Raw genomic sequence first — 57,671 nt, forward strand, 5'->3', positions numbered from 1 at the left:
TCCTGGCGTTGGAGCTGTTTCTGATGGGTGTGACCTTCGCACCGATGGGCGCCCTGCTGCCGGAGTTGTTCCCGACGCGTGTGCGTTATACCGGTGCTTCGGCGGCGTATAACCTGGGTGGGATTGTCGGGGCGTCTGCAGCACCGTTCTTCGCGACCAAGCTGGTGGCGATGGGTGGGCTCAGCTATGTCGGTGGGTATGTGTCGGCGGCAGCGTTGTTGAGTTTGATTGCGGTGCTGTGCCTTAAAGAGACGCGGGATAATGATTTGAACAAGGTCGCCTGATAGACCGCTATCGCAGGCAAGCCAGCTCCCACATTAGAAAGCATTCACACATCAAACTATGTGAACCCAATCAAATGTGGGAGCTGGCTTGCCTGCGATAGACGCGACGCGGTTTTAGAGCTCTACAACAACAGCCTTCGAAGCGCGGGTAGCTTTAGCCCGTGCAGCCTCAATCGACTCATCCCGCGCCAGTGCCACACCCATACGGCGCTGGCCATTCACTTCCGGCTTGCCAAACAGGCGCAACGCCGTGTCCGGCTCGCTCAATGCAACGCCGAGGTTGGCAAACGCCGTCTGGGTCGACTGCCCTTCCACCAGGATCACCGCCGATGCCGAAGGCCCGAACTGACGGATCAACGGAATTGGCAAGCCCAGGATGGCGCGAGCGTGCAGCGCGAACTGCGACAGGTCCTGAGAAATCAGTGTGACCAAACCGGTGTCATGTGGGCGCGGCGACACTTCGCTGAACCACACCTGATCGCCCTTGATGAACAACTCCACACCAAACAGACCACGGCCGCCCAGGGCTTCGGTTACCGCCTTGGCAACGCGCTCGGATTCGGCCAGGGCGATCGGGCTCATGGCCTGTGGCTGCCAGGACTCCTGATAGTCGCCCTTCTCCTGACGATGGCCAACCGGCGCGCAGAAGGTGGTGCCGCCAATGTGGCGCACGGTCAGCAGGGTAATTTCGTAGTCGAAATCGATAAAGCCTTCGATAATGACTCGACCCTTACCGGCACGCCCGCCTTCCTGGGCGTAATCCCAGGCTTTCTGCACGTCATCAGTGCTGCGCAACAGGCTCTGGCCCTTGCCCGACGAACTCATCACCGGCTTGACCACGCAGGGGAAGCCCAGGTCCTGGACGGCCTTGCTGTAGTCTTCGAAGGTGTCGGCAAAGTGGTACGGCGAGGTCGGCAGGTCCAGTTCTTCGGCGGCCAGACGACGGATGCCCTCACGGTTCATGGTCAACGACGTGGCGCGGGCGGTCGGGATAACCGTGAAGCCTTCAGCCTCCAATTCCACCAGAGTGGCGGTGGCGATGGCTTCGATTTCCGGCACGATGAAGTGCGGCTTCTCCGCCTCGATGACTGCACGCAGCGCCGCACCGTCGAGCATGTTGATCACGTGGCTACGGTGCGCCACCTGCATGGCCGGCGCGTTGGCGTAGCGATCCACGGCGATCACTTCAACACCCAGGCGTTGCAGTTCGATCACCACTTCCTTGCCCAGCTCACCGCAGCCACACAGCAAAACGCGGGTCGCGGTTGGCGACAATGGAGTTCCGATTCGGGTCATCTCAGGTCCTCAGGGGAGCGGATCATGGGGGAGAAAGGCCGGCATTTTACATGAACTGTAAAAATTGGCCTCAGTTGGCGATGGTGCGGCGGCGGATGCGCCAGGCCATGATCAGCCAGACCACGGTGACACCGGCAAATTTAGACACCAACGCCGTGCCCGCCACCGCCGGTGTGAGCGCGCCGATCAAGCCGAAGAAAATAAAGGTATCGAGGGGAATACTCAGTGCCGAACTTATCCACAGGCGATCATGCAGCGGGCGTTTGGTGATGCTGAACACCAGCCAGTCGATGCACTCGGACACCGCGAACGCCGTAGCACTGGCCAGGGCGATGGACGGGTCGGAAGTGATATACGAAAGCACCAGCGCCGCCAGCATGGCGATGATCGCGCCGTGGCCGAAGCGGGTTTGCACCATGTCGCGCAGGATAAATACCAGGCCACCCCAGGCGGACCAGATGACATCCAGGTGCGGGGCGGTGGAGAAGGCGAAGTTGATCAGCACGACGCTGCTGATGTAGGCGATCAGGAAAAACATGGGGATGGACCTGTGGGTAATGCCGCACAGGGTACACAATTACAAGGATGTCGTCTGGCAGGGCCTCATCGCAGGCAAGCCAGCTCCCACATTTGAACGCATTCACACATCAAGGGTGGGAGCTGGCTTGCCTGCGATAGCGGTGGTTCAGGCACCGGATTTACCAGAAGCCATAAACACCAACCCACCCGCCACCGCCCGCTCATGACACAACCCCAACACCACCCGGCGCTCGGCGTTATCCATGCGGCTCCAACGCGTAATCTCGTCCACGCTACGCTGGCAACCGGTACAGATATCGTCCTCATCCAACGCGCAGATACTCACGCATGGCGAGGCTACAGGCCGTTCAACCGCACTCATTCTTCCTGCTCAACCAAGTCTCGGGCATAGCGCTGCGAATTATGCACATAGTGCGCGGCACTGGCTTCGAGCATGCGTTTCTGCGCCTCGGTCAGCTCACGTACCACCTTGCCCGGCGAGCCCATCACCAGCGAACCATCGGGAATTTCCTTACCTTCGCCGATCAGCGAATTGGCGCCGATGATGCAATGTTTGCCGATCTTGGCGCCGTTGAGGATCACGGCGTTGATGCCGATCAAGCTGTAGTCGTCGACGCTGCAGCCGTGCAGCATGGCGTTATGGCCGATGGTCACGCCAGTGCCGAGGGTAAGCGGATAGCCCATGTCGGTGTGCATCACGCTGCCGTCCTGCACGTTGCTGTTCTTGCCGATCAGGATCAGTTCGTTATCGCCGCGCAACACCGCGTTGAACCAGACGTTGGCGCCCTCCTCCAGCTTGACCTTGCCCACCAGCGTGGCATTGGGTGCGACCCAACTGTTGGGATGGGTCTCGACACGGGCGTCGCCCAGGCGGTATTTCATGGTTTTCCCTCACGGCTTGCCATTCATGCGATGGCTTAGATATTGATAAAACTCTTGGGCGGCTGGTGCAGGCTGATCTTGGCGTCGTCATAGAGCAGATTGATCAGCTCGACGATCATGATCGCCGTCAGGCCCCAGATCTTGTATTCGCCGAAGCGGTAGCTGGGCACATACCAACTTCGGCCCTGGTAATCGATGCGGTGGGTATGCTCGCGTGGGTCCTGTCGGAAAAACTCCAGGGGCACACTGAAGACTGCGGCGATTTCGGCGTCGTTGGCCAGGTATTCGACGTAGTCAGGGATCACGCCCACATAGGGCGTTACGCGGATGCCATGCAGGGAAATCAGCGGGCTCAACGGGCCAATGACCTCAACCAGCCCCGGCGGCAGGCCGATTTCTTCTTCGGCTTCGCGCAAGGCGGTAAAGATCAGGTCCGGGTCTTCAGGGTCACGCCGCCCGCCAGGAAAGGCCACTTCGCCACCATGGGTCGACAGGCCGCTGGCGCGCAGGGTCAGGATCAGCTCGGGTTCATCACTGCGGGTAATCGGTACCAGCACCGCGGCCTCGGGGAAACGCCCGTCAGTCTCAAGCAGGTGAGGGGTGTGATTGCTTACCCGGCGAAGTAGCTCGTCCAGCATGAGTCATCTCGGTCTGTTGGCTACCTTGCATCATGCACCAAAGCGTGAACGCGCCCAACCCCAAAACCGCAGGGCTGTCGCTAAACGACAACTTGCAGGAACGCCCGGCACCAAGCCAAGATGTGCCCATTGTTCAGGAACCCCAGCATGAATTTCTGCAGCCAGTGCGGCAAACCGGTGACCCAACGCATTCCCGAAGGCGACGCACGCCTGCGTTATGTATGCGATCACTGCTCGACCATTCATTACCAGAACCCCAATATCGTCGCCGGTACCGTACCGGTGTGGGGCGACAAAGTGTTGCTGTGCCGCCGCGCCATCGAGCCACGCCTGGGTTACTGGACCCTGCCCGCAGGCTTTATGGAAAACGGCGAGACCGTGGAACAGGCGGCCATGCGTGAAACCCTGGAAGAAGCCTGCGCCCGGGTGCGTAACCTGAACATCTATACCCTGATCGATGTGCCGCACATCAGCCAGGTGCATATTTTCTACCGCGCCGAGCTGATCGACCTGGACTTTGCCGCAGGCCCGGAAAGCCTGGAAGTGAAGCTGTTCGATGAAGCTGATATCCCTTGGTCCGAGCTGGCTTTCCGCACGGTCGGACGTACCTTAGAATGCTTTTTCGCTGACCGTCGCCAACAGGTGTACCCGGTACGTAGCGAGTCCGTGCCACCGCTGTCCAAGCCCGCCCAATAACAAGCCGGCCGATTGTCGCCAAAGGGATACCGTTTCAATGCGCTGGTTGCTTGCTCTGATCTGCCTGTCGTTCGCCACGCTGTCGCCAGCCGCAACCCAAATCACCCTGGGCGGCAAACCGGTCGAAAAAGTCCTGGTGCTCAAGTCCGCTCATCAGCTGCAATTGATCAACGACGGCAAACCGTTCAAGACCTACCGCATTTCCCTGGGCAAGAACCCCAAGGGCCACAAGCTGATCGAAGGCGACCGCCGTACCCCCGAGGGTTTCTACTGGATCGACTGGCGCAAGACCAGCGACCGCTTCAACCTGGCCATGCACATCTCCTACCCGAACATCAGCGACGCCGCCCGCGCCCGCCGCGAAGGGGTGAAACCGGGCAGCATGATCATGATCCACGGCACGCCCGACACCGAAGACTACCCGGAACAGTGGTTCCACACCCTGGACTGGACCGACGGCTGCATCGGCATGCGTAATGTGGATATGCGTGAAGTCTGGAACCTGGTCAAGGACGGCACCCTGATCGAGATCCGGCCGTAATCTCGTACCGTTCGTAAATTAATTCGAAAATAATTCCTGCCTCCAGCAGCGCCTGCCGGTGAATACCAGTTCACCGCGCGGGACAGTGCACTTGTGCGCGACACAAAGACCTCTCTAATACCACTTGATACCAAGCCCCATTAAAGAGCCCTGAAACCGGGGCTTGCACCGTTTTGGTAGCATTGACATGGTATTTAAGTGGTATTAATTTCCGGCCATTACCGGGCGACAACACTCCAATAACGCATCGGAAACCTGACAGATGAATCCCATCCTGGCCCTGCGCCCCGACGACAAGCAATCCACGCCGCTGTACCTGCAACTGGCTCGCAGCCTTGAAGCGGCGATCCATGCCGGCCAGTGGAAATCCGAGCAGGCCCTGCCCTCGGAGCGTGCGCTCAGCGAGCAGTTGAGCATCTCGCGGGTCACTGCCCGTAAAGCGCTGGAAGTGTTGCTTGCCCAAGGCCTGATCCGCCGCAGCCAGGGCTCCGGCACCTTTATCACGCCGCGCCTGGAACAACCCTTGTCGCGCTTGTCGGGGTTCAGCGAAATGCTGCGGCTCAAGGGCTTTGTGCCCACCTCCCAGTGGCTGGAGCGCGACATCACCCCGCCGACCCACGAAGAGCTGATCCGCCTGTGCCTGTCGCCTACCGACAAAGTGGCGCGCCTCAAGCGTCTGCGCAAAGCCGATGACACGGTGATGGCGATTGAAATGACCGCCATGCCCGCCTCGGTGTTGCCACACCCGCAAGCCATCGGCAATTCGCTGTACGAATACCTGGAAGGCATCGGCAAGCCCATCGTGCGCGCCCTGCAACATATCCAGGCGATCAACGCCTCGGACGAGTTCGCCAAGCTGGTCGGCATCGCCCCCGGCACCGCCATGCTGCTGATGACCCGCGTGGGCTACACCGCCGACAACACGCCGATTGAAATCACCGACACCTACTGCCGCAACGACTACTACGACTTTGTCGCAGAGCTGCGCCGTCATGACTACTCCGCCGAATTGCGAATTTAGAGAACTGCCCATGTCAGAAGACAATATCCTCACGCCCAGCGGCTGGATGCGCGGCCGCCTGGTGCACGAACACGGCAAGGTGGTTGCCATCGAAGGCACGCCTTGCGACCCGGCTGACAACGACCTGCCCTACCTGCTGCCAGGCTTTATCGACCTGCATGTACACGGCGGTGGCGGTGCCGACATCATGGAAGGGGCGCAGGCCTTCGAGACCATTACCCGCACCCACGTGCGTTTTGGGACCACCTCGCTATTGGCCACCACCATGACGGCGCCGGTGGAAGAAATCACCAGCGTCCTCGGTGAACTCGGCAGGTTCTGCGAGCAACGCCCGACAGGTAGCGCCCGGGTACTGGGCGTGCACCTGGAAGGCCCCTACATCAACCCGGGCAAACTCGGCGCCCAACCCAACTTCGCCCACACCGCATTGATGGCCGAAGTCGAAGACTACCTGCGCCTGGCGCCGATCCGAGTGATCACCATCGCCCCGGAAATTGCCGGCCATGACGGCCTGATCCGCGCCCTCAGCCAACGCGGCGTGCGCATGCAGATCGGCCACACCCTGGGCAGCTATGAAGAAGGCGTCGCCGCCCTCGCCGCCGGCGCCACCAGCTTCACCCATTTGTACAACGCCATGAGCCCGCTGCACCACCGCGAGCCGGGCATCGTCGGCGCCGCGCTGGCCCACGCCCAATACGCCGAGCTGATCCCGGACCTGCTCCACGTACACCCCGGCGCCATGCGCGTGGCCTTGCGTTCGATCCCGTGCCTGTACTGCGTCACTGACTCCACCGCCGCCGCCGGCATGCCCGACGGCGAATACAAGCTGGGCAGCCACACAGTGACCAAATGCCTGGGTGGCGTACGCCTGGCCGACGGCACCCTGGCCGGCAGCACCCTGACCATGGACCAGGCGCTGCGCAACCTGGTGAAAATCGGCCTGCCCATCAGTGAAGCCTCACAGCGCCTGTCGCAATTTCCTGCGGACTACCTGGGCCTGGAAGAACGCGGCCGCCTGCAACCGGGCAGCTATGCCGACTGCGTGCGCCTGGACCGCTCCCTGACACTCACCGACGTAATGGTCGAAGGAGAAACCATTGACTTCAAAAATGCTTGAAGAGGCCCTGGCCTCCTGCGACGCCGTCGCGGCACAACTGCAACGCCTGAACCCGCAGTTGGAAGAAATCGCCGGTCGCCTGCGTCGCCAGCCGCCGCAAGTGGCGATGACCATTGCCCGCGGCAGCTCCGACCACGCCGCCAGCTACTTCGCCTACCTGGCCATGCAGCATGTGGGCATCCCGGTGGCGTCGTTGCCAATGTCGGTGGTGACCCTGTTGCAGGCACCGATGAAAGTCAGCGGCCAGGTGGCGTTTGGGTTCTCCCAGTCGGGGCAGAGCCCGGACCTGGTCAACAGCCTGCGACTGCTGCGCAAGCGCGGCGCCCTGAGCATCTCGCTGGTGAACGCCGAAGACTCGCCGCTGGAAGCCGCCTGTGAATTCCACGTGCCACTGTGCGCCGGGCCGGAACAAAGCGTGGCCGCGACCAAGAGTTTTATCGCCACCCTCAGCGCCAGCGCGCAATTGATCGGCCACTGGAACCAGGAAACCGAGTTGCTCCAGGCCTGCCAGGCGCTGCCCGACGGTTTGCGTGAAGCCGCCCGGCAGGATTGGACCCAAGCCATCGAGGCCCTGCGCGACTGCCAGCAATTGATGGTAATCGGCCGCGGCGCCGGGTTTGCCATCGCCCAGGAAGCTGCGCTCAAGCTCAAGGAAACTTCGGCGATCCAGGCCGAAGCCTTCAGCAGCGCAGAGGTGCGCCACGGGCCGATGGCCTTGATCGACGAAAACTACCCGCTACTGGTGTTCGCCCCACGCGGCGCCGAGCAGCCCGGCCTGTTGAGCCTGGCCGCCGATATGCGCCAACGCGGCGCCCGCGTGCTGCTGGCCGCACCGGACGATATCGCCGAACGCGACCTGACCCTTAGTCGCGCCGAACATCCGAGCCTGGACCCGATCCTGACAATCCAGAGCTTCTACGTGATGGCCGCCGGCCTGGCTGAGGCACGGGGCATGAACCCGGACCAGCCGCGCCACCTGAGCAAAGTCACCCGCACGCACTAAAGCGGCGTTTTCCTGATGAGTACCGTGCCCATGCCCAACAACAATAATCCATTGACCTTAAGCGCCCCCTTGAGTGGGCCGGTGCTGGCCCTGAACAGCGTCCCCGACGAAGTGTTCGCCAGCGGCGCCATGGGCGACGGGATTGCCATCGACCCGTTGAACGATTGCCTGCACGCGCCCTGTGACGGCGTGATCATCCATGTCGCCCGCACCGGTCATGCATTGACCATCCGCGCCGACAACGGTGCCGAAGTGCTGATGCACGTGGGCATCGACACCGTGGAGCTCAATGGCGAAGGCTTTGCCTTGCTGGTGAAGGATGGCGCACGGGTGAGCGAGGGCCAGCCGTTGGTGCAGTTTGATCTGGACCGCATTGCGCGCCAGTGCAAAAGCCTGGTGAGCCTGATCATCCTGACCAACAGTGACCGCTTCGAGCTGCAACCCATCGCGAGCAAGACCGTGAAGCTCGGTGAATCACTGATGCGGATTGCCCTGCGCACATCCGCGCCGGTTCAAACCGCTGTGGATAACTCGGTCGCAGAAGTGAGCGCCACGGTACGCATCACCCATCGTGGCGGCTTGCATGCGCGCCCTGCCGCGCTGATCCGCAAGACTGCCCAGGGCTTCAGCAGCCAATCGCAGCTGCACTTCGGTGATAAGACCGCGGCTTGCGACAGCCTGATCGGCCTGATGGGGTTGGGTATTGGCGAAGGTGACGAGGTACGGGTGACCTGTCGTGGCAAGGATGGCGAGGCGGCGTTACAGGCACTGGTCGCCGCGCTGTCCGTGGCGATCCACGAGGAGCATCACGCGCCGGTCGTTGCCGCGCCACGCCGGGCGAATACCGAAGCCAATGTGCTGCAAGGCGTATGCGCGGCACCCGGTCTGGTATGTGGGCCATTGTTCCGCCTGACGGGCATCGAGCTGCCGCAGGACAGCGGCAATCATAGCGTCGACGAACAACTGCAACGCCTGAATGCCGCCCTTGACCAAGTGCGCGGCGAAATCCGCAACACGCTGGACCAGGCGCGCCAACGCAAGAATGTCGAAGAAGAAGAGATCTTCGCCGCCCACCTCGCCCTGCTGGAAGACCCGGCATTACTCGACGCAGCCACCGCCGCCATCGAACAAGGCAGCGCCGCCACCCATGCCTGGCGTGATGCGATCCAGGCCCAATGCGCCGTACTGCTGGCGTTGGGCAAGCCGCTGTTTGCCGAGCGCGCCAATGACCTGCGAGACCTTCAACAACGGGTGCTGCGTGCGTTGCTGGGTGAAGCCTGGCATTTCGAATTGCCGGCGGGGGCGATTGTCAGCGCCCATGAGCTGACGCCTTCGGACTTGCTGCAACTGAGCGCGCAACAGGCCGCGGGCATCTGCATGGCCGAAGGCGGTGCGACCTCCCATGTGGCGATTTTGGCCCGGGGCAAAGGCCTGCCGTGCCTCGTCGCCCTGGGCAATGAAGTGCTCGACGTACCCCAAGGCCAGCGGGTGGTGCTCGATGCCGCCAACGGCCGTCTGGAACTGGCGCCCAGCGATGCACGTCACGCCGAAGTTCACCAGATTCGCGAAACACAGAAATTACGACGCCAGCAGCAACAGGCCCAAGCCCGGCAACCGGCATGCACCACCGATGGCGTGACGGTTGAAGTCGCGGCGAATGTCGCCTCCAGCGCCGAAGCCCAAGTGGCGTTTGACAACGGCGCCGACGGCGTCGGCCTGCTGCGCACCGAATTCCTCTTCGTCGACCGCCGTACCGCGCCGGATGAGCAGGAACAACGCCAGGCTTATCAGGCCGTGCTGGATGCCATGGGCGACAAGTCGGTGATCATCCGCACCATCGATGTGGGCGGCGACAAGCAGCTCGACTACCTGCCGCTGCCTGTCGAGGCCAACCCGGTGCTGGGCCTGCGCGGTATTCGCATGGCCCAGGTGCGCCCGGAACTGCTCGACCAGCAACTGCGCGCCCTGTTGCAAATCTCGCCACTGGCGCGCTGCCGCATCCTGCTGCCGATGGTCAGCGAGGTGGATGAATTGCTGCAGATTCGCCAGCGCCTGGATGAACTGTGCGTGGAGCTGGAGCTGACGCAGCGCCCCGAGCTGGGCGTGATGATCGAAGTGCCCGCCGCCGCGCTGATGGCCGAGCAGTTGGCCAAACATGCTGACTTCTTGTCCATCGGCACCAATGACCTGTCCCAATACACCCTGGCCATGGACCGCGACCACGCAGGCCTGGCCGCCCGGGTCGACGCCCTGCACCCGGCACTGCTGCGGTTGATTGCCCAGACTTGCACCGGGGCGGCCAAGCATGGTCGCTGGGTCGGCGTGTGCGGTGCCTTGGCATCTGACCCACTGGCCACGCCGGTACTGGTCGGCCTGGGGGTCAGCGAACTGTCGGTAAGCCCGCCGCAGATCGGCGAAATCAAGGACCGCGTCCGCCACCTGGACGCGGCGCAATGCCGGCAACTGAGCCTTGAGCTGCTCGACCTGAGCAGCGCCAAGGCCGTTCGCCAAGCCTGTCAACACCACTGGCCGCTGAGCTGAAAACAACAAGAATAGGGAGACACGCCATGTACCAACACTTTATCGAAGGCCTGCAACGCCTGGGCCGCGCGCTGATGCTGCCGATTGCGATCCTGCCAATCGCCGGCCTCTTGCTGCGCCTGGGCGACACCGACTTGCTCAACATCGCGGTGATGCACGATGCCGGGCAGGCGATCTTCGCCAACCTGGCGCTGATCTTCGCCATCGGCATCGCCGTGGGCTTTGCCCGCGACAACAACGGCACGGCCGGCCTGGCGGGGGCGATTGGCTACCTGGTGATGATCTCCACGCTCAAGGTGATGGACACGTCCATTAACATGGGCATGCTCGCCGGTATCGCCAGTGGCCTGATGGCGGGCGGGCTGTATAACCGCTTCAAGGACATCAAGCTGCCGGAGTACCTGGCATTCTTTGGTGGGCGACGCTTTGTGCCGATTGTCACCGGTTTTTCGGCGGTGGGCCTGGGCGTGATCTTCGGCCTGATCTGGCCGCCGATCCAGCACGGCATCAACAGCTTTGGCGTGTTGCTGATGGAAAGCGGCAGTCTGGGTGCGTTCGTGTTTGGCGTGTTCAACCGCCTGCTGATCGTCACCGGATTGCACCACATCCTCAACAACATGGCGTGGTTCGTGTTCGGCACGTTTACCGACCCGGCAACCGGCGCGGTGGTGACCGGCGACCTGACCCGCTACTTTGCCGGCGACCCGAAAGGCGGCCAGTTCATGACCGGCATGTTCCCGGTGATGCTGTTCGGCCTGCCGGCTGCGTGCCTGGCGATGTACCGCAATGCGTTGCCTGAGCGGCGCAAAGTGATGGGCGGGATCTTCCTGTCCATGGCGCTGACGTCATTCTTGACCGGGGTGACCGAGCCGATTGAATTTGCCTTCATGTTCCTGGCACCGTTCCTGTACCTGATCCACGCCGTGCTGACGGGCCTGTCGATGGCTGTTACCAATATGTTGAATATCCACCTCGGCTTTACCTTCTCCGGTGGGTTTATCGACATGGTGCTGGGTTGGGGCAAGTCCACCAATGGCTGGCTGGTGGTACCGGTGGGCCTGGCCTACTCGGTGATCTACTACACGGTGTTCAGCTACTGCATCCGCCGCTTCAACCTCAAGACACCGGGGCGTGAAGATATCCAGGTGGTGCAGGCTGAAGCGATGAGTGATAACCAGCGTGCCACGGCATATATCCAGGCGCTGGGTGGTGCTGAGAATCTGCTGAGTGTGGGTGCCTGCACCACGCGGCTGCGCTTGGACATGGTGGATCGCAACAAGGCGGTGGATGCTGAACTGAAAGCACTGGGCGCCATGGCTGTAGTGCGCCCGGGTAACGGCGGTAGTTTGCAGGTGGTGGTTGGGCCGATGGCCGATAGCATTGCCGATGAAATTCGCTTGGCGATGCCGGGGTTTGTTGCCACAGCACCTGTAGCAGTTGCACCTGGGGATAAGCCCGTGACGGTGAATGTGCAAGAGGCCGAAAAATGGCTGAATGCTCTGGGTGGCCGAGGGAATGTACGCCAACTAGGAGCGGTGGCGATGACCCGGTTGCGGGTGGAGTTGGGGGATGATTCGGGGTTGTCTGAAGCTCAGCTCACTGCACTCGGTTGCCAAGGTGTGAGTCAGCTTGAGAGCGGTGTTTGGCACTTGTTGATTGGTGACAAGGCCTCTGGGCTGGGTGAGGCGTTGGAGCGGTTGGTCAGTGCCCGTGAGGTCGGCGCCAGGGTTTAGAGAGGTAGTGACTGTTCTGGCCTCATCGGGAGCAAGTCAAATCGTCGCACCGCCCCTCCCACATTTGAAGGTATTCACAATTCAAAATGTGGGAGGGGGCTTGCTCCCGATTGGCCCTCACAGGCGCCTGATCACTTCTGCTCAGGCACCTCAACTAAATCCAGCACCCGATCCACCATCAACTGAATCCCTTCCACCATCCGATGAATACCCAGCACTGCATCACGCTGGGGACCGTCGACATCAAAAGCCAGATGACCCGCCAGTGCCTGCACGGATGCCAGGTCTTGGGAGGCGTTGGCGAGCAGAGTTTCGCTGTTCAGACTGGGTAGTACGGTGAAGATCTGGTCGGACGGTGAATCACCAGCTTGGCGGGACTCGGCTTGAGATGAGATTGAACCAGTTAGCAAGTTGTCGCTGATCATCATTAAACTCCATATGGAATAGGCTCCTAGTGATTTTTCAGGCTTGCAGTCCCGGTCACTGAATTGGCAGCGACGCGAGAAGATTAGTTGTGCGAGTTCCGACGGACAACCTGAAAGGCTTGCCGGAAATCTCCGAGAACTGAAGACATCGCAGACAGCAAAAACCCGGACTAAGCCGGGTTCTTTGATAGCTATCTATACCTAGGCAGACGCCGCACGCTGTTCGGCTTCATAGTGGCGGGTCTGAAAAGGCATCAAGGTCTGAACCTTCAAACCCAGACCCTCACATAATCCCCAGGACATTGCCAGTTCGTCACGACGACTGCGCAACGCAACAGCGCCTTGGGATTTCACGTATTGCCTTGAGGCTGAGAACAGTTCAAGCGCCTTCAACGCTTCCTTTACCCGACTATCGGTCGCACACGAAAAGCGTGTGAAGCGCTCAAGCAAATAGCCTGCGCGACGAAGCTCTACCTCACTGGAGTGCTCCTGAATGAACGCCCTCACCTCGTCCACAAGATTCGTATCCGAATACCACACAGCTTTCGCTGCACTGACCAACGCAGCATCATCAGCCTGATTCAAGGGGCTTTTGACCAGTGTGTCCAAGGCGGACGAGAGGACCGGACCGTTAAAGGGCTTCGCCATCTGCAGTCTCCAGATAATCGTGCAAGATATTGGTCAGTATGGATCTGGGTGGCTCTTTGTTGCCAACATACATATCAATCGCCTGCAATGCCAGCTGACGGAGCTCAGCGGTCACTATGAAGCCAGCCCTGAGCAACGCCATGATGTCATCTACATCCTGATCAGTGGCTCTGCCCAATTTGGAGATTGCAATGTCGATAGGCGCAGCTACATGAAGATGCAGCGCAGACTCAAGAGGAAACTCTTCCAGGGGAAGACTTCGCTCCCAGTAGTCTTCGTGGAGCGGACCAAAGCTAGTGTTGTATTGGAGGTCATAGTTCAACTCCATGACACGGCCAGACTGCTCATCGAAAAACTGTTCTGGAAACTCTGCAAGCAATGTTCGTAGGCGCAGCGTGTCTTGAGTATTTGCGCAATAAATCTCCGCATCCACGTCCGTGGACACACGGTGGTGGGTATATAAATGAACAGCACAACCACCGAATACAATGACCTGGACCGCGCCCGGACTGGCGCCTTCGAGCGTCAATTCCATTTCAATGGCTCTGAACATTGAAATCAGAGCTTGCCCTAGCGCAGAGCTGGTATTGAGGCGAGGAACAACGAAATCTGGAATTTGCATATTGAATTTCAAACCGTACGCAAGATCATTGCTGGACGGGTCTTGAATTCAAGCCCCGATCACTGAGCTATCAGTGACCGATTGAGGCTAGGGAGACAGGTTCCGACGGACAACCTGAAAGGCTTATCGGAAAGTTCTGAGGCGCTTGCACCGACGCCATCGCAGGCAAGCCAGCTCCCACATGGGATTGATGTACGGTCTGACACCGGGGTCAAATGTGGGAGCTGGCTTGCCTGCGATTGGCACTTACAGCCAACAAAAAACCCGCTGACCAAACTGGCCCAGCGGGTTTCTTGTTTATGCAGCCAGCCGATTAAAAATCCGCCAACTGCCACACCTCATACGCCGGTGTCTCATACGGATGGCTAAGCTTGAGTGCAGCCACAACCGCCACAATCAACTCATCCGCCACCACCAGCTCCACCTTCCATTCCTCAACCACTTCAACCTGACCGACCTGCCCGATAAACGGCTGACTGCCGTCCAACGCGCGGAATTGGCCCTGGCCCAGCACTTGCCAGGCGCAGCTGTCGTAGTCGCCGATGCGCCCACCGCCGGCTGCGAAGACGGCGGTTTTCACCGTCTCTACATGGCTGTCGGGCACGAAGAAGGCGAGCTTGTACACGGCCTTAGTTCACCCACACGCGAGCGTTGCGGAACATGCGCATCCAGGCGCCGTCTTCGTTCCACTCTTCCGGGCGCCACGAGTTCTGCACGGCGCGGAATACACGCTCCGGGTGCGGCATCATGATGGTGACGCGACCGTCGCGGCTGGTGAGGCCGGTAATGCCGCGCGGCGAGCCGTTCGGGTTGGCCGGGTAGCTTTCGGTGACCTTGCCGTGGTTGTCGACGAAACGCAGGGCCACGGTGCCGGACAGGTCGGCTTCAAGCAGCGCTTCTTCGCTGGCGAACTCGGCATGGCCCTCACCGTGGGCGATGGCGATTGGCATACGCGAACCGGCCATGCCTTGCAGGAAGATCGAGTTGGACTCCTGCACCTGCACCATGGCGACACGGGCTTCGAACTGCTCGGAACGGTTGCGCACAAAGTGCGGCCAGAACTCGCTGCCCGGGATCAGTTCGCTGAGGTTGGACATCATCTGGCAACCGTTGCACACACCCAGGGTGAAGCTGTCGTTGCGTTCGAAGAAGCCCTGGAACGCGTCGCGAGCGCGGCTGTTGAACAGCGCCGACTTGGCCCAGCCTTCACCGGCACCCAGCACGTCGCCGTAGGAGAAACCACCGCAGGCCACCAGGCCTTTGAACTCGTTGAGATCAACGCGACCGGCGAGGATATCGCTCATGTGCACGTCAATCGCATTGAAACCGGCGCGATCGAACGCCGCGGCCATTTCCACCTGACCGTTGACGCCCTGCTCACGCAGTACGGCAACCTGTGGGCGAATGCCCTTCTTGATGTAAGGCGCGGCGATGTCCTGGTTGACGTCGAAGCTGAGCATGGTGCTCAGGCCCGGGTTGTCTTCTTCCAGGATCACGTCGAATTCCTGCTCGGCGCAGTCGGCGTTGTCGCGCAGGCGCTGGATCTGGTAGCTGGTCTCGGCCCACTGGCGTTGCAGCAGGCGGCGCTGACCGGTAAAGACCGTGTCGCCGTTGAACGAGATATTGACTTCGCCATTGTTGATCGGCTGGCCAATTACCGCCACGCATTCGGCAAGGCCGGCAGCGCTGAACTGGGCGAGTACATCCGGGGTAGCGTCCTGACGCACCTGAATCACTGCACCCAACTCTTCGTTGAACAGGATGCCGTTGATTTCCGCAGCATCCTCGGCAACGCTGTCGAGCACGATGTTCAGGCCGCAGTGGCCAGCGAAGGCCATCTCGACAACGCTGGTCAGCAAACCACCGTCGGAGCGGTCGTGGTAAGCCAGCAGGTGACCGTCGGCGTTGAGGCCCTGGATCACGGCGAAGAAGGCTTTCAGGTCTTCGGCGTCATCGACGTCCGGTGCCTGTTTGCCCAACTTGCCATGGGTCTGCGCCAGGATCGAAGCGCCCATGCGGTTCTGGCCACGGCCCAGGTCGATCAGGATCAGGTCAGTGGTGCCCTTGTCCATGCGCAGTTGCGGCGTCAGGGTCTGGCGGATGTCGGTGACCGGCGCGAAACCGGTGACGATCAGCGACAGCGGCGAGGTCACGCTCTTGTCGGTGCCATCTTCGTTCCAACGGGTGGCCATGGACATGGAGTCCTTGCCCACCGGAATGGTGATCCCCAGTTCCGGGCACAGCTCCATGCCGACGGCTTTGACGGTGTCGTACAGGCGCGCATCTTCACCGGGGTGGCCGGCAGCGGACATCCAGTTGGCCGACAGTTTGATGTCGGACAGCTTGCCGATACGCGAGGCCGCGATGTTGGTCAGGGTTTCACCAATCGCCATGCGGCCCGACGCCGGAGCGTCCAGCAGGGCCAGCGGCGTGCGCTCGCCCATGGCCATGGCTTCACCGGTGTACACGTCGAAGCTGGTGGCGGTGACGGCAACGTCGGCCACCGGCACCTGCCATGGGCCGACCATTTGGTCACGGGCCACCAGGCCAGTGATGGTGCGGTCGCCAATGGTGATCAAAAAGCTTTTGCTCGCCACGGCCGGGTGGTGCAGCACGCGCTCGATGCTGTCGGCCAGTTCCAGCGTGCTTGGGTCGAAATCATCGCCCAGTTCGTTTTCACGTACCGCCGAACGGTGCATGCGTGGGGCTTTGCCCAGCAGCACTTCCAGCGGCATGTCTACCGGGCTGTTGCCGAAGTGGCTATCGGTAACCGTCAGCTGCGGCTCGGCAGTGGCTTCGCCGACCACGGCAAACGGGCAACGCTCGCGTTCGCAGATGGCCTGGAAACGTGCGAAGTCTTCAGGGCCGACCGCCAGCACGTAGCGTTCCTGGGATTCGTTGCTCCAGATTTCGTGCGGGGCCATGCCCGGCTCGTCGTTTGGAATGTTGCGCAATTCGAAACGGCCACCGCGGTCGCCATCGTTGACCAGTTCCGGGAAGGCGTTGGACAAACCGCCAGCACCGACGTCGTGGATGAAGCTGATCGGGTTCTTGTCGCCCAATTGCCAGCAACGGTCGATGACTTCCTGGCAGCGGCGTTCCATTTCCGGGTTTTCGCGCTGTACGGAAGCAAAATCCAGGTCTGCCGAGCTGGTGCCGGTAGCCATGGAGGACGCTGCGCCGCCGCCCAGGCCGATCAACATGGCCGGGCCGCCGAGCACGATCAGCTTGGAGCCGACCAGGATCTCGCCTTTCTTGACGTGTTCTTCGCGGATGTTGCCCATGCCGCCGGCCAACATGATCGGCTTGTGATAGCCGCGCACTTCATCGCCACGCGGGGTGGTGATGGATTGTTCGAAGGTACGGAAGTAACCGGTCAGCGCCGGACGCCCGAATTCGTTGTTGAACGCGGCGCCGCCCAGGGGGCCTTCGATCATGATGTCCAGCGCGGTGACGATGCGCTCAGGCTTGCCGTACGGCACTTCCCACGGCTGTTCGAAGCCCGGAATCTGCAGGTTGGACACGGTAAAACCGGTGAGGCCCGCCTTGGGCTTGGCGCCACGACCGGTGGCGCCTTCGTCACGGATTTCGCCGCCAGACCCGGTGGCTGCGCCCGGGAATGGGGCAATCGCGGTCGGGTGGTTGTGGGTTTCAACCTTCATCAGGATGTGCACCGGCTCCTGCACCGCGCCGTACTGGCGGGTTTCCGGGTCCGGGAAGAAGCGACCGGCGACGGAGCCGACGATCACCGAGGCATTGTCCTTATAAGCCGACAAAACGCCTTCGCTGTGCATCACGTAGGTGTTCTTGATCATGCCGAACAGGCTTTTTTCCTGGCTCTGACCGTCGATATCCCAACTGGCGTTGAAGATCTTGTGACGGCAGTGCTCGGAGTTGGCCTGGGCGAACATCATCAGTTCGATGTCGTGGGGGTTGCGCTTCAAGCCGGTGAAGGCGTTGACCAGGTAGTCGATCTCGTCTTCGGCCAGGGCCAGGCCCAGCTCGGTGTTGGCCTTCTCGAGGGCGGCGCGGCCACCGCCGAGCACGTCAATCGCGGTCAGCGGCTTGGGCTCGGCGTGGCTGAACAGGCCGGCAGCCTGCTCCAGCTGGCTGACGATGATCTGGGTCATGCGGTCATGCAGGCTGCTGGCGATCAGCTCGGCTTCGGCATCGCTGAACTGGCCAGCGACGTAAAAGGCGATCCCACGCTCCAGGCGCTGGATTTTATCCAGGCCGCAGTTGCGGGCGATGTCACTGGCCTTGCTCGACCAGGGCGAGATGGTGCCGAACCGCGGCAGAACCAGGAACAAGCGGCCAGTCGGCTCTTGAACGGGAACGCTTGGGCCGTACTTCAGAAGGCGTGCCAGCACTTGCTGTTCGTCGGCGGTCAAGACGCCGGTAACGTCGGCGAAGTGAGCAAATTCAGCGTACAGGCCTGTAACAGCTGGAACCTTCTGGCTCAGTTGCTCAAGGAGTTTGCTGTGGCGAAAGGCAGAAAGGGCAGGAGCGCCGCGCAGGATCAACATCTTCGGGACAGCCTCGGGAAGGGGTGTGCTTTGAGGCCGTGCATTCTAGCGTAAACCTTCGCCAACGGCACCCGAAACGGCACCGGTGGCCGCTGCCGAACGTCAGTTGGCAGGGTTTGCACGGCATCGGCAGGAAATCCGCAGTGTCGGGGGCAGTTATTTTAACCGTCACAATGGCGCTCCAGGCCGCGTTTCTGCGGGCTGCAGCACAGTTTTAACCGCGCTAGCAGACAAGTGCAGCGCTGTCGAGATATGGCGCCACGGGCCGTTTGCGTATACTGCGCAGATGTTCTCCCCAACTGTTTTGCGCCCGCGATGGGTCAAATGGCTCATCGCCACCCTGCTCTTCCTGACGCTCAGTGCCTGTGTTGATAAGCCCAGCACGCTTGAGCGAATCAAGGAGGATGGCGTATTGCGGGTGGTCACCCGGAACAGTCCGGCCACGTATTTCCAGGACCGTAACGGTGAGACCGGGTTCGAATATGAACTGGTCAAGCGTTTTGCCGACGAGCTGGGCGTGAAGCTGGAAATCGAGACCGCCGACAACCTCGATGACCTGTTCGGTCAGTTGGGCAAACCCAACGGCCCGGTTCTGGCCGCCGCCGGCCTGGTCAGCAGCGAGCAGCGCCAGCAGCAGGTGCGTTTTTCCCACCCGTACCTGGAAGTGACCCCGCAGATCATCTATCGCAACGGCCAATCGCGCCCCACCAATGCAGCCGATCTGGCGGGCAAGAAGATCATGGTGCTCAAGGGCAGCACTCACGCCGAACAGCTTGCGGCGCTGAAGAAGCAGAACCCTGCAATCGAATACGAAGAATCCGACGCCGTTGAAGTAGTCGACCTGCTGCGCATGGTTGACGAAGGGCAGATCGACCTGACCCTGGTGGACTCCAACGAAGTCGCCATGAACCAGGTGTACTTTCCCAATGTGCGCGTGGCGTTCGACCTCGGCAATGCCAGCAACCAAAGCTGGGCCGTGGCGGCAGGCGACGACAACAGCCTGCTCAACGAAATCAACAGCTACCTGGACAAGGTCGAGAAGAACGGCACGTTGCAGCGTCTGAAAGACCGCTATTACGGACATGTCGACGTACTCGGCTATGTGGGCGCCTATACCTTTGCCCAGCATCTGCAACAACGCCTGCCCAAGTACGAGAAGCACTTTCGTGCCTATGCCAAGGCAGAAAAAGTCGATTGGCGGCTGCTGGCAGCCATCGGCTACCAGGAATCGCTGTGGCAACCGACGGTCACCTCCAAGACCGGCGTGCGCGGCCTGATGATGCTGACCCAGAACACCGCCCAAGCCATGGGCGTGTCCAACCGCCTGGACCCCAAGCAGAGCATCATGGGTGGCGCCAAGTACCTGGCCAGGATCAAGGATGAGCTGGACGACAAGATCGCCGAGCCCGACCGCACCTGGTTTGCCCTCGCCGCCTATAACGTCGGCACCGGTCATCTGGACGATGCACGTATCCTGGCCAAGAAAGAAGGCCTGAACCCGAACAAGTGGCTGGACGTGAAGAAGATGCTGCCGCGCTTGTCGCAGAAGCAGTGGTACAGCAAGACCCGCTATGGTTATGCGCGTGGCGGCGAGCCGGTGCATTTTGTGGCGAACATCCGGCGTTACTACGACATTCTTACCTGGGTGACCCAGCCGCAGCTGGAAGGCAACCAGGTGGTGGAAGGCAACCTGCATGTACCGGGTGTGGACAAGACCAAGCCGCCGCAAGACAGCCCTCAACTCTGATCACGACAGCCCGCACACCGCAAATCCCTGTGGGAGCCGGGCTTGCCCGCGATGGCGGCCTGACAGTCAAGGTATTCGGCGCCTGACACACTGCTATCGCGGGCAAGCCCGGCTCCCACATTTGATCATCGTAGCCTTATAGGCCGGTGAGCAGATGGACCACGCCGCCCGGCAGTACCATTACTGCGGGTACACCGGCAGCCTTCAACGCCGACTCATCCAACCCACCCACCTCCTTCAATTGCACCCTCACACGCGTCAGCGCCACGCGCTGCTGTGACGTGACGTTCCCCTCCCCACCCAATGCACTCAGCACCTCGGCCGACAACAGGCTCGGTGTCGGCGCGGCAACTGTCTCGGCCACCAGGTCCGGGGTCAGGGCTTTCCAGAACGCCCGCTGCAATTTCTCGAACATGCTCAGTGCTCCACGACAGATGAGGTTTCAACGGTGGCCGCGTGGTACAGGCGCAGGGCCTCACGCACTTGATGGGCTTCTTCCAGGCCCAGCACCTGGCGGGCGATGATCTGGCAGTCGTGCAGGTCCAGCTCACGCACGGTGGCCTTGATGGTCGGGATCAGCGGCACGCTGACCGACAGCTCATCCACGCCGAGCCCGATCAATACCGGCACGGCTACTGTTTCGGAGGCCAGCGCACCACATACCCCCACCCACTTGCCGTGGGCATGGGCCGCTTTGACCGTGATGTCGATCAGGCGCAGTACCGCCGGGTGGAAACTGTCGGCCTGGCTGGCCAGTCGCGGGTGGTCGCGGTCCATGGCGAGGGTGTATTGGGTCAGGTCGTTGGTGCCGATGGAGAAGAAATCCACATGGGGCGCAAACACATCCGCCATCAACGCAGCGCTGGGGACCTCGATCATGATGCCCAGCTTCGGTAACTCGGTCAGCCCAAGCGCCAACGCCTCTTCTTCGAGCATCTTGCGCGCCAGGTGCAGTTCCGACAGCAGGCTGACCATCGGCAACATGATATGCAGTCGCGCCAAGCCCGCACTGGCAAGGATCGAGCGCAGCTGTTCACGCAGCAGTTCGGGGCGCTCCAGGCACAGCCGAATACCGCGCAGGCCAAGGAACGGGTTGGTCTCGCTTTCCATCGGCACATAGGCCAAGGGTTTGTCGCCGCCCACATCCAGGGTGCGCACCACCAGGTTGCGCTCGGTGCCCAAGGCACGGGCGATGGCGCTGTAAGTGCCAGCCTGCTCTTCGGCGCTCGGGGCGCGGTTGCGGTCCAGGTAGAGGAACTCCGAACGCAGCAGGCCCACGCCTTCCCCGCCCAGGGTCAGGGACTGCTCCACTTCCTGCAACGAGGCGACATTGGCGGTGACTTCAACGTGATGCCCATCGCGGGTGACCGCCGCCCGTGAGGCCTGTGCCACCTCACGTTGCAGTCGCAGCTTTTGCTGTTGGCGAACCGCCTGCAATTGTTCGATTTCAGCCAGGTCCGGCTCCAGATGCAGCTCGCCTTTGTCGGCATTGAGCAGTACCCGTTTGCCGTTGGCCAGGTCCAATACCTGGCTCGGCACCCCACAAATGGACGGCAGGCCCAGCGCGCGCGCAAGGATTGCCACATGACTGGTAGCGCCACCGGCGACCGTGACGAAGCCCAGGACTTTACCGGTATCCAGGCCGGCGGTTTGTGAGGGTGTCAGTTGCTCGGCGACCAGGATGGCGCACTCCGGCAGCTCCATGGATCGCTCGGGCACGCCCAGGATCAACTTGAGCACGCGCTGACCAACGTCGGCCAAGTCCGCTGCACGTTCAGCGAGCAGTGCCTTACCCAAGCCCTCGAAGAGTTGGGCGGTCGCCACTGTGGCGCGGTTCCAGGCAAAGGCGGCACTCTTGCCCTCGGCCAGCAGGCTATAGGCTTGTTCAAGCAGGGTTGGATCTTCGAGCAATTCCTGATGGGCGCGGAAAATTTCGGCTTGGGCACTGCCGGCCGCCTTGGCTTGCATGTCTTGCAGCGCCTCGCTTGCCGCCCGTAGGCCGCGCGCCAATGCGGCCCGCTCAAAGGTTTCTCCGGCGCCAGCTTCGGGAATATCGAGCACCGGCTCAGCCACTTGGACGAGCTGGCCGAACGCCGAGCCCGGCGATGCACAGACACCTCGCAACACGGTGGCCGAAGACGCCGGCGCGGCAGGCGTGTTGGTTTTCTCGACCGCTACCGGCAAGGTCTCGCCACAGCCGTCGAGCAACAACGCCACCAGTATCTGGATCGCCGCCTCGGCATCTTCGCCTGCCGCGCTCACCTGCACGCTGTCGCCCTGGCAGGTCTGCAGCGCCATGATCGCCACCAGGGACTTGGCATTCGCACTCTGGGTTTGCTTGTGCAGGTAAATGCTCGAGTTGAACCCTTTCGCAGCCTGGGCAAGCACCGCCGCAGGCCGGGCGTGCAAGCCATGAGCGTTGGGCACGGTCAGTGGCTTGGAAAACAGCGCGTTACCCTCCTCCTCATCCAGCTCGGCCAACACCTGCCCGGGCAATACTCGCAACAGTGGCTGGCCGGCCTCGACCAACGCCCGGTCCGCCACCAACAGCTCAAACGGCTCGCCGCTCACCACCAGCATCAAGGTCAGCAGACTGCGTGCATGGAGCGCCACATGGTCGGCATCGAACTCTATCAGCGGCTGCCCAGCCTCCACCCGCTGGCCTTCCTCGACCAGACGGGTGAAGCCCTGGCCAGCCAGGTTCACGGTGTCCAGACCGATATGCAGCAACACCTGCACGCCGTTGTCGTCGGTGACACTGACCGCATGACCGCTGTCCTGAATGTTGCTGATCACCCCGGCCAACGGCGCGCAGAGCGTCTGCGAGGTCGGGTCGATGCACAGGCCGTCGCCGATCACGCGACCGGAAAATACCGGGTCGGGTACCTGATCCAGCGCCAGCAGGACCCCGGGCAGGGGCGCCAGCAGTATCAGGGGTTTAGATGGGGTCATGACTTCACCTGTTGTTGTGTTTTTTTAAGATCATTGGGAGCTACCGAATTACTTCCACCAGTACTCGACTTGTACACCCATGTTCGAGCCATGCCGCGCAGTGCCATAGGCACCGGTATCGGATAACGCCGAACCCGCCGCCAGCTCATTGGCCGCACGCTTGGCCGCCTGGTTCCAGGACGCATAGGTGTAATACAACCGCACTTCCGGCCGAGCCCAGAATTCAGGACCTTTGGGCGACCAGGTCGGAGCGAACGTGAATTTGCTCAACTTGCGCGTGCCCCCCGTGGCGTCAACCTGATCGTGACCCAGCTCAGCGACCAGTTTGAATTGCTCGCTGATGGCATACGCCGGGCGCACGCCGAGGGAGATCCAATTCTGGTCCTGGCGCCCTGGGCGCACGTCTTTCTGGTACACCGCTTCAACTTGCCCGCCGAAACGCGGGGTCACCTGCCAGTCGAAGAACTCCACTACCCGGTAGCTTTTGCTGCTCCTGTCCAACGCGGTATTGCCGGTATAGCCCAGGCCGGTGCCTGGGCCTTCACCGTACTGGAGGGCAAACTTGTTCTTGCCCCCCAGGAATGCAGCTTGTACATGCTGCGCGGTCAGCGCCCATCCGCTGTTGGCGTCACGCCCGCCAGCCTTGGCGATGTAGCTCAAGCCAAGCTCCAGCTCGCCGCCAGGGTTGGTATTGAAACCTGCAACGTTGAAATCGTGACGGGTGGCGTATTCCTTCTGGTACAGGTTGTCCTTGCGTGACAGCGCGTAGCTGTATTTCAAGCCGCCGATCAGCACGTCCTCGATTCCCCCTCCGGTGGCGCTCTGGTTCCAGTAGTAGAAGTCGGAGATATGGATGTCGTTACGCTTGTAGTAACGCCGCCCGGCCCATAGCGAACCGCCGTTGAGGCTGGGCAGGTTGGACCATTGCGCGTACATCTGCGGCATACGCGCCGAACCATTGTTTTCGCCCTGGAATTTCAGGGCGCGGTCGTACTGGTTGTAGAGGGAAGCCATGGCATCGACGCTGAACACCGACCCGTCATCGAGGGTCAGCAGGTCCTGGCGCAATTCCAGTTCAGCGTACTGCTCGCATTCGTTGCCCAAGCGGTACTTGGTTTGCGCCCCTGGCAGTTGGAAGCATTGCTGCTTGCCACTGCCCGTCGATGTGCCTGCGCCGCTGCGCAAGTAACCGGCGAATTCCAGAGCCTGGGCGCCAAACGGCGCAGCGAGGCAAGAGGCGATAAGACCCAGCTTTATTTTTGTTTTCATGAAGCGCTCCTTTTATTTTTATTGTTTTTTCTTACTGTCTTGCGTGATGCGATTGCCCGTAGGGCGGCTCAGCCCTTGAGGTGCAGCACAAACGATTCGTAAGGGCGCAACACCACCGTGCTCGTACGCACCGGGCAGTCGGGGTAGTTGCTGATCAGCAGACGTTGTTCGCACGCCGCGTTGATCACCTGATCGGGCAGTTGGATTTCGCACGGCGTGCCGTAGAAGTTGTTGAGCACCAGCAGGCGCTCGCCCTGGCCTTCACGCAGGTAGGCCCAAACCTTGGAATGGTCTTGCAGCAGCGGGCGATAAACGCCTTGCTGGATCAGAGGTTCGCGGCGCCGCAGGGCGATCAATGCTCGGTAGTGATGCAGCACCGAGTCCGGGTCATCCAGCTGACCTTCGACATTGATGCGCGCGGCGTTGTCCGGGATGCCAATCCAGGGCTCGCCACGACTGAAACCGGCATTGGCCTGGTTGTTCCACTGCATCGGCGTACGCCCGTTGTCGCGGGACTTCTGCATGATCGCCGCCATGCTCGATGCTTCGGACTCTCCCGCATCGCGCTTGAGTCGGAAGATATTCAGGGTTTCTACATCGCGGTATTGTTCGATCCTGTCAAAGCCCGGGTTGGTCATCCCCAGTTCTTCGCCCTGGTACACGTAGGGTGTGCCCTGGAGGAAGTGCAGCGCGGTGGCAAGCATCTTGGCCGAGACCACACGATGTTCGCCGTCATCACCAAATCGCGAAACCACCCGCGGCTGGTCGTGGTTACACCAGAACAGCGCGTTCCAACCGCCACCGGCCTGCATGCCTGTCTGCCAATCAGAGAGAATCTGCTTGAGTTGCAGGAAATCGAAATCGGCCTTTACCCACTTTTGCAGGTTGGGGTAATCGACTTTCAGGTGATGGAAGTTGAAGGTCATCGACAGCTCTTTCGAGGCCGGATTCGAGTAGCGAATGCAGTGTTCCAGGCGGGTGGACGACATCTCGCCCACGTTGATCAGGTCATGGCCGTCGAAGACTTCGCGGTGCATTTGCTGCAGGTACTCGTGCACATGCGGGCCGTCGGTGTAGAAGCGGCGGCCGTCGCTGGTGTCTTCGGGGAAATCGGCGGGCTTGGAGATCAGGTTGATCACGTCCAGGCGGAACCCACCCACGCCTTTGTCACGCCAGAAGCGCATCATCTTGAACACTTCGGCGCGCACCTTGGGGTTGTCCCAATTGAGGTCGGCCTGGGTGTGGTCGAACAGGTGCAGGTAGTACTGGCCAGTCTGCGCTTCGTATTCCCAGGCCGAGCCGCCGAACTTGGACTCCCAGTTGTTCGGCTGGTCGCGCCAGATGTAGAAGTCGCGGTAAGGGTTGTCGAGGCTGCTGCGTGCCTGCTGGAACCACTCGTGCTCGATGGAGGTGTGGTTGACCACGATATCGAGCATCAGCCTGATGCCGCGCTTGGCCGCTTCGCTGATCAGCAGGTCACAGTCGGCCATGGTCCCGTAGCTGGGGTCGATGGCGTAGTAGTCGCTGATGTCGTAGCCGTTGTCGCGCTGGGGCGAGCGCAAAAACGGGGTGACCCACAGGCAATCCACGCCCAGCCAGTGCAAGTAGTCGAGCTTGTCGACGATGCCCAGCAGGTCACCGGTAGCGTTACCCGCGTGGCTGTGGAAGCTTTTGGGGTAGATCTGGTAGATCACCGAGTGTTGCCAGGTTTGCATGGTGGGTTCCTTCAGTAGAGTTGGGTGCTGGCCCGTCTGGCCTCATCGCAGGCAAGCCAGCTCCCACAGTTGAAATGCGTTCAACCTGTGGGAGCTGGCTGGCCCCCGATGGCGATTGATCAGGCGACCCGGTAACCAGGCCGAATGATCTTCATGCTCAACAGGCAAGTCAGCGCAAACGGCACGACCATCGCCACGATCATGCCGATCACAAACATCGGAATCGCACTCGGCACGATCGAGATAAACCCGGGCAAGCCACCGACGCCGATGGCCGAAGCCGTCACCTTGTTCAGCGACAGGAAAATACTGCCCAGCGCCGAGCCCAGCAGAGCGGCGTAGAACGGGAACTTGAAGCGCAGGTTCACCCCGAACATCGCCGGCTCGGTGATACCGAAATAAGCCGAAATTGCCGAGGTGGACGCCATGCTTTTGTCCCGCGCATTGCGGGTCATGTAGAACACGCCCAATGCGGCGCTGCCTTGGGCCAGGTTGGACATGACGATCATTGGCCAGATAAAGGTGCCGCCCTGGGTCGAAATAAGCTGCAGGTCGACGGCCAGGAACATGTGGTGCATACCGGTGATCACCAATGGCGCATACAGCAGGCCGAAAATCGCCCCGCCAATCATGGGTGCAATCTCAAACAGGGTGACCAGGCCTTCGGTAATCAGGATGCCGAGGTGGCGGGTGACCGGGCCGATGATCGCCAGGGCCAGCACGCCGGTAACAACGATGGTGGTGATCGGCACGACCAGCAATTGAATGGCATTCGGTACCCGCGCCCTTAGCCACTTCTCGATCACGCTCATGACGAAGGCGGCCATCAGGATCGGCAGGATCTGCCCCTGGTAACCCACCTTCTCGATCTGGAACCAGCCGAAGATATCGAAGTACGGCAGGCTCTGGCCGTCGAGGCCGGCGACCGCCTTGCCGTAGTTCCAGGCGTTGAGCAGGTCGGGGTGCACCAGCATCAGGCCCAGCACAATGCCGAGGATTTCACTGCCGCCAAAACGCTTGGCTGCCGACCAGCCCACCAACGCCGGAAGGAACACAAACGAGGTGTTGGCCATCAGGTTGATCAGGCTCCACAGGCCATCCAGGTTCGGGTAGGCCTCCAGTAGCGTCTTGCCTTCGATGAACATGCCCTTGGCGCCCATCAGGTTGTTCACGCCCATCAACAGGCCGGCGATGATCAGCGCGGGCAGGATCGGCATGAACACATCGGAAAACACCCGCACCAGACGCTGCATGGGGTTGGTCTTGTCGCCGCCGGCTTTCTTCACGTCGGCAATGGTTGAGGCGGCCAGGCCGGTCAGCTCGCGCAGGGCGGCATAGACCTTCTCCACTTCGCCGGGGCCGATCACCACCTGGAACAGGCCGCCGGTAAAGAACGAGCCCTTGACCAGATCGACCTGGTTCAACGCATTGCCGTTGACCAGGCTTGGGTCCTTGAGCGCCAGGCGCAGGCGGGTCACGCAATGGGCAGCTTGCTCAAGGTTATCGCGGCCCCCGAGGTGCTCGAGAATCTCGCGGGCAGTAGACGAATAGTCGTGGCTCATGCTCGTTTTCCACTGTGATTGTTTTTATGGGTGGCAGTCATTGGCAGCACGCCGAGGAAGGAAAAGTACTCGTCTGTACGAGTTAAATCAACAACTCGTCTGTACGAGTTACACTTTTGTTTATATGTGGGAGATTGCTGTCAGATTTTTCCCTCGCCTGCACGGCTATCCAATGGACAAACCCCACCTCTGCCACTAAGGTTCCTGCCTTGAATGCAAGCCAGGCACAGAGCCATCTCATGAGCAAATACAACCAGATCTATACGGATCTGCTTGCCAGCATCACCACCGAACGCCTGCAACGCGGTACGCGCCTGCCCTCCGAAACCGAACTGATGGACGCCTACCAGGCCAGCCGTGGCACCGTGCGACGCGCCATCGAGCAGTTGCAGGAGCGTGGCTTTGCGCAAAAAATCCATGGCAAGGGCACCTTTGTGTTGTCGCCCAACCCGATCGAGTTCCAGTTGGGCGGCATCGTCAGCTTCCACGAGACCCACGCCGACCTGGGCGATGACGTACGCACTGACGTCGTCGAGTTCACCCAGATCCCGCTGGAAGGTTCGTTGCTGCAACACATCGAAGCCGAGCCCGGCACGCTGATCACCCGCGTCAAACGCGTACGACGCATCGGTGGCAAGCGCGTGATCCTGGACATCAACCACTTCGTTGCCGACCTGATCCCCGGCCTGGACCGCTCGATTGCCGAGCAGTCGATCTACGCGTTTATCGAGCAAACGCTGGAGCTGCAGATCAGCTATGCACAGCGCACCATCGAAGCCCTGCCGCGCAGCAAGGACGACCAGGCGCACCTGGATCTCGATGGGCAGAGCCATGTGATCGTGGTGAGTAACCAGACGTTTTTGCAGGATGGAAGGCAGTTCGAGTACACCGAGTCGCGGCATACGTTGGATAAGTTTTACTTTTCGGATATTGCGCGGCGGTGAAATCTACACAGGCTTGGGTCTGACGGTTTGAAAAGCGCCCGCGCCACTCAATAGCAGCTCCCCATGCACCGGGCTCAACGGGCGACACAGAAAGCAAAACCCCGGCACGTGGCCGGGGTTTTGTCATTCAGCACTCACCTGCTATTGCAGGATCATTCCCACTCAATCGTCGCCGGCGGCTTGCTCGACACGTCATACGTCACGCGCGAAATGCCTTCGATTTCATTGATGATCCGCCCGCTGACAGTTTCCAGCAGTTCGTACGGCAGGTGTGCCCAACGCGCGGTCATGAAGTCGATCGTCTCTACGGCACGCAGCGCAACAACCCATGCGTAACGACGGCCATCGCCAACAACACCCACCGATTTCACCGGCTGGAACACCACGAACGCCTGGCTGACCTTGTGGTACCAGTCGGCCTTGCGCAGTTCTTCAATGAAGATGTGGTCGGCGCGACGCAGCAGGTCGGCGTATTCCTTTTTCACTTCACCGAGGATACGCACGCCCAGGCCCGGGCCTGGGAATGGGTGGCGGTAGACCATGTCGTACGGCAGGCCCAGTTCCAGGCCCAGACGACGGACTTCGTCCTTGAACAGTTCGCGCAGCGGTTCTACCAGCTTGAGGTTCATTTCCTCAGGCAGGCCACCCACGTTGTGGTGGGACTTGATCACGTGAGCCTTGCCGCTCTTGGCGCCGGCCGACTCGATCACGTCTGGGTAGATGGTGCCCTGGGCGAGGTACTTGATGTTGTCCAGTTTGTTGGACTGGGCATCGAAGACGTCGATGAAGGTACGACCGATGATCTTGCGCTTCTTCTCCGGGTCGGACTCGCCGGCCAGGTTGTTGAGGAACTGCTCCTCGGCGTTGGCGCGGATCACCTTGACGCCCATGTTCTCGGCGAACATGGCCATCACTTGCTCGCCTTCGTGCAGGCGCAGCAGGCCGTTGTCGACAAATACGCAGGTCAGCTGGTCGCCGATGGCCTTGTGCAGCAAGGCAGCAACTACCGAGGAGTCCACGCCGCCGGACAGGCCGAGCAACACGTTGTCGGTACCGACCTGGGCGCGCACCTGGGCGATGGCGTCTTCAGCGATTTTCGACGGGGTCCACAGGGCTTCACACTCGCATATGTCGAGGATGAAGCGCGACAGGATGCGCCCGCCTTGCTTGGTGTGGGTCACTTCCGGGTGGAACTGCACGCCGTAGTAACGACGCTCGTCGCTGAACATGCCGGCGATCGGGCAGCTTGGGGTGCTGGCCAGGATGTGGAAGTCTTCCGGCATCTTGGTGACCTTGTCACCGTGGCTCATCCAGACGTCGAGGCCGAACAGGCCGTCCGCGTCGATGTGGTCTTCGATGCCGTCCAGCAGGCGGCTCTTGCCGACCACGTCCACACGGGCATAACCGAATTCACGCAGCTCGGAGCCTTCCACCTTGCCGCCCAGTTGCTCGGCCATGGTTTGCATGCCGTAGCAGATACCGAACACCGGTACGCCCAGGTCGAATACCGCTTGCGGGCAACGCGGGCTGTTGGCTTCGTGCACGGACTCGGGGCCACCGGCGAGGATGACGCCTTTAGGGGCGAATTCGCGGATCGCTGCGTCGTCCATGTCGAACGGGTGCAGTTCGCAGTACACGCCGATTTCACGCACGCGGCGGGCGATCAGCTGGGTGTACTGGGAACCGAAATCGAGGATCAGGATGCGATGGGCGTGAATGTCGAGGGCCATGAAGTCAGTCTCGTCTAATGAATCAGAAACAACTCGGGGCTGAAAGAACAGCCCCGGTTACTTAACATTTTGCTGGAAGGCTCAACCTACACGGTAGTTTGGCGCTTCCTTGGTGATCTGCACGTCGTGGACATGGGATTCAGCCATGCCTGCGCCGGTGATCCGCACAAACTCAGGCTTGGTGCGCATTTCTTCGATGTCGGCGCTGCCGGTGTAGCCCATCGAGGAACGCAGGCCGCCCATCAGTTGATGGATGATCGCGCTCAGGGTGCCTTTGTACGGCACACGGCCTTCGATACCTTCCGGTACGAGCTTCTCGGCGCCTGCCGAGGAGTCCTGGAAGTAACGATCGGAAGAACCTTGCGCCTGGGACATGGCGCCCAGCGAACCCATGCCACGGTAAGCCTTGTACGAACGGCCCTGGAACAGTTCAATCTCGCCAGGCGCTTCTTCGGTACCGGCGAACATCGAGCCCATCATCACGCAGGAAGCACCGGCGACGATGGCCTTGGACAGGTCACCGGAGAAACGGATGCCGCCGTCGGCGATCAACGGTACGCCAGTGCCTTCAAGGGCAGCAGCGACGTTGGCGATAGCGCTGATCTGCGGCACGCCCACACCGGCGACGATACGCGTGGTGCAGATCGAGCCAGGGCCGATACCGACCTTGACGGCGTCAGCGCCAGCTTCGGCCAGAGCCTTGGCGGCAGCGCCGGTGGCGATGTTGCCGCCGATCACTTGCACGTCAGGGAAGTTCTGCTTGACCCAGCGCACGCGGTCGATCACGCCTTTGGAGTGGCCGTGGGCGGTGTCGACCACCACCACGTCAACACCGGCAGCAACCAGCGCCGAAACGCGGTCGCCCGTGTCTTTACCGGTGCCGACTGCCGCGCCAACACGCAGACGACCCTGGTCATCCTTGCTGGCCAGCGGGTAAGCCTTGGCTTTTTCGATGTCGTTGACGGTCATCATGCCCTTGAGGGCGAATTTGTCATCGACGATCAGCACGCGCTCGATGCGGTGCTTGTGCAGCAGTTCGCGCACATCGTTCTTGTCGGCGCCTTCCTTGACAGTAACGAGGCGCTCTTTAGGCGTCATCACTTCACGGACGGTGACTTCAAGGCGGTTCTCGAAACGCACGTCACGGGAAGTGACGATGCCGACCAGGTCGCCATCATGCAGCACCGGGACGCCGGAGATGTTGTGCATGCGAGTGAGTTCGAACAGGTCACGCACGGTGGTGTCGGCTTCGATGGTGATTGGATCTTTCACCACACCGGCTTCGTAACGCTTGACCTTGCGCACTTCGGCAGCTTGCTGCTCGATGGTCATGTTCTTGTGGATGATGCCGATGCCGCCTTCCTGAGCCATGGCAATGGCCAGACGGGCTTCGGTGACGGTGTCCATGGCAGCGGAAACCAGGGGAATATTCAGCTCGATGCCACGGGTTAGGCGGGTCTTGAGACTGACTTCGTTAGGAAGCACCTCGGAATAACCGGGCACTAGGAGAATGTCGTCGAATGTCAGAGCTTCTTGGCTGATACGCAGCATCGCGGGGGCTCCCGAGCGGGAAAATGGAAGCGCGCCATTATATACATGCACCCTGCCCGGCTCAATGTAAAACTCTGACAAACTTGGTAATACTGATAGAAGGATTAAAGCTCGACTTTGACCCAGCTCATTTTCTGGTCCAACCAATCGGCAAATTCGTCGATAAAGCTCTGCTTGAACCCCGCCTCCGCCCAGTTGTTGAAGATGAACCCCAGGTTGGAAAACCCGCACTCCTGCAGGAACAGAAAGCCGTTGATGTCATCTTCATGCCCACACAGCGGGCAGGTGAAGTTGTCGGTGTGACCAGGCATCCAGTCTTCCAGGCTTTCGAACAGCGCCTCGCCAACTTCCTTCAGGCATTCCGGGCAGCCGGCTTCTTCAAGGAACCCCTTGGCCGGCGTGTAGATGCAACGCTTGTAGATGATTTCCAGGCCATTGACCGGCTCGTTGAACGGCAGCGCTTCAGGGTGCAGCACCACGGCGCGGGCGCCATCGGCCAGGGCGTAGCCCATGCGGTTGCCGGTGCGCCCGCAGGTAGTGAGTTCTTCCTTGATGATGTTCTTGCGCACCAGCCAACGCACGATCGCCCGGGCGCGGGGTTCGTGGACGGGCAAGGTGGAGATTTTCGGTACAAGGATGCTTTGGGAGTTCATGGGAGTCCTGCGGTGTGGCTATTGGCTCCATCGCGGGCAAGCCCGGCTCCCACAGTTGATCGCATTCCAATGTGGGAGCCGGGCTTGCCCGCGATGACGCCCGGGAGGACGGCAGCTTAATCCCTGAAAAAATCAGGTCAAGTACTCACATACCGCCCGATCAACGCAATACCACTGGCCAATACCAACCAGGTCACCAACCGCACGAACGCCTCACGGGACAGCCGCATCGTCAGCCTGCGTCCACACCACAGCCCCAGGGCCATCGCCGGCAACAGGCAAACCGCCAACATCAATAACGGCAAATCTGCATACACGCCGGCAATCAGGAACAGACTCAAACGCACGACCGTGCTGCAACTGATCAGCGCGCTTTGCGTAGCCCGCGCCGCGTCCTTGGGCAAACGGCTGTTCAGGTAAATCGCATATAAAAAGCCGCCACTGCCGAATAGCGCACCAAACAGCCCCCCAACAGTGCCCATTGGAATCGACCAGCCCGCTGCCAGCTCAGTCGGCCGTGCCTTCACCGCCAGGCTGTAAATCGCGTAGGCGCTGATAAACAGGCCCATCAACAGCAGCAACAGGTCCGAATGCAGGTTGAGCAAAAACACCACGCCCAGGCTGCAGCCGACGGCCATGCAGGGCAGCAACCGCAACAGTTCTGGTTTGTTCACATCGCGCCGCGTTTGCAGCAGGCCGCCAAACGCCGCGACAAAGTCGAGAAGCACCAGCAACGGGATGATCTTCGACAGCGGCATAAACACAATCAGGATCGGCCCGGCGACCAAGGCCGTCCCGAACCCGGCAATGCCAAACACCACATAGGCCAGCACCACACCCAGGCCGATCACCAGCCAATCCACAGCCCCGAACGACCACTGACTCATCAACTCAACCAGGCTCATGGGTTATTCCTTGTTGGACATGGCCTTCACTTTAGCCATTGTCGACTGTTGCGACTAATATCTTCAAAGCTAGCCACTCATCTCAAAAAGGCATGACTCGTGATCTCCACGCGACAACTGCGTTACTTCGTCGAAATCGCCGAGAGCGGCAGCTTCAGTGCCGCGGCCGAACGCCTGTTTGTGGCGCAGTCGGCCTTGAGCCGGCAGATCAAGGAACTGGAAAATCAACTGCAAACCCCATTGTTCGAACGCACCGCACGCCAACCGCGGCTCACAGCGGCCGGTGAAGCGTTCTACCCACGGGCGCGCAATTTGCTGAGTGAGTTGCTCAAGGCCAGCGAAGTGGCGACCCTAGTAGGCAATGGCCAGCTTGGCACGCTGCGCCTGAGTCACTCGAGCACAGTGCCGATGAGCGGCGCGTTATTGCACGGCATCAGCACCTGGCTAGAGCGCTGCCCTGGAGTATCGGTGGATATCGCCAAGCTCTCCTCCGAAGCCCAGTTGGAGGACATCGCCGAGGGTCGCCTGGACGTTGGCCTGCTGCGCTTGCCCGTACTACGCCAGCGCGACGGCGTGCGTGTGCTGCCGTTGTACACGGAGCCGTTGGTGCTGGCGGTGCCGCCGAATCATCCGTTGGCACGCAGCGACGCGCCGGTGGAGTTGGCGCAGCTAAGGGACCAGGCGTTTATCTCGATCCCCCATCCCCAACGCGGCGGGCTGAGTTATCTGTCGGCCGAATTGTGCATGCGTGCAGGATTTTTCCCCAGGGCCGCGCGGGTGATGTCGCGCAAGACCACGCAGTTGCAATTGATCCAGGCCGGTTTCGGCATTGCCTTGTTACCAGAATCCATGCAGGACATCGCCCCCGCCAACCTGCACTTTTTACCCCTGGCCGACCCGGACTGCCACAGCACCGTGGCGCTGGCCTGCGCGCAAGTGCCGAACCCGCTGGTGGAGCAGTTCTGTCAAACCCTGCACGAATGCCTATAAACTGCCGCCATGATTAAAGATCCTTTTGCCCGACTGGGCCTGGACCGCGAAGTCCTGACAGTCAGCCAGCTCAACGGCCGCGCGCGGGTGTTGCTGGAAGACGTGTTCACCAATATCTGGGTGGAAGGCGAGATCTCCAACCTCGCCCGCCCGGCTTCCGGCCATGTGTATTTCACCCTCAAGGACAGCGGGGCCCAGGTGCGTTGCGCGCTGTTTCGCAACAACGCTGCACGCGTACGCCAGGCGTTGAAGGACGGCCTGGCGGTCAAAGTGCGTGGCAAGGTCTCGTTGTTCGAGGGGCGTGGCGACTATCAACTGATCCTCGACACCGTGGAACCTGCCGGCGATGGCGCGCTGCGCCTGGCCTTCGATGCCTTGAAGGAAAAGCTCAGCGCCGAAGGCCTGTTCAGCGCCGAGCGCAAGGTGCCGCTGCCCGCGCACCCGCGGCGTATCGGCATCATCAGTTCGCCGACCGGCGCGGTGATTCGCGACATCATCAGTGTGTTCCGCCGCCGGGCGCCGAACATTGAACTGACACTGATCCCGACTGCTGTGCAGGGCCGCGAGGCGATCCCGCAGATCGTGCGGGCGCTTAAACTCGCCGATGCCCGCGGCTTCGACGCGCTGATCCTGGCCCGTGGCGGCGGCTCACTGGAAGATCTCTGGTGCTTCAACGAAGAAGCCGTGGCCCGCGCAGTGGACGCCTGCGTCACGCCCATCGTCAGCGCCGTCGGCCATGAAACCGATGTGTCGATCAGCGACTTCGTGGCGGACGTGCGCGCTCCGACGCCCTCCGCCGCCGCCGAGCTGCTGGCACCGGACGCCAGCCATCTGGTGCGCCAGGTAGACAACCTGCATCGGCGCCTGGTGATGCTGATGCGTAACCGCCTGAGCCACAGCCGCCTGCGCCTGGAAGGTATGGCCCGGCGCCTGCGTCACCCGGGCGAGCGCTTGCGCCAGCAGGCACAACGCCTGGATGACCTGGACATGCGTATGCGCCGCGCCTTCGAGCGCAGCCTCAATACTCGTCGCGAGCGCTTGATTCGCCTGGAAACCCGCCTCGCCGGCCAGCATCCGGGCCGCCAATTGGCGCTGCTGCGCCAGCGCCTGGACAGCCTCGCCGAACGCCTGCCCCGAGCCATGCGCGAAGGTCTCAAGGCCCGACGCCTGCAACTGCAAAGCCAGGTGCAGACGTTGCAGGTAGTCAGCCCGCTGGCGACCCTGGGCCGTGGCTACAGCATCCTGCTGGATGAACGCGGCCAGGCGATTCGCAATGCCGCACAAACCCACACCGGCCAGCGTCTGACCGCGCGCCTGGGTGAAGGTCAACTGCAAGTGCGGGTGGAAGACAATCACCTGACCCCCGTCACCCTTTCGCTACTGGATTGATTGATGCCACGTCTACTGAGTTTGTTGCTGCTGTGCCTGTCCATGAATACCTACGCGGACAGCTATATCACCCGCACCTTGAACAAACCGGTGCCCGGTGGTGTGGCCGTGGTCGAACTGGGACCTGCCGCCACGGCGCCCAAAGCCACTTACCAAGGCAAACCGGTGCTGGTGGTCAAAGAACAGAACAACTGGCTAGCCATCGTCGGTATCCCGTTGACGGTCAAGCCTGGAAACGAGCGCATCAGCAGCGGCGGGCGCAATTTGCCGTTTATCGTCGGTTACAAGAAGTACCCGGAACAGCGCATCACGCTGAAGAATAAAAGCCAGGTCAACCCTGACCCGGCCCAGCTCAAGCGCATCGAAGGCGAGTTGGCGGTACAGCTCAAGGCTTACCGCAGTTTCAGCCCCACCCTGCCGAGCAACCTGGTGCTGGACAAACCGGTGAACGGCCCGTTGTCGAGCAAGTTCGGGGTGCGGCGCTTCTTCAACGGTGAAGAGCGCAACCCGCATTCGGGCCTCGACTTCGCCGTGCCGGCCGGTACGCCGATCAAGACGCCCGCGAACGGCAAGGTGATTCTGGTTGGCAATTACTTCTTCAATGGCAACACGGTGTTCGTCGACCATGGCCAGGGCTTTATCAGCATGTTCTGCCATATGTCGAAGATCGACGTGAAGGTGGGCCAGCAACTGGTGCGCGGCGCAGTAGTGGGCAAGGTCGGCTCGACGGGCCGTGCGACCGGGCCGCATATGCATTGGAATATCAGCCTGAACGATGCGCGTGTCGATCCGGCGATCTTTATCGGCGCTTTTCAGCCCTGAGCGCTGCCCAATGCCCTGGCCCCGGACATATCGCTACATTTGCAGCCGGAACCAACACACCGCTCCCCTTCACTTAACTGGCGACTTACAAGGACCGTAACGACAACATTTCGATTATGTGATGAGGTTGTTTCTATGTTTGCGCCAGCCAGCTCTACAGTCCAACGCCCTTTGGATCAACATCAATCCTTTGCCCCACCCGCCGAAACGCCCCCCCCGCAAAAAAAAAGCCAGACCGGCCCCCACGCAACGCCTTCGACGTACGCACCAGACGATCTGCCTTTACCCGACTCACCAAGTACGCCAACTGCCACAGTCCCCCCTTCACGCAATATCAGCCTCATAGAGCAACACAACGAAGCTACCCGTTCGATACAGCAGCTCTACAAAGAGCAACCGAACTTCAAGACCTTCCTGCAGCAACAACTGACCACACTGTTTCCCGACCAACCCCACCTCAATACCGCAGACCTCACCGTCAAGCATTGGCGCAAGCAAAACGACGGCAGTATAAAAACGCTGTCCGTAGACCCCCTTCTCGATGCACTAAATAAAGAAATCCAGGAACAGTTGCGTAATCCTGGGAAAAAAGCAGGTGAAGGCAACAACGTACACGCGGGCTTTTTCACGCAAGGCAGCGCCGGGGTGCCGCCCACCCAGGTCAACTCAGCACACTCATTGCACACGATTGCCCAGCGCATCATCCAATACGCGAAAGCGCAGCAGAAATTCTGGACCACACCCCGCCAAAGCTCGCAAAACCCGCAGGTACGAACCACGCCACAGAATGAGCTATTGGCCTTGCACAAACAGCAACTGGCAACCCTGGCCGCAGCGCGCGCGAACGATGGCACCTTGAGCCCGGCAAGCAAGCAACTGATCGACACAGCGCTGCAATACCCCACCTTGGCCGAACGGGAAAATGCCTTTGCTGACGGCGCCCGCCCTGGGGTGTACCCACTCACCGTGGATGACGGTAGTGAACGTGGGGCACTGTTGGCGGGTACCTTCCTCATAACCCAGACCGACGGTTCCTTCGCGACTGAGCCCACATGGCCTGACGGTCGCTCCTTGTGGCTCGACGACAGCCATGGTCCGGTGGTTCTGTATACCCCCGGCGAAGGGTTCGAGGAATTCGCCACGCCCGCTCAAGCCCGCGCGGCATTGGCCAAGCGCCTTGATCAAGGTGGGGTGGACGCCGAACTGTTGCTGCAAACGCTGCCGCTGGCGCTGCAAAACCGAGCAGAGCAGCCTTCGGGAGATGACCTGACACTGCGCGTTGAGCCTTTGACCGCAGATGTTCTGGCAGAGGGCATTCCGTGGATGCTCAAGCGCCAGCAAGAAGAAATCAATAAGCGGCTCTCCGAGACACTGACGGCCGCTACGCCAGGTAACCCACTGACCGATCCGGCGTCAACCCAAGCCATTGATGACGCCGCCGACTGGTCGTACCAGCTTGATAGCGGCAATGCACTCTTGGCCTACCACGCCAAGCTGATTGAAAAACAACAACCAGAGTGGCTGAAAAACCTGACCCCGGCTCAAGAAACCATCTTTCTGAACCTGGAACAGTCGGAGAAAAAAAGCACTGACGCGTTACTACCAAGGCTTCAAAAAATCCCCTCCCTGTCAGACTTCTCCCGCGACAGGATGAACCAGGCGATCAAGAAGCTGTATCCGACTGCGCAGATTGATGCCGATCAATTAAAGGTGCAGATAGACGAAACCACAACCCAGGACAATTCGTCCGGCTTAGTGATTGCCGACCTGGCCATGTCAATATTGGGTAACCGCATCACCAGCTCGTCAGAACAAAAACATCTTTCACTGACTGATCTGGCACTGAAAAATCCCACCGGTTTTCTTCCAAGAAGTGTCCAGAAAAAAACCACCCTCACACTGACCCTGCCGCTGGTTGACACAAAGGGCAGTCCGATTCCCGATAGCAATGGCAAGCCGATCATACTCAATGATGAACAGCTTCAAGCCCTGATCAACACTGCGGATGTGGGAGGCCAATACGACAAGCTGCTTAAAAAAGAACTGGCACCTGATGCCCCTTCGGATCTACGCGAGGCATGGAAATCCAACCTGAGTGACGCCATGGAGAAAGATGCGTTTCTTGCGCAACTCAACCCCACGGCCTATACAGAGCAGGCCACCGAAGACAAGAGCAGCAAACGCGCAGCGCAATGGGTTACGGCAATCCTGGACCACCCCAACCCCGCCGACCGCCCCAAAGTCGATGGCCAGAAGATTATCGCCAATGCCCTGCTCGACTATGGACAACCAATTCATGGAATCTTGGTGATTGGCAACAAGGTCGATTCATCATTGGTGCTGTACACACCCAAAGCGCCCGACGGCATCGCGTTTCGCGAGGTAGCGGACCAAAAAGCAATGGACGCCTTGTTGAAAAAAAACGAGTGGAAAGCCTACATCGCGGACAGAAAATCACCGATCAATAAAGACGATTTGGCCAAACGCGACGAGACTATCAGGGATATCCCCAACAATCCGTTCACCGTCCTGTCGCCCGACAAAGTCTTGGATATGGCCGTCAAAGAGATAAAGGTCATGTTCGGCGGCTCGGAACTCAAACCCATAAAGGGTAATGTTCAGGATCATCTGTATCAGCAAAATGTTCAGATGATAGTAGACAAGGCAGACCATCAATCAGTCAGCAGTGCGGAAGTGGCCAGGCAATCGTTCATCAATAAAGCCACATTTGGCGTCGAAGTGGGCATGCTATTTCTGGATTTTTTGCCAGGTATCGGCAAGGCCGCAAGAACCGGTGCTCATCTGACTAAGGCCGCCTTGGTCGCTTTGCGCGCCAACAGCAAACTTTTGCCCAAGCTCATAAGCAAACCCGGCCTGGCGCAGACGATCTATGTTGATTTCGTACTGACTACAGCAGGTATCAAGGGTGTGCGTGCCTCGCCACTACGCCCCGTCTTCAAATCGTCGACAACGGCGCGCGCGCCTGTGCCACGTCAAGAGCCCAGCACGTCGTCGGAGGCATTGCGTGCCCCATCATCAGCGAGTGCCTCCACCAGCAGTGGCGCAACCACCGTCGCAACGCGCCCCTCGACCAACGCTGCCATTCCAAACCGCGACTTGAGCGCATACAACGTGCCCAATGAGGTCATCAGCGGCCGCCCCTTGAGGCCCGACGGCACTTACAACGTGGGAGATAACTGGTACGTGCGTTTTACCGACAGTACCGGTACGAATAGGGTTTATCAGATCGACTCGGCATTCCACGCTCGCAGTGGACAGGTCAATATCATTAATCCTAATGCTCCGGCGACGGCGTCTAGAAGCAGTAGGAAAGTGGCCTCCCTGCAATCGGCAGGCAACGGGGAATGGCGCATCAATCAACTGCCTGGCGGCAGGCGCGGTAGAGAACGCAGGCAGATGCATGAATGGCCGGTGAATTACACCGACTATTTGCTCTCAGGACAACCTGATTTAACCGCTTCAGGCATTAACAGACGCTTTGTGACGCGCTGGTTCAGAGAAGGGGCGAATGAAAGCTATATCAATCAGGCCTTAGCGCCTACACCTCGTCCGAACATGCCTGCTATAACGCCAAACACATCACCGGGCGAACTGGCACGTGAGCTGCTAAGCACTTCAAACGGCATTGTATTTGGAGAGCAACACAATCAGATTGCTACCAACGTCATGCTGATAAAGAACATGCAGGCCTATGCAGATGAAGGCGTCACAACCCTTTATCTGGAAGGCGCTGAATGGAATGGCTTCACCGGTTACACAGCCGATGAAATTTCACGCATACCCCCGCAGCCCGGCAATCGTATCTATAAACCCGAAGTCCCTACGCGCGAGGATGTGCTGGTCGCCGCGCAGCAACACGGCATCAAAATCGTAGGTATCGAACATGAACATCTGACGATGCACTCAACTCGCCCCTATGACGATGACGTTGCTAACCTTCGGCATACCACTGATCGATTGCGAGAGTTCAACTACTTCGCCAGCAAAGTTATTCAGCAAACCCCGCCAGGGGAAAAGTGGATTGCGGTGGTGGGTAGAAGACATATGAACACCACCCAGGGCGTGCCCGGCATCGCTGAACAAACCGGGGCCGTCAGCGTGGGTGTATACGACGCAACGCCCGGCGCCAGCAGTCTCGCCGTCAAGCATACCGGCCCGCGTCCGGCGCCTGAAGAGCGGTTCGCTGCCAATGCAACGGTGGGAGACTACCAAGTCCACCAGAACGTTGACCCTTACCTTAAAAAGCCTTGATCCACCTGATGACGGCGCGCTGGCTGTAGCAGCGCGCTACGCCGAACACACTTGCCTGGCGTTACCACCTGTCCCTCAAGCGAGGGGACTTCGAAGCAGGTTGTTGCGCACCTCTTACAATTCCGCCAGGAACCATCCGACATCCAATATTCACTTATCCCATAACTTACACGGAGCGTAATGAGCATGACCTGACCAGTGGCAATTCGAAACCTGTGAGATTCATTCTATGTTCTCTCTTACCCAAGCTTTGGCAGCACAACTCCAACGACAAACCCTGAGCACTTCTGCAGTCACCGACTCCCCGTCTCCTCCCACGCCTTCCAGTACGACACAAGAGCTTACTCCCGCACCAACCTACGCTCCCGAAACGCCTCCCGTCCCCACATCTCCCGGCATAACCAGCGCCCAACTGCGTTACCCCAGGTTGGAGAAACACTTCAAACCCAGCAAGCAGTTAGCCTACACCGTTGAACACGGCCTCTTGACGGAAGATATGCAACGCCTGCACAACCAACAGCCGAGCTTCAAAGCGTTCATACAGGCGCAACTCGAACAAGCCTTCCCGGACGTCAGACCTCTGGACGCGGAGACGATGAGCGTCAATCGTTATCGCATTAACGGCAATGAGGTCTCACTGGAGTCGTCCGAACCTCTGATGACCGCCCTGGCCAGGATGATTCAAGCCATCCTGGCTGACCCCACTAACCAGATGCCGCCTGAACGCGACATACACATCCAATTCAATCATCGCAAAAGCCCGGACGATCTGGAATTTCCCGCCACCACCGCAAGCACATTGCAAACCATCGCGCGCAGCATCGCCATGCAGTACCCGCAGGCGATTGAGCAGTACTGGAACACCCCCAGCCCGGTTCATGAAGACCCGAGCAAGCACGAGTCGCCGCTCAATCAACTGCTGACCCTGCACAAACGCCAATTGTCGAGCCTGGCCGCCCTACGCGTCAGCGATCAAACCCTGAGCACAGACAGCAAAGCGCTGATCGACGACGCGCTGCGATACCCCACCCTGGAAGCCCGGGAAAAAAAATTCGCCAATGGTGCTCGCCTGGGCGTGTACCCCATCACGGTCGATGACAAAACCGAACGCGGCGCGATGCTGGCGGGCGCGTTCCTCATCACCAAAAGCGACGGTTCACATGCCACGTCACCTACCTGGCCGAATGGGCGCACGCTTGAGCTCAACGACACCAATGGTCCGGTCGTGCTGTACACACCCGGCGAAGGATTCGAAGAGTTTGCCACACCGGCCCAGGCACGCCAGGCACTGGCCGACCGGTTGGATCAAGGCGGCACCCACGCCGAACTATTGTTGCAAACCCTGCCACCGTTCCTGCAAAACAGACCTGACGGTTTTTCCGGCGATGACCTGATGCACAGTGTCTCGCCATCTTCCGGTGATGTGTTGGCAGAAGCCGTACCTTGGATGCTCAGGCGCCAGCAGGCAGAAATCAACGCAGGCATGAGCAAAGCACTAACCTCAGGTAACGGCGCCAACTCATTACTCGACAGCGCATCGGTCCAAGCCATAGACAATGCTGCGGACTGGTCTTATCTGCTCGATGGCAGCAATGCCATGCTGGCCAGGGACGCCAAACTGGCCGACAAAAACCAACCCGAGTGGCTGAAGAATCTGCCCCCCGTTCAGGAAGCCGGGTTTTCACATTTGGAACAGGTGCAAGAGAAAAGCCTGAATACGCTGGCGCCGCTGCTCGAAAAAATCCCGTCCCTGGGAGCCTTCTCCCGCGACAGACTGAATGCGGCCCTCAACAAGCAATACCCGGGGGCGATAGTCGATGCTGATCAATTAAAGGTGCAGGTACACACCCGCACTGGCGTCCACGGCGGACGGGGTACTGGCCAGCCCCTCTATTCCAAAAATGACCCCGTCTCTCTAACCGACTTGGCGTTGAGCAATCCCAGTGGTTTTCCAGCCATCGAGAGAGGCACTTTTACCGATGTGAAAATGACCTTGGCGCTGCTGGATACACAAGGCGAGCCCGTCCGGGACTTGGCTGGCAAACAGGTGATTCTGGACACCGAGAGCCTTAAAAAGCTGGTCAATGCCGCCGATGTCGGCGGCGAATACACCAAGCTGCTTAAACAAGAGATGGCGACTGATACCGAGGTTGGCAGCGCCGCGCAATTGCGTACGGCCTGGAAAGCCAGCCTGGAAGGCGCCATGTTCAAAGAGGCGTTTTTATCAGAACTCAATCCCGACGCCTACAAGGAACAAAACCACGAAAACACCACCACCAAGCGCGCGGCGCAGTGGGTTGATATGGTATTGGACCACCCCGACCCCGCCACACGCCCCCAGGTCGATGGAAACAACATTGTGGCCAACAGCCTTGTCCACCGTGGGCTGGTTGTGCAGGGCGTGATGGTGATCGGCAATCAGACAGACTCATCGTTGGTGCTGTATACGCCCAAGGCTCCCGACGGCATCACATTTCGCGAAGTGGCAGACCATAAAGCCCTGGATGCCCTTCTGACCAAAGGCGAGTGGGCGTCCTATATCACAAAAAGAAAATCGCCAGTCAGTAAAGATGATATCGCGCAATTCAAGGACGCCATTAAAAGCAGTGCCTACAACCCCTTGAACCTGATCTCTTCCGAATTGATTATTTCATCGTTCAAGTTAATGGGGGGTGCAACCAGCTTCAAACCAATCGAAGGCAATGTTCAGGATCACCTGTACAAACAACACGTACAAATGATGATCGACCGCGCGGATCACCAGTCCGTAAGCAGTGCTGAAGTGGCAAAGCAATCCACCCTCAACAAAATCGAGTTCGGCATTGAGGTGGCCTTGATCTTCGCGGACCTGATACCTGTGGTCGGCAAAGGTGTGTCCACAGGTGTTCGTCTGGGCAAAGCCGGTGTGACTGCGCTGCGCGTCAATAGCAGAATCTTGCCGCACTTGATCAAAAAGCCTGGCTTGGCACGGACGATCTACAGTGATTTCAGCCTGGCTGCCACAGGCATCACCAATCTTCGCGCCGCACCGATGCGGCCGGTATTCAGATCCACCGTCCAAGCCGGCCCGATCGCCACACGTTCGGGTCCCAGAGCGCTGCCGGCTCCCACCAGCCCTCCCCCTGCGGTGGCCTCCACCAGCAGCGGCGTCACCACCATTGCCACCCGCCCCTCGACCACCACCGCTCTGCCCAACCGCGACCTGAGCGCCTACACCGTGCCGAACGAAGTCATCAGCGGGCAACGCCTGAGGGCAGACGGCACTTATAACGTGGGCGACCATTGGTATGTGCGTTACACCGACAGTACCGGTACGAACAGGGTTTATCAGATCGATTCGGTGTTTCATGCGCGCAACGGGCAGGTCAGTATCGTCAACCCCAATGCCCCGCTGACGGCGCCACGCGGCAGTAGAATCGTGGCGTCCCTGCAATCGGCTGGAAACGGGGAATGGCGGTTGAGTGAATTACCAGGCGGCAGGGGCGGAAGTGGTGGCAGAAGGAACAGAACTGAGTATGTGGACCGAGTGCTCTCCGGTACAGCTACCGAAGACATTTCTACCGCGAACGCAACGACCATTACCCAAATACGGCGATGGTTCAGACGTAATACGCGAAACTTTTACAACAATCGCCTAACAAATGCGACGCCTACACGCACAATCGAGACGGTGATAACAACCAATAGAACACCTGAGGCGGCCCTACAAAACGCCCTGTCTCAACCCGGTATACGTGGCTTAGTACTTGGCGAACTGCATGACGAACCTGTGACGTTTCAACTGCTGATCGACCAGATGCAAAACTTTGCAAATAGCGGTGTAACCACCGTTTACCTCGAGAACGCGATTTTTCTGCGCAGTTATCCAGGCGTAGAAGACGCGACCCTACTGGCGTCTCATACGGATTATCTGGGGCCACGTATCTATCGCCCCGAATTCAGTGGCGGTCCAACTATGGAAGACGTCATCGCCGAAGCACAGAAGCACGGAATAAAGGTCATAGGGCTCGAGCACCCACAATTAACGTGGCATATGGATAACCTTGCAGCCTGGCAAGCTAATCCAACATGGGCAGTTGAGCGCCTACGCGAGTTCAACTACTTCGCAGCCCGTATCATGGAAGAACTCCCAGCTGGAGAAAAATATGTGGCGGTAGTAGGAAATGCGCATATGAATAATTATGACGGTGTTCCAGGTCTTGCAGAGTTGACAGGAGGGCTCGGCGTATCCGTATCACCTAGCCTAAAAGGCAGCTCAAGCCTCGCCAGTCAGCCTCCTCATACTCCCCCCCCACCATTGAAGCTCATGCACGGCACCAACATCCCTGAACCACGCGGAGACATTCACATTGACTACAACATCGACAACCTGACCGTCTGACCGTCCCATGAGAGGAACACCATGCGGCCTTACCGCCGCATGGCTACCCATTGCGCAGGAAGCACACTAAGAAGCACTAAAACAACAAAAAAAGAATAACGCCGCAATAAAAACTCAAAAAAAAGCAATAAAATAGAACTTCTCTCAATTTTATCCCACTGCTTGCCATCCTCCCATCTCGCGGTTAGGGTTGACTGCATGAAAACCTCTCACACCCTCATTCAGCTCCGCCAGCACCGCAGCCTGTGCCTCGTCAGCGCACGACTGCCAGGCTGAATCGATCTGCCTCGTCCTCAAGTTTTATCCCCAATAACAGTTCTACGGCAGGCCGCCTTTTCTCGGCCCCTACAACAAAGGATTTCCCGATGAGCATGCTCAAAGACCCATCTTCGAAGTACCGCGCGTTCCCGACCATCGACATCCCGGACCGCACCTGGCCGTCGAAGACCATCACCACCGCGCCGATCTGGTGCAGCTCCGACCTGCGTGATGGCAACCAGTCGCTGATCGAGCCTATGGACGCCGCGAAAAAACTGCGTTTCTGGAAGACCCTGGTCGCCGTCGGCGTGAAGGAAATCGAAGCCTCGTTCCCGGCCGCCTCGCAAACCGACTTCGACTTCGTGCGCACCCTGATCGAAGACAACCACATCCCCGAGGACACCACCATCCAGGTGCTGACCCAGGGCCGTGAAGACTTGATCGCACGCACCTTCGAATCCCTGCGCGGAGCCAAAAAAGCCATCGTGCACTTGTACAACGCCACGTCGCCGTCGTTCCGCCGCATCGTGTTCAACCAGGACAAGGATGGCATCAAGGCTATCGCCGTCAACGCGGCCAAGCTGTTCGTCAAATACGCCGCCCAACAGCCTGAAACCCAGTGGACCTTCGAATACTCCCCGGAGACGTTCAGCGCCACTGAGTTGGAGTTCGCCAAGGAAGTCTGCGACGCAGTGATCGAGGTGTGGAACCCGACGCCCGAGCACAAGATGATCCTCAACCTGCCGGCCACCGTTGAATGCGCCACACCGAATATCTATGCCGACCAGATCGAGTGGTTCGGTCGCCATATCAACCGTCGTGACAGTGTGATCATCAGCCTGCACACCCATAACGATCGCGGCACCGGCGTCGCCGCCACCGAACTGGGCCTGATGGCCGGTGCCGACCGCGTCGAGGGCTGCCTGTTCGGCAACGGCGAGCGTACCGGCAACGTCGACCTGGTGACCGTGGCCCTGAACATGTACACCCAGGGTCTGGACCCGCAACTGGACTTCTCCGATATCGACGGTGTGCGCAAAGTCGTTGAAGAGTGCAACCAGATCCAGGTGCACCCGCGTCATCCTTATGTGGGCGACCTGGTGCACACCGCGTTTTCCGGCTCCCACCAGGACGCTATCCGCAAAGGCTTCTCCCAGCAGAAAGACGATGCGCTGTGGGAAGTGCCGTACTTGCCGATCGACCCGGCGGACATTGGCCGCAGCTACGAAGCGGTGATTCGTGTGAACAGCCAGTCGGGCAAAGGTGGCATCGCCTACCTGCTGGAACAGGAATACGACATCAGCTTGCCGCGTCGCATGCAGATCGAATTCAGCCAGGTGGTTCAGGCCGAAACCGACCGTGTGGGCCTTGAGATGACTGCGCCGCAGATCTACGCCTTGCTGCAGCGTGAATACCTGCAAGCCAACACCCCGTACGCGCTGGTCAGCCATCGCCTGCAGGAAGAGAACGGCAACAGCTTTGTCGAGGTGGAAGTTTCCGGCAAGGGCCAGGGCGAAACCAACCTGCACTGGAAAGGCAAAGGCAACGGTGCGCTGGAAGCCTTGGTGGCCGGCCTGCCGATTGGCGTGGAGATCATGGACTACAACGAACATGCCATCGGTGCGGGCACCAATGCCAAGGCGGCCGCCTACATTGAACTGCGCGTGAACGGCGAACGTCCGGTGCATGGTGTGGGCATTGATGAAAACATCACCACCGCCAGCTTCAAGGCGCTGTTCAGTGCGCTGAACCGCTCGTTGAGCCAGTTGGAAGCCAAAGCGGCGTAATCGGCTGCTGAAATGTGAAAGGCCCCTGGGTGTGAATCCAGGGGCCTTTTTTACTTTGGGGTTATGGTGGCGCTGATGGCCCCATCGGGAGCAAGCCCCCTCCCACATTTGAATGTATTCGCAAATCAAAGTGGGAGGGGGCTTGCTCCCGATAGCGGTTTATCAGACAAACTGAAAGCTATCGGCATCCAGGTTCGCTGGAAACCTGGTGCGATAAGCAGCCAACTCCGCCGCATCCAGAATCACCTGGAACACCCCGTCCGCCTCCCCTGCACTCAGCAAGGTTTCACCCTGGAAATCCAGTACCTGGCTATCCCCGGTATACGCAAATCCTTTGCCATCCGTGCCTACCCGATTCACGGCTGCCACATAGCACAGGTTTTCAATCGCCCGCGCCGGCAACAAGCGGTTCCAATGCTGACGACGTGCACCGGGCCAATTGGCGGTGTACAGCAGCAAGTCGGTGTCCTGGGCATCGCGACTCCATACCGGGAAGCGCAGGTCGTAGCAAATCAGTGGGCGAATGCGCCAGCCCTTCAACTCAAACTGCACCTGGCGTTCGCCGGGGGTGTAGTGATCGTGCTCACCGGCCATGCGGAACAGGTGACGCTTGTCGTAATGCAGCACCTCGCCATCCGGCCTTGCCCACAACAGGCGGTTGCGGTGGCTACCGTCGGCGGCCTGGATAATCACGCTGCCAGTGATCACCGCGTTGTATCTGGTTGCCTGCGCCTGGAGCCAGTGATGGGTCGGGCCCTTTTCCGGCTCGGCGAGGGTGGCTGACTCCATGGAGAATCCGGTGGTGAACATCTCCGGCAGTATGATCAGGTCGGCGCCATTGGCCTGCTCCAGCAGCAGCTCAAAATGCTCAAGGTTAGCCTGACGGTCATGCCACACCAGGCTGGTCTGGATCAGGGCGATGTTCAGATTGGGCAGTGCACTCATATCACGCATAGCTTTTCGGCTGCTTGTTGCAGCGTCTCCTCGCGTTTGGCAAAGCACAGACGCACCAGGCGCTGGCCTTGGGGTGGGTGCTGGTAGAACACCGAGACCGGTATGGTCGCCACGCCGTGTTCGCGGGTCATCCACAAGGACATAGCAATGTCATCCAGGTCTGGGCGAATCTGTGAGTAATCCACCAGTTGGAAATAAGTGCCGCTCACCCGGGTAAAACTGAAGCGGGACGGCGCCAGCAGGTCGCAAAACATGTCGCGCTTGGCCTGGTAAAAGGCCGGCAGTTCTTCGACATGCTCCGGGTGTTCGGCCATGAAGTCAGCCAAAGCGTACTGCAAAGGGGTCACGCCGCAAAAGTTGACATATTGATGCACCTTGCGCAGTTCGGCAGTCAGGGCCGGCGGCGCGACCACGTAACCGGTTTTCCACCCGGTCACGTGATAGGTCTTGCCGAAGGAGCTGACCACGAAGGCGCGCTGATACAGCTCCTGATGGGCCAATATGCTGGCGTGGGGCACACCGTCGAACACCAGGTGTTCGTAGACCTCATCGCTGACCAGGTAGATATCACGGTCGCGGATCAGTTCGGCCAACTGGTCCAGCTCGGCGCGACTGATCAGCGCACCAGTCGGGTTATGGGGCGAGTTGATGATGATCATGCGGGTGCGCGGCGACAGCGCCGCCTTGATCTGCTCGAAGTCGAGGGCAAAACCGTCCAGGCTCAGTTGCACATGCACGCAACGACCACCGGCCAGCTCCACCGAGGGCTCATAGCTGTCGTAGCTGGGGTCGAACACGATGACTTCATCGCCACTGCGAATCACCGCCTGGATCGCGCAGAAGATCGCCTCAGTGGCGCCAGGGGTGATGGTCACCTCGCTGTCGGCATTGACTGTGGCGCCATAACTGCGAGCAATCTTGGCGGCCACCTGCTGACGCAACACGGGCAAGCCGGTCATGGGCGCGTACTGGTTGTGACCCAGAGCGATATGCTTGCCCACTGCATCGAGTAAACCTTGCGGGCCATTGAAATCCGGGAAACCCTGGGACAGGTTGAGCGCGCCGGTTTCAGCGGCGAGTTGCGACATGGTGGTGAAAATGGTCGTGCCGACATTCGGCAGCTTGCTGGTGATCATGGGAGCCCCCTTCGGGTGAGCTGCAAGTTTTAAGCTGCAAGCTGCAAGCAGGTCAAGGGGCAAACCGTCAGGCACAAAAAAGGGCTCCGAAGAAGCCCTTTCTTGCAGCTTGTAGCTTACGACTCGAAGCTGCCGTTATTTTTTATCACGGCGCTTCTTGTCGGCCTTCTTGTGGTGAGTCATCAAACGACGCTTCTTGTTCACCTGACGGTCGGTCAGTGTGTTCTTGTTGCCTTCGTATGGGTTCTCGCCACCCTTGAACTCGATACGGATCGGCGTACCGACCAGCTTCAAGACTCGGCGGTAAGTGTTTTCCAGGTAACGCACGTAGGACTTGGGCACCTTCTCGATCTGGTTACCGTGGATCACGATAATCGGCGGGTTGGCACCACCCAAGTGGGCGTAACGCAGTTTGATCCGACGGTTGTTGACCATCGGCGGTGCGTGCTCGCCCACGGCATCTTCGAGGATCTGGGTCAGACGGTTGGTCGGCCAGCGGGTGACCGCGGACTTGAACGAGTTCTGTACCGAGGCGTAGAGGTTACCCACGCCAGTACCGTGCAGTGCCGAGATAAAGTGGATATCGGCGAACTCGACGAAGAACAACCGACGCTGCAGTTCGATCTTGACGAAATCGCGCTCGCTCGGCGTCATGCCGTCCCACTTGTTGATCGCGATCACCAGGGCCCGACCGGCTTCCAGGGCAAAGCCCAGCAAATTGAGGTCGTGGTCCACCACGCCTTCGCGGGCGTCCATCACGAAGATCACCACGTTGGCGTCTTTGATCGCTTGCAGGGTTTTGACCACGGAGAACTTTTCAACTTCTTCGTGGATCTTGCCGCGCTTGCGCACACCGGCGGTGTCGATCAGCGTGTACTTCTCGTCGTTACGCTCGAACGGGATGTAGATACTGTCGCGAGTGGTGCCGGGCTGGTCGTAGACGATAACGCGGTCTTCACCGAGCATACGGTTGACCAGGGTCGACTTGCCGACGTTCGGGCGGCCGATGATAGCGATCTTGATACCGTCTTTTTCGCTCGGGCCAGGAATGCGCTTGGCTTCCTCGCCTTCAGCGACGATCTCTTCCTCGCCCTCTTCTTCCTCGACATCATCCTTGGGGAAGTCGCGCAGGGCGATTTCCAGCATCTGGGTGATGCCACGGCCGTGGGCACCCGCGACCGGGATCGCATCACCGAGGCCCATCGGGCTGAATTCGGCACGGGCCGCCTCAGGATCGATGTTGTCGATCTTGTTGGCGACCAGATAGGAACGCTTGTTGCGCTTGCGCAGGTGCTCGCCAATCATCTGGTCAGCGGCGGTATAACCCGCGCGGGCGTCCACCAGGAACAACACGACATCGGCTTCTTCAATGGCCAGCAGCGACTGCTCGGCCATTTTTTCGTCCATGCCATGCTCGTCACCGGAGATACCACCGGTGTCGACAATAATGTAGGAGCGCCCTTGCCACTTTGCCTCACCGTATTGGCGATCACGGGTCAGACCGGACAAGTCGCCGACAATGGCGTCGCGAGTCCTGGTCAGGCGGTTGAACAAGGTGGACTTGCCGACGTTAGGTCGGCCCACCAGGGCGATTACGGGAACCATGCGGCTCTCCACTTCGTTATTTCAGAAAATACAAAAGCCGCTGCAGGGCAGCGGCTGGTGCTCGGGGCAGCATCGTCAGATGCCGCATGCCCTGCAAAAGCAGGGCCGCCTGGGTGTTACCCCAAGCATGGTTCTTACTTGATGGTCAGGGCTTCCAGCTTGCCGCCGTTGCCATACACATAAAGCATGTTACCTACCACCAGCGGACGCGCACGCAGGCCGTCGCTGTCGATACGTTGGCGACCGACAAAGCGACCATCCACCTGGCTCAGCAGGTGCAGGTAACCTTCAAAGTCACCGACTGCTACGTAGCTGGAGAAGACTTCCGGCGCCGACAGTTGGCGGCGAGCCAGCGAGTCGTTGCTCCACAGTGCAGTGGTGGAACGCTCATCGACACTTTCAACGGTGCCGGAGGCCAGGCTCACGTAGACGCTGCCAAACCCTTGGGCGACACCCGCATAGCTGGAAGCATCACGCTGCCAGTTGATGCGGCCGCTTTGCAGGTCCAGCGCGGCAACACGGCCCTGATAGGTGGCCACGTAGAGGCTTTCACCCGACAGCAGCAGGCCACCGTCGATGTCCACGACGCGGTCCAGTTCGGAACGGCCTTGCGGGATAGCCACACGGGTTTCCCACGCTGGCACGCCGTTCTGGGTATCCAGGGCGACTACTTTACCGGTCGACAGGCCAGCCACAGCGAGATTGTTGGTCACAATCGGACCACTGGTACCACGCAGGGTCAACACCGCCGGGGTGCTGTCGTACAACCAGCGTTGGTCGCCAGTGGAGGCATCCAGACCGATCACGCGGTCATCCTGGGTCTGCACCACGACGATATCGCCGTTGGTCGCTGGCGCCGAGAGCACTTCACTGGTCACGCGAGCGCGCCATTTCTCTTCGCCGGTGCTGGAGTCGAGTGCGACCACATCACCTTTGAGCGTACCGATCAGCACCATGCCGTAGCCGACACCCACACCACCGGAAACCGGTAGCTCGAGGTCTTTCTTCCACTTGACGTCGCCGTTCATGCGATCCATGGCAACCACGACGCCAGTGGAATCAGTGGCCACGATGTTGTCGCCGTCGATCGCCGGCTGCAACAGGTTGTAGAGGTCGCCCTGCCCGTCACCAATGGATTGGCTCCATTGTTTTTGCAGGACCACTTCTTCCTTGAAGCTGGTCAGCTCGGCAGGCGGCAGTTCTTTTTTGCTGTTGCTGCTGCAACCCGCGGCCAAAACGGCCAGAGCCAGCAATGCTGCATGTTTCCAACGGATCACGTCACGCATCCCCTTTGGCCAAGTCGTCGAGCTTGATTTGTAAGCCACCGACCGCCGCTTCATCAGACAGCGCCGCCTTGGCTTTTTGGTACGCAGCATGGGCTTCGTCGGTACGACCCAATTGGACCAACAGGTCGCCCTTGAGCTCTTCGCGAGTGGCCACGAATGCCTTGTCAGCATCGCCGTCGAGCAGTTTGAGTGCTTCGTCAGCCTTGTTCTGTGCCGCCAATACCTGTGCCAGGCGCTGACGTGCGATTTCACCCAGGGTCGGGTTGGTCGGCTTGTCGGCAATGGCCTTCAGCTCGGTGGCTGCGTCATCCAGCTTGCCGGTATCGACCGCGACTTTCGCGACGAACAGGCTGCCGTACTGGGCGTAGGTGCTACCGCCGAATTCGTTTTTCAGCTTGCCGGCCAGGTCTGCCACCTGTGCAGGGTCAGGCTTGCCGTCCGGCGTCAGGGTAGTTTCCAGCAATTGCTGGTAAACGATCGAGGCGCCCTGGGATTGGTTGGCCTGATACTTGGTCCAGGCTTGCCAGCCGAACACCACCACTAAAGCCAGCAGGCCGCCAGTGACCAGGGGCTTGCCGTTACGCTGCCACCAGTCCTTGAACTCGGCCAGTTGCTCATCATCAGTACTCGACACCCCAATACTCCTTAATCGCTAAATTCGGCTGTTCGACAGCTTCAACCCTGCACGACGCAGGTGGCCAAGTGCGCAGCGAGCGCATCAAAGGCAACGTTCTGTTGTTCACCCTGGCCACGCAGGGGTTTGAAACCTATCACTTGCTGGGCCAACTCGTCATCGCCAAGGATGAGTGCGTACAGCGCACCGCTCTTGTCAGCCTTCTTGAACTGGCTCTTGAAGCTGCCGGCGCCGGCATTGATCTGCAGGCGCAGGTTCGGCAGTTGGTCGCGCACCTTCTCGCTCAAGGCCAGGGCGGCCAGTTCGGCAGCCTCGCCAAAAGCGCACAGGTACACGTCCACCTGACGGGAAATTTCTTCGGGAACCTGCTCCAGGGTTTCCAGCAGCAGGATCAGCCGCTCGATGCCCATGGCAAAGCCTACGCCCGGGGTCGGCTTGCCGCCCATTTGCTCGACCAGGCCGTCGTAGCGACCACCGGCACACACGGTGCCTTGGGCGCCGAGCTTGTCGGTGACCCACTCGAATACAGTCTTGCTGTAGTAGTCGAGGCCACGCACCAGCTTGGGGTTGATCACGTAGGGAATCCCCGCGGCATCCAGGCGAGCCTTGAGGCCCTCGAAGTGCACGCGGGATTCGTCGTCCAGGTAATCGGCCATTTTCGGTGCGTTGACCAATACGGCCTGGGTGTCGGCGTTCTTGGTATCCAGAACGCGCAACGGGTTGGTCTTCAGACGGCGCTGGCTGTCTTCGTCCAATTTATCCAGGTGAGCCGACAGGTATTCGACCAGGGCTTCGCGATAGCGGCCCCGGGACTCGCTGGTACCCAGGCTGTTGAGTTCGAGCTTGACCGCATCGCGGATGCCCAGTTGGCCCCACAGACGCCAGGTCAGCACGATCAGCTCGGCGTCGATGTCCGGGCCGTCAAGGTTGAAGACTTCGCAACCGATCTGGTGGAACTGGCGATAGCGGCCCTTCTGCGGGCGCTCGTGGCGGAACATCGGGCCGATGTACCAGAGCTTCTGGGTTTGGCCACCACCGGTGATGCCATGTTCCAGTACGGCGCGCACGCACGCGGCAGTGCCTTCCGGACGCAGGGTCAGGGAGTCGCCGTTGCGGTCTTCGAAGGTGTACATCTCTTTTTCGACGATGTCGGTCACTTCACCGATGGAGCGCTTGAACAGCTCGGTGAACTCGACGATCGGCATGCGGATCTGCTTGTAACCGTAGTTATCCAGCAGGCGCGCGACAGTGCTTTCGAAGTAGCGCCACAGTGGCGTCTGCTCCGGCAGGATGTCGTTCATGCCACGAATGGCTTGCAGAGACTTGCTCACATCAAATCCTTAAATTCGTTCAATCAGCCGCGAGCGATCAGCGCTGCGTCAGCGGCGACCTTCTCGGCCGCTTTCTCGCGGATCAGCTTTTCCAGCTCATCCACCAGATTGTCATTCGTTAGCTTCTGCGACGGCTTGCCGTCGATGTAAATCAAATTCGGCGTACCACCGGTCAGGCCCACATGAGCCTCTTTGGCTTCACCCGGCCCGTTGACCACACAACCGATGACTGCGACATCCAGCGGCACCAGCAGGTCTTCTAGGCGCAGCTCCAGGTCGTTCATGGTCTTCACCACGTCGAAGTTCTGCCGCGAGCAGCTCGGGCAGGCAATGAAGTTGATACCACGGGAACGCAAACGCAGGGATTTGAGAATGTCGTAGCCGACCTTCACTTCCTCTACGGGGTCTGCCGCCAGGGAGATGCGGATAGTATCGCCAATCCCTTCGGCGAGCAGCATACCGAGACCCACGGCAGATTTCACTGTGCCTGAGCGCAAACCGCCAGCTTCAGTGATACCCAAGTGCAGTGGTTGCACGATTTCCTTGGCCAGCAGGCGGTAGGCTTCTACCGCCATGAACACATCGGAGGCCTTTACGCTGACCTTGAAGTCCTGGAAATTCAGGCGTTCCAGGTGCTCAACGTGGCGCAGTGCCGACTCGACCAGCGCCGCCGGGGTAGGCTCGCCGTATTTTTTTTGCAGGTCTTTTTCCAGGGAGCCGGCGTTCACGCCAATGCGGATCGGAATCCCACGATCACGGGCGGCGTCCACCACGGCACGCACACGGTCTTCGCGACCGATGTTGCCCGGGTTGATACGCAGGCAGTCCACACCCAGCTCGGCCACGCGCAGTGCAATCTTGTAGTCGAAGTGAATGTCGGCAACCAGCGGCACCTTGACCAACTGCTTGATGCGGCCGAAAGCCTCGGCTGCATCCATGTCCGGCACGGAAACCCGCACGATGTCCACACCCGCCGCTTCCAGGCGATTGATCTGGGCTACGGTGGCGGCCACATCATTGGTGTCGCTGTTGGTCATGCTCTGCACGGCGATAGGGGCATCGCCCCCCACCGGCACAGAGCCAACCCAGATCTTGCGCGATACGCGACGTTTGATTGGAGATTCGCCGTGCATGACTATTGTCCCAACTTGAGGCGAGCGGTCTCGCCACTGGTGAACGGCGCCACGTCTACAGGCTGGCCGTTGTAGGCCACTTGCGCGCCACGGGCAAAGCCCAGACGCAGCGTCAAAGGAGGCTTGCCGCCCTGGTCAAGCGTATCTCCCTTACGCTTCAAACCGCTGAACAGCACTTTGCCGTTGCCATCGGTGACCTGCGTCCAGCAGTCAGCGATGAAGGTGATCTGAACGCGCCCGTCACCGGCGATCAACGCTGGGGTGGTCGGAGGCGACATTGCTGGCGTTGCCGGTGCGGCTGGCGCAGGCGTCGCGGGTGCGGGTGCGGGTGCGGGTGCCGCAGGAGCTTGAACCACGGGTGCTGCCGGGGTCACCGGGGCCTGTACCACCGCAGTGTCAGCAGGCGTGGTGCCCACTTGCGACGCCGGCTGCTCAGCCGTAGCCGGCACTTGCGGTGCGGCCTGCCCTTCGGCAACCGCCTGGTCTTCCGGCTCGTCCAGCGGATGAATCTGGGTGGTGCCATCGGCGCTTTCGACTTCGACGTGCTCCATGGCGTTGCTGGTCAGGTCTTTGCTGCGCTGGGAGGCCTGGTCTTGCCACCAGACGAAACCGCCGCCGACCACGGCAACCAGCAGCAACAGGCTGACAATCCGCAAAATCGTGTGGGAAACCCGCGTTGGCTCTTCGATGCGCCCAAGGCCATGGACATTGCTGCCCTGGGCATCGGTACCGGTGAACTGGTCGAATTCCTGCACCAGCACCGCCTGGTCAATACCCAGCAATTTGGCGTAGGCGCGAATATAGCCACGGGCAAAGGTGTGCCCAGGCAGCTTGTCGAACGCGCCGGCTTCCAGATTGGCCAGGGACGTGCTGGTCAAATTGAGCTTGAGGGCCACTTCCGCCAGCGACCAACCATTGCTTTCGCGGGCCTGACGCAAGGTTTCGCCTGGGTTTACGCGATTAGCTGCTACATCTTCCGGGTGCGCGGCTTTCATCATTGCTCCGACAGGTATTGCTGATATTCCGGCGTACCGGGATAGAGTCGTTCGAGTTGCTGGCCAAAACGTGCGGCCGTGTCGTGTTCTTCATGAACCGTCGCCAGGCGCACACCGAGCAATAGACTACGTGCATTTTGCCCGCTGAGCAGGCTAAAACGCTCGTAATAGTCTCGTGCCGGCACATAATGCCTGTCTTCGTAAGACAACTCAGCCATTTCGAGCAATGCCCGTGGCTGGCGACTGTTCAGATGCAGGGCTTTTTCCAGCTGCTGGCGCGCGCTGTCGCGCTGACCGAGGCGCATCGAAGTCACCCCGAGGTTCTCGAACACCCGCGAACGCTCAGGATAAAGAGTATCGGCGCTGGCTTGCTGGAAATAAGCAGCGGCTTGGTCATACCGTTTCTGCTCGAACAGGAAACTGCCATAGTTGTTCAGCAACCTGGGATCGGCAGGACGTGAAGCCAGGGCCTTGCTGAAATAGCGGTCGGCCAGCTCAGGCTCGGCCTGGGCCTGAAACACCAGAGCCAGTGCGGCGTTGGCATCAGCATCCGCGCTGTCCAGTTCAAGGGCCTTTTTCAGCGGCACCTTGGCTTGCTCGCTCATACCTTGACGCAAATACCCCAAGCCCAATTGCACATAGGCAACCCGCGCCTCATCACGGCCTTTAGTGGTGTGCAAAGGGCTGTCATGGCCCGATGAAACACAACCGGCAACGAGGCCGGCAAGCAGTAAAAGCAGCGCAAGGCGCAAGGGCATAGAGATCCTCTCTCAGATTCGATTCACAGCAATTTGCGGCAAATCTTCGGCGGCGTTAAGTTCGCGCACGGCGATATAACGTTCGCTGCGGCGGGTGCGGTCCATCACCTGCCCTACCAATTGGCCACAGGCGGCGTCGATGTCTTCACCACGGGTGGTGCGTACGGTGACGTTGTAGCCGGCCTGGTGCAGTTGATCCTGGAAACGGCGGATGGCGTTGTTGCTCGGCCGCTCGTAACCGGAATGCGGAAACGGGTTGAACGGGATCAGGTTGATCTTGCACGGGGTGTTCTTGAGCAACTCGATCATCTCGACCGCGTGCTCGACCTTGTCGTTGATGTCCTTGAGCATGGTGTACTCAATGGTCAGCACACGCTTCTCACCCAAGGTCGCCATGTA

Annotated in this window: 45 protein-coding genes (2 of these 45 cut by a window edge); 16 read left to right on the plus strand and 29 right to left on the minus strand. The window is 60.0% G+C overall.

Going from position 1 to position 57,671, the window contains the following annotated elements:
- Nucleotides 1–284 carry the 3' end of an MFS transporter gene (locus tag IH404_RS23025; protein ID WP_005791128.1) on the plus strand. It extends 1,027 nt beyond the left edge of the window, so the window shows 284 of its 1,311 coding nt (coding positions 1,028–1,311); its start codon lies beyond the left edge, outside the window; the stop codon is at nt 282–284.
- A gap of 114 nt (nt 285–398) precedes the next feature.
- Here the strand turns inward: IH404_RS23025 and purT are convergent, their stop codons facing one another.
- The 5 genes from purT to IH404_RS23050 form a co-directional block, all read right to left on the minus strand.
- Complete coding sequence (gene purT / locus IH404_RS23030) at nt 399–1,580, minus strand: formate-dependent phosphoribosylglycinamide formyltransferase (RefSeq protein WP_005791130.1); 1,182 nt, start codon at nt 1,578–1,580, stop codon at nt 399–401.
- A gap of 70 nt (nt 1,581–1,650) precedes the next feature.
- Nucleotides 1,651–2,118 carry a preQ0 transporter gene (locus tag IH404_RS23035; RefSeq protein ID WP_005791131.1) on the minus strand — a complete coding sequence of 156 codons (468 nt, stop codon included), beginning with the start codon at nt 2,116–2,118 and terminating at the stop codon, nt 1,651–1,653.
- Nucleotides 2,119–2,265: 147 nt separating this feature from the next.
- Nucleotides 2,266–2,481: a DUF1289 domain-containing protein gene (locus IH404_RS23040; RefSeq protein WP_005791133.1), complete on the minus strand. Its 216-nt coding sequence runs from the start codon at nt 2,479–2,481 to the stop codon at nt 2,266–2,268.
- Nucleotides 2,478–3,002 carry a gamma carbonic anhydrase family protein gene (locus tag IH404_RS23045; protein WP_005791135.1) on the minus strand — a complete coding sequence of 175 codons (525 nt, stop codon included), beginning with the start codon at nt 3,000–3,002 and terminating at the stop codon, nt 2,478–2,480. Before IH404_RS23045 ends, IH404_RS23040 begins: the two co-directional genes overlap by 4 nt.
- A gap of 35 nt (nt 3,003–3,037) precedes the next feature.
- On the minus strand, nt 3,038–3,640 hold the full coding sequence (locus IH404_RS23050; RefSeq protein WP_005791136.1) for a CoA pyrophosphatase: 603 nt from the start codon (nt 3,638–3,640) through the stop codon (nt 3,038–3,040).
- A 147-nt stretch (nt 3,641–3,787) separates the two neighbouring features.
- On the opposite strand from IH404_RS23050, the gene IH404_RS23055 reads away from it, so the two are divergent.
- The 7 genes from IH404_RS23055 (at nt 3,788) to nagE (ending at nt 12,292) form a co-directional block, all read left to right on the plus strand.
- Entirely contained in the window at nt 3,788–4,336 is a 549-nt protein-coding gene (locus tag IH404_RS23055) for an NUDIX hydrolase (RefSeq protein WP_005791137.1), read from the plus strand.
- A gap of 37 nt (nt 4,337–4,373) precedes the next feature.
- A complete protein-coding gene (locus tag IH404_RS23060; protein WP_194439131.1) occupies nt 4,374–4,877 on the plus strand; it encodes a L,D-transpeptidase family protein in 504 nt (167 codons plus the stop codon).
- Between the two features lie 262 nt (nt 4,878–5,139).
- Nucleotides 5,140–5,898: a GntR family transcriptional regulator gene (locus IH404_RS23065; RefSeq protein ID WP_005791139.1), complete on the plus strand. Its 759-nt coding sequence runs from the start codon at nt 5,140–5,142 to the stop codon at nt 5,896–5,898.
- Between the two features lie 10 nt (nt 5,899–5,908).
- Nucleotides 5,909–7,015, plus strand: coding sequence for an N-acetylglucosamine-6-phosphate deacetylase (nagA, locus tag IH404_RS23070; RefSeq protein ID WP_194439133.1), 1,107 nt, complete (start codon nt 5,909–5,911; stop codon nt 7,013–7,015).
- Nucleotides 6,996–8,018 (plus strand): SIS domain-containing protein, encoded by a 1,023-nt coding sequence (locus IH404_RS23075; protein ID WP_194439135.1) that lies wholly within the window; start codon nt 6,996–6,998, stop codon nt 8,016–8,018. Before nagA ends, IH404_RS23075 begins: the two co-directional genes overlap by 20 nt.
- 30 nt (nt 8,019–8,048) lie before the next feature.
- Nucleotides 8,049–10,559, plus strand: coding sequence for a phosphoenolpyruvate--protein phosphotransferase (gene ptsP / locus IH404_RS23080; protein ID WP_194440706.1), 2,511 nt, complete (start codon nt 8,049–8,051; stop codon nt 10,557–10,559).
- 26 nt (nt 10,560–10,585) lie between these two features.
- Entirely contained in the window at nt 10,586–12,292 is a 1,707-nt protein-coding gene (gene nagE, locus IH404_RS23085; protein WP_005791143.1) for an N-acetylglucosamine-specific PTS transporter subunit IIBC, read from the plus strand.
- A gap of 131 nt (nt 12,293–12,423) precedes the next feature.
- Here nagE and IH404_RS23090 read toward each other — a convergent pair whose 3' ends face one another.
- The 5 genes from IH404_RS23090 to purL form a co-directional block, all read right to left on the minus strand.
- Nucleotides 12,424–12,717, minus strand: a complete 294-nt coding sequence (locus IH404_RS23090) for a DUF6124 family protein (RefSeq protein ID WP_005791144.1) — start codon at nt 12,715–12,717, stop codon at nt 12,424–12,426.
- A gap of 201 nt (nt 12,718–12,918) precedes the next feature.
- On the minus strand, nt 12,919–13,365 hold the full coding sequence (locus IH404_RS23095) for a hypothetical protein (protein WP_032803705.1): 447 nt from the start codon (nt 13,363–13,365) through the stop codon (nt 12,919–12,921).
- A complete protein-coding gene (locus IH404_RS23100; RefSeq protein ID WP_005791146.1) occupies nt 13,349–13,987 on the minus strand; it encodes a DUF6036 family nucleotidyltransferase in 639 nt (212 codons plus the stop codon). The genes IH404_RS23095 and IH404_RS23100 overlap by 17 nt, the downstream gene beginning before the upstream one ends.
- A 313-nt stretch (nt 13,988–14,300) precedes the next feature.
- On the minus strand, nt 14,301–14,612 hold the full coding sequence (locus IH404_RS23105; protein WP_003193986.1) for an NIF3 1: 312 nt from the start codon (nt 14,610–14,612) through the stop codon (nt 14,301–14,303).
- Nucleotides 14,613–14,616: 4 nt separating this feature from the next.
- The gene (purL, locus tag IH404_RS23110; protein ID WP_005791147.1) at nt 14,617–18,513 is read right to left on the minus strand and encodes a phosphoribosylformylglycinamidine synthase; all 3,897 of its coding nucleotides are present in this window, start codon (nt 18,511–18,513) and stop codon (nt 14,617–14,619) included.
- Nucleotides 18,514–18,799: 286 nt separating this feature from the next.
- Here purL and mltF point away from each other — a divergent pair, with 286 nt between their 5' ends.
- A complete protein-coding gene (mltF, locus tag IH404_RS23115; RefSeq protein WP_005791148.1) occupies nt 18,800–20,260 on the plus strand; it encodes a membrane-bound lytic murein transglycosylase MltF in 1,461 nt (486 codons plus the stop codon).
- A gap of 136 nt (nt 20,261–20,396) precedes the next feature.
- On the opposite strand, the gene IH404_RS23120 is transcribed toward mltF, so the two are convergent.
- From IH404_RS23120 to treP, 5 genes are all read right to left on the minus strand, one after another.
- On the minus strand, nt 20,397–20,675 hold the full coding sequence (locus IH404_RS23120) for a PTS transporter subunit EIIB (protein ID WP_005791149.1): 279 nt from the start codon (nt 20,673–20,675) through the stop codon (nt 20,397–20,399).
- Between the two features lie 2 nt (nt 20,676–20,677).
- Nucleotides 20,678–23,212, minus strand: coding sequence for a phosphoenolpyruvate--protein phosphotransferase (gene ptsP, locus IH404_RS23125; RefSeq protein ID WP_194439138.1), 2,535 nt, complete (start codon nt 23,210–23,212; stop codon nt 20,678–20,680).
- A gap of 48 nt (nt 23,213–23,260) precedes the next feature.
- Nucleotides 23,261–24,481: a carbohydrate porin gene (locus IH404_RS23130; RefSeq protein WP_005791151.1), complete on the minus strand. Its 1,221-nt coding sequence runs from the start codon at nt 24,479–24,481 to the stop codon at nt 23,261–23,263.
- 68 nt (nt 24,482–24,549) lie between these two features.
- On the minus strand, nt 24,550–26,196 hold the full coding sequence (treC, locus tag IH404_RS23135) for an alpha,alpha-phosphotrehalase (RefSeq protein WP_194439140.1): 1,647 nt from the start codon (nt 26,194–26,196) through the stop codon (nt 24,550–24,552).
- A gap of 119 nt (nt 26,197–26,315) precedes the next feature.
- Nucleotides 26,316–27,758 (minus strand): PTS system trehalose-specific EIIBC component, encoded by a 1,443-nt coding sequence (treP, locus tag IH404_RS23140; RefSeq protein ID WP_032879618.1) that lies wholly within the window; start codon nt 27,756–27,758, stop codon nt 26,316–26,318.
- Nucleotides 27,759–27,997: 239 nt separating this feature from the next.
- Between treP and treR the strand changes: the two genes are divergently transcribed.
- Nucleotides 27,998–28,702 (plus strand): trehalose operon repressor, encoded by a 705-nt coding sequence (gene treR / locus IH404_RS23145; RefSeq protein WP_005791154.1) that lies wholly within the window; start codon nt 27,998–28,000, stop codon nt 28,700–28,702.
- 152 nt (nt 28,703–28,854) lie between these two features.
- On the opposite strand, the gene guaA is transcribed toward treR, so the two are convergent.
- The 4 genes from guaA to IH404_RS23165 all read right to left on the minus strand — a co-directional run bounded on the left by guaA (nt 28,855) and on the right by IH404_RS23165 (nt 33,541).
- The gene (gene guaA / locus IH404_RS23150) at nt 28,855–30,432 is read right to left on the minus strand and encodes a glutamine-hydrolyzing GMP synthase (RefSeq protein ID WP_005791155.1); all 1,578 of its coding nucleotides are present in this window, start codon (nt 30,430–30,432) and stop codon (nt 28,855–28,857) included.
- Between the two features lie 81 nt (nt 30,433–30,513).
- Nucleotides 30,514–31,983, minus strand: a complete 1,470-nt coding sequence (gene guaB / locus IH404_RS23155; RefSeq protein WP_005791156.1) for an IMP dehydrogenase — start codon at nt 31,981–31,983, stop codon at nt 30,514–30,516.
- A gap of 104 nt (nt 31,984–32,087) precedes the next feature.
- Nucleotides 32,088–32,636: a hypothetical protein gene (locus IH404_RS23160; RefSeq protein ID WP_005791157.1), complete on the minus strand. Its 549-nt coding sequence runs from the start codon at nt 32,634–32,636 to the stop codon at nt 32,088–32,090.
- Between the two features lie 137 nt (nt 32,637–32,773).
- A complete protein-coding gene (locus IH404_RS23165; RefSeq protein WP_005791158.1) occupies nt 32,774–33,541 on the minus strand; it encodes a sulfite exporter TauE/SafE family protein in 768 nt (255 codons plus the stop codon).
- Between the two features lie 99 nt (nt 33,542–33,640).
- On the opposite strand from IH404_RS23165, the gene IH404_RS23170 reads away from it, so the two are divergent.
- The 6 genes from IH404_RS23170 (at nt 33,641) to leuA (ending at nt 47,440) form a co-directional block, all read left to right on the plus strand.
- On the plus strand, nt 33,641–34,531 hold the full coding sequence (locus tag IH404_RS23170; RefSeq protein ID WP_005791159.1) for a LysR family transcriptional regulator: 891 nt from the start codon (nt 33,641–33,643) through the stop codon (nt 34,529–34,531).
- A 9-nt stretch (nt 34,532–34,540) separates the two neighbouring features.
- On the plus strand, nt 34,541–35,920 hold the full coding sequence (gene xseA / locus IH404_RS23175) for an exodeoxyribonuclease VII large subunit (RefSeq protein WP_005791160.1): 1,380 nt from the start codon (nt 34,541–34,543) through the stop codon (nt 35,918–35,920).
- A 3-nt stretch (nt 35,921–35,923) separates the two neighbouring features.
- On the plus strand, nt 35,924–36,742 hold the full coding sequence (locus IH404_RS23180; RefSeq protein WP_194439142.1) for a M23 family metallopeptidase: 819 nt from the start codon (nt 35,924–35,926) through the stop codon (nt 36,740–36,742).
- A gap of 135 nt (nt 36,743–36,877) precedes the next feature.
- Nucleotides 36,878–41,014 carry a membrane-targeted effector domain-containing toxin gene (locus tag IH404_RS23185; RefSeq protein WP_194439144.1) on the plus strand — a complete coding sequence of 1,379 codons (4,137 nt, stop codon included), beginning with the start codon at nt 36,878–36,880 and terminating at the stop codon, nt 41,012–41,014.
- A gap of 496 nt (nt 41,015–41,510) precedes the next feature.
- Nucleotides 41,511–45,395: a membrane-targeted effector domain-containing toxin gene (locus tag IH404_RS23190; RefSeq protein ID WP_242462628.1), complete on the plus strand. Its 3,885-nt coding sequence runs from the start codon at nt 41,511–41,513 to the stop codon at nt 45,393–45,395.
- Between the two features lie 365 nt (nt 45,396–45,760).
- The gene (leuA, locus tag IH404_RS23195; RefSeq protein ID WP_005791164.1) at nt 45,761–47,440 is read left to right on the plus strand and encodes a 2-isopropylmalate synthase; all 1,680 of its coding nucleotides are present in this window, start codon (nt 45,761–45,763) and stop codon (nt 47,438–47,440) included.
- 162 nt (nt 47,441–47,602) lie between these two features.
- On the opposite strand, the gene IH404_RS23200 is transcribed toward leuA, so the two are convergent.
- The 10 genes from IH404_RS23200 to rlmN form a co-directional block, all read right to left on the minus strand.
- Nucleotides 47,603–48,394 (minus strand): amidohydrolase, encoded by a 792-nt coding sequence (locus tag IH404_RS23200; RefSeq protein ID WP_194439148.1) that lies wholly within the window; start codon nt 48,392–48,394, stop codon nt 47,603–47,605.
- Nucleotides 48,382–49,530: a pyridoxal phosphate-dependent aminotransferase gene (locus IH404_RS23205; protein WP_005791166.1), complete on the minus strand. Its 1,149-nt coding sequence runs from the start codon at nt 49,528–49,530 to the stop codon at nt 48,382–48,384. Before IH404_RS23205 ends, IH404_RS23200 begins: the two co-directional genes overlap by 13 nt.
- 135 nt (nt 49,531–49,665) lie before the next feature.
- Nucleotides 49,666–51,135, minus strand: a complete 1,470-nt coding sequence (gene der / locus IH404_RS23210) for a ribosome biogenesis GTPase Der (RefSeq protein WP_005791167.1) — start codon at nt 51,133–51,135, stop codon at nt 49,666–49,668.
- A 134-nt stretch (nt 51,136–51,269) separates the two neighbouring features.
- Nucleotides 51,270–52,421 (minus strand): outer membrane protein assembly factor BamB, encoded by a 1,152-nt coding sequence (bamB, locus tag IH404_RS23215; protein ID WP_194439150.1) that lies wholly within the window; start codon nt 52,419–52,421, stop codon nt 51,270–51,272.
- Entirely contained in the window at nt 52,414–53,055 is a 642-nt protein-coding gene (locus tag IH404_RS23220; RefSeq protein ID WP_003194010.1) for a YfgM family protein, read from the minus strand. The genes bamB and IH404_RS23220 overlap by 8 nt, the downstream gene beginning before the upstream one ends.
- A gap of 41 nt (nt 53,056–53,096) precedes the next feature.
- Nucleotides 53,097–54,386: a histidine--tRNA ligase gene (gene hisS / locus IH404_RS23225; RefSeq protein ID WP_005791172.1), complete on the minus strand. Its 1,290-nt coding sequence runs from the start codon at nt 54,384–54,386 to the stop codon at nt 53,097–53,099.
- 23 nt (nt 54,387–54,409) lie between these two features.
- Nucleotides 54,410–55,519 carry a flavodoxin-dependent (E)-4-hydroxy-3-methylbut-2-enyl-diphosphate synthase gene (ispG, locus tag IH404_RS23230; RefSeq protein ID WP_003175952.1) on the minus strand — a complete coding sequence of 370 codons (1,110 nt, stop codon included), beginning with the start codon at nt 55,517–55,519 and terminating at the stop codon, nt 54,410–54,412.
- 2 nt (nt 55,520–55,521) lie between these two features.
- Nucleotides 55,522–56,514, minus strand: coding sequence for a RodZ family helix-turn-helix domain-containing protein (locus IH404_RS23235; protein WP_005791174.1), 993 nt, complete (start codon nt 56,512–56,514; stop codon nt 55,522–55,524).
- Nucleotides 56,514–57,272 carry a type IV pilus biogenesis/stability protein PilW gene (pilW, locus tag IH404_RS23240; RefSeq protein ID WP_005791176.1) on the minus strand — a complete coding sequence of 253 codons (759 nt, stop codon included), beginning with the start codon at nt 57,270–57,272 and terminating at the stop codon, nt 56,514–56,516. The genes IH404_RS23235 and pilW overlap by 1 nt, the downstream gene beginning before the upstream one ends.
- Nucleotides 57,273–57,284: 12 nt before the next feature.
- On the minus strand, nt 57,285–57,671 hold the 3' portion of the coding sequence (gene rlmN / locus IH404_RS23245; protein WP_005791178.1) for a 23S rRNA (adenine(2503)-C(2))-methyltransferase RlmN. The gene runs 762 nt beyond the window's last position; 387 of the gene's 1,149 nt are visible here — the last part of the coding sequence; the start codon falls outside the window, past its right edge; the stop codon is at nt 57,285–57,287.

Source organism: Pseudomonas sp. OST1909, from assembly GCF_015277575.1.
Classification (GTDB): domain Bacteria; phylum Pseudomonadota; class Gammaproteobacteria; order Pseudomonadales; family Pseudomonadaceae; genus Aquipseudomonas; species Aquipseudomonas synxantha_A.

Excerpts from the sequence above, each read along its gene's own strand:
- purT (WP_005791130.1), bottom strand. The coding sequence starts at position 1,580 with ATGACCCGAATCGGAACTCCATTGTCGCCAACCGCGACCCGCGTTTTG.
- IH404_RS23035 (WP_005791131.1), bottom strand. The coding sequence starts at position 2,118 with ATGTTTTTCCTGATCGCCTACATCAGCAGCGTCGTGCTGATCAACTTC.
- IH404_RS23040 (WP_005791133.1), bottom strand. The coding sequence starts at position 2,481 with ATGAGTGCGGTTGAACGGCCTGTAGCCTCGCCATGCGTGAGTATCTGC.
- IH404_RS23045 (WP_005791135.1), bottom strand. The coding sequence starts at position 3,002 with ATGAAATACCGCCTGGGCGACGCCCGTGTCGAGACCCATCCCAACAGT.
- IH404_RS23050 (WP_005791136.1), bottom strand. The coding sequence starts at position 3,640 with ATGCTGGACGAGCTACTTCGCCGGGTAAGCAATCACACCCCTCACCTG.
- IH404_RS23055 (WP_005791137.1), top strand. The coding sequence starts at position 3,788 with ATGAATTTCTGCAGCCAGTGCGGCAAACCGGTGACCCAACGCATTCCC.
- IH404_RS23060 (WP_194439131.1), top strand. The coding sequence starts at position 4,374 with ATGCGCTGGTTGCTTGCTCTGATCTGCCTGTCGTTCGCCACGCTGTCG.
- IH404_RS23065 (WP_005791139.1), top strand. The coding sequence starts at position 5,140 with ATGAATCCCATCCTGGCCCTGCGCCCCGACGACAAGCAATCCACGCCG.
- nagA (WP_194439133.1), top strand. The coding sequence starts at position 5,909 with ATGTCAGAAGACAATATCCTCACGCCCAGCGGCTGGATGCGCGGCCGC.
- ptsP (WP_194440706.1), top strand. The coding sequence starts at position 8,049 with ATGCCCAACAACAATAATCCATTGACCTTAAGCGCCCCCTTGAGTGGG.
- nagE (WP_005791143.1), top strand. The coding sequence starts at position 10,586 with ATGTACCAACACTTTATCGAAGGCCTGCAACGCCTGGGCCGCGCGCTG.
- IH404_RS23090 (WP_005791144.1), bottom strand. The coding sequence starts at position 12,717 with ATGATCAGCGACAACTTGCTAACTGGTTCAATCTCATCTCAAGCCGAG.
- IH404_RS23095 (WP_032803705.1), bottom strand. The coding sequence starts at position 13,365 with ATGGCGAAGCCCTTTAACGGTCCGGTCCTCTCGTCCGCCTTGGACACA.
- IH404_RS23100 (WP_005791146.1), bottom strand. The coding sequence starts at position 13,987 with ATGCAAATTCCAGATTTCGTTGTTCCTCGCCTCAATACCAGCTCTGCG.
- purL (WP_005791147.1), bottom strand. The coding sequence starts at position 18,513 with ATGTTGATCCTGCGCGGCGCTCCTGCCCTTTCTGCCTTTCGCCACAGC.
- mltF (WP_005791148.1), top strand. The coding sequence starts at position 18,800 with ATGTTCTCCCCAACTGTTTTGCGCCCGCGATGGGTCAAATGGCTCATC.
- IH404_RS23120 (WP_005791149.1), bottom strand. The coding sequence starts at position 20,675 with ATGTTCGAGAAATTGCAGCGGGCGTTCTGGAAAGCCCTGACCCCGGAC.
- ptsP (WP_194439138.1), bottom strand. The coding sequence starts at position 23,212 with ATGACCCCATCTAAACCCCTGATACTGCTGGCGCCCCTGCCCGGGGTC.
- IH404_RS23130 (WP_005791151.1), bottom strand. The coding sequence starts at position 24,481 with ATGAAAACAAAAATAAAGCTGGGTCTTATCGCCTCTTGCCTCGCTGCG.
- treC (WP_194439140.1), bottom strand. The coding sequence starts at position 26,196 with ATGCAAACCTGGCAACACTCGGTGATCTACCAGATCTACCCCAAAAGC.
- treP (WP_032879618.1), bottom strand. The coding sequence starts at position 27,758 with ATGAGCCACGACTATTCGTCTACTGCCCGCGAGATTCTCGAGCACCTC.
- treR (WP_005791154.1), top strand. The coding sequence starts at position 27,998 with ATGAGCAAATACAACCAGATCTATACGGATCTGCTTGCCAGCATCACC.
- guaA (WP_005791155.1), bottom strand. The coding sequence starts at position 30,432 with ATGGCCCTCGACATTCACGCCCATCGCATCCTGATCCTCGATTTCGGT.
- guaB (WP_005791156.1), bottom strand. The coding sequence starts at position 31,983 with ATGCTGCGTATCAGCCAAGAAGCTCTGACATTCGACGACATTCTCCTA.
- IH404_RS23160 (WP_005791157.1), bottom strand. The coding sequence starts at position 32,636 with ATGAACTCCCAAAGCATCCTTGTACCGAAAATCTCCACCTTGCCCGTC.
- IH404_RS23165 (WP_005791158.1), bottom strand. The coding sequence starts at position 33,541 with ATGAGCCTGGTTGAGTTGATGAGTCAGTGGTCGTTCGGGGCTGTGGAT.
- xseA (WP_005791160.1), top strand. The coding sequence starts at position 34,541 with ATGATTAAAGATCCTTTTGCCCGACTGGGCCTGGACCGCGAAGTCCTG.
- IH404_RS23180 (WP_194439142.1), top strand. The coding sequence starts at position 35,924 with ATGCCACGTCTACTGAGTTTGTTGCTGCTGTGCCTGTCCATGAATACC.
- IH404_RS23185 (WP_194439144.1), top strand. The coding sequence starts at position 36,878 with ATGTTTGCGCCAGCCAGCTCTACAGTCCAACGCCCTTTGGATCAACAT.
- IH404_RS23190 (WP_242462628.1), top strand. The coding sequence starts at position 41,511 with ATGCAACGCCTGCACAACCAACAGCCGAGCTTCAAAGCGTTCATACAG.
- leuA (WP_005791164.1), top strand. The coding sequence starts at position 45,761 with ATGAGCATGCTCAAAGACCCATCTTCGAAGTACCGCGCGTTCCCGACC.
- IH404_RS23200 (WP_194439148.1), bottom strand. The coding sequence starts at position 48,394 with ATGCGTGATATGAGTGCACTGCCCAATCTGAACATCGCCCTGATCCAG.
- IH404_RS23205 (WP_005791166.1), bottom strand. The coding sequence starts at position 49,530 with ATGATCACCAGCAAGCTGCCGAATGTCGGCACGACCATTTTCACCACC.
- der (WP_005791167.1), bottom strand. The coding sequence starts at position 51,135 with ATGGTTCCCGTAATCGCCCTGGTGGGCCGACCTAACGTCGGCAAGTCC.
- bamB (WP_194439150.1), bottom strand. The coding sequence starts at position 52,421 with ATGCGTGACGTGATCCGTTGGAAACATGCAGCATTGCTGGCTCTGGCC.
- ispG (WP_003175952.1), bottom strand. The coding sequence starts at position 55,519 with ATGCACGGCGAATCTCCAATCAAACGTCGCGTATCGCGCAAGATCTGG.
- IH404_RS23235 (WP_005791174.1), bottom strand. The coding sequence starts at position 56,514 with ATGAAAGCCGCGCACCCGGAAGATGTAGCAGCTAATCGCGTAAACCCA.
- pilW (WP_005791176.1), bottom strand. The coding sequence starts at position 57,272 with ATGCCCTTGCGCCTTGCGCTGCTTTTACTGCTTGCCGGCCTCGTTGCC.